Raw genomic sequence first — 54,094 nt, 5'->3', positions numbered from 1 at the left:
CGCTGCGGCGGAAGCCCGCGGCCACCAGGCCGGAGTAGGTGTCGGCGTTGATCAGGTGCGACGGCGTCGCGACCTGCGAGCGCGCCATGCGGTCGCTCAGGTAGCTGCAGGCGTACGGCGCGGTGGCGTAGAACTGCAGTTCGGCGAGGGGAAGATCCTGGGGATGCGTCACGCTGGCGGCTCGGGCGGGCGGGTCGTCGGGGGATCGGTCTCGGCGTCTTGGTCGCCGTGCAGCGACAGCTGTCGCCACAGGTCCGCATCATAGGTCCAGCGGCGCGGCGATGGCAGTCCCGTCACCCGATCCAGATGGGCCGAGAAGGCCTCTCGCGCGACGGGCGCCGCACCCATCGAGGCCAGATGGCGCGTCTGCTGCTGGCAGTCGATCCAGTCGATGCCCTCGCGCCGGCAGAAGGCCACCAGCGCGGCCAGCGCGATCTTCGAGGCGTCGGTGCGCAGCGCGAACATCGATTCGCCATAGAACATGCGCCCCTGGCAGACGCCGTAGAGGCCGCCCACCAGTTCGCCGTCGATCCAGGTCTCGAAGGAGTGCACCTCGCCGGCGGCATGCCACTGGCGGTAGGCGCGCATCAGCTCCGGCACGATCCAGGTGCCGGCCTGCCCCTCGCGCAGCACGCCGGCGCAGTGCGCGATGACCCGGTCGAAGGCCGAGTCGATGCGGATCTCGCAGCCCGGCGTGGCGCCGAAGCGCCGGATCGTCTTGCGCAGCGAGCGGTGCAGCCGGAAGTCGGCCGTCTTCAGCACCATGCGCGGCGCGGTGCACCACCAGAGAATGGGCTCGCCGCGGCTGTACCAGGGGAAGATGCCGCGCCGGTAGGCCTGGCGCAGTCGCGCGATCGTCAGGCGCCCGCCCGCGCACAGCAGGCCCGGCGCCTCGCTGTCGGGGCCGAGCGCGCGCTCGAGCGGCGGGAACGGCAGGCTGCCGTCGTCGTCGTCGGGCAGCCAGTCGATCATCGATCGCGTGCCCGCCGGTTCAGCGCAGCTGCAGGTCGTCGTTGCCGAACTCGATGCCCAGCGGCTCGATCAGCAGGCGCTTCGGGCCGGCCTCGACCGTGCCGGCGTGCCAGGCGGCGATGCCCTGGGCCCGCGCGATCTCGACGGTGCGCTCGGCGTCCTCGGGCTTCACGAAGATCGCGAAGCCGGCGCCCATGTTCAGCGTCGAGTAGGCTTCGCGGTCGTCCTGCTTCGCCTGCTCCTGGATGAACTTCAGCACCGGCGTGACCGGCGGCACGGTGTGGATGCGGTAGGTCAGCTCGCTGGGGTGGCGCAGCAGCTTGCGCCAGCCGTGGCCGGTGATGTTGGCGCAGTAGCGCGGTGCCACGCCGGCCTTCCACAGCGCTTCGGTGACCGGCGAGTACAGCACGGTCGGCGCCAGCAGCGCCTCGCCGTAGGTCAGGCCCGGCGCGATCTCGGTCAGGTAGCCCTGCGGCAGGCGCTCGACCAGCTTGCGTGCCAGCGACAGGCCGTTGGCGTGGATGCCGCTGGATTCCAGCAGGATGATCGCGTCGCCGGCGCCGAGCTGGTCGCCGACCGACAGGCGCTCCTTCGGGTTGATCAGGCCGGTGCAGGACGCGGCCAGGTCGATGCGCCCCTCCTCGACGATGCCGGCCAGCGCCGGGGTCTCGCCGCCGCCCCAGGCGACGCTGCAGACCTCGCAGGCGCGCTTCCAGCCGGCCACCAGCGCCTGGGCGCGCTGGTTGTCGCCGAACCAGTCCGAGCCGCCGGCGGCCCAGTAGGCCTGCACCACCAGCGGCGTGGCGCCGACGGTGATCAGGTCGTTGATCGCCATCGCGATGGTGTCCTGCGCGATGCCGTCGTAGAAGCTGCGGCCGGTGAGCTTCGCCATCTCGTCGGCGACCAGGGTCTTGGTGCCCAGGCACTCGACGATCGAGGCCAGGTAGAAGGGGCCGACGTCGACGACATAGGCCGACTCGCCGCGGGAGGCCGCGACTTCGGTGAAGCCGTGCGCGGCCAGGTGGCCGGCGGTGGCGGCAGCGGCGCGCTGCGCGGTGACCTTCAGCGGGTCGATCAGGTCGTAGTTGACGCCGGCCTGCTCGTAGCTGAGCGTGCCGTTCGGGTCGTGGGAGGGAGCGGCGTTTTGATTCATGGGGCGGGATTATCGGTCAGCCGGGCCGCCTACAATCCGCCCCCATGTCCTATATCGTCCTTGCCCGCAAGTACCGGCCGCGCCGCTTCACCGAGATGGTGGGGCAGGAGCATGTCGTGCAGGCCCTGGGCAACGCGCTGACGCGCCAGCGCCTGCACCATGCCTACCTGTTCACCGGCACCCGCGGCGTCGGCAAGACGACCGTCTCGCGCATCCTCGCCAAGAGCCTGAACTGCACCGGCCCGGACGGGCAGGGCGGCATCACCGCCGAGCCCTGCGGCGTCTGCGACGCCTGCCGCGACATCGACGCGGGCCGCCATGTCGACTATGTCGAGCTGGACGCCGCCTCCAACCGTGGCGTCGACGAGATCAGCCAGCTGCTCGACCAGGCGGTCTACAAGCCGGTGGCCGGGCGCTTCAAGGTCTACATGATCGACGAGGTGCACATGCTCTCGACGACCGCCTTCAACGCGATGCTGAAGACGCTCGAGGAGCCGCCCGAGTACCTGAAGTTCGTGCTGGCCACCACCGACCCGCAGAAGGTGCCGGTCACGGTGCTGAGCCGCTGCCTGCAGTTCAACCTGCGTCCGATGGCGCCCGAGACGGTGCAGCGCCACCTCGGCACCGTGCTGCAGGCCGAGGGCATCGAGGCCGACGCGGGCGCCCTGCGCCAGCTCTCGCGCGCCGCGCGGGGCTCGATGCGCGACGCGCTGTCGCTCACCGACCAGGCCATCGCCTTCGGCGGCGGTGCGCTGCAGGAAGCGGCGGTGCGGCAGATGCTGGGCTCGGTCGATCGCAGCCATGTCGTGCGCATCGTGCAGGCGCTGGGCGCCGCTGACGGCGCGGCGCTGGTGCGTGCGGTCGACGAGCTGCGTGGTCTGGGCCTGTCGGCCGCCGGCCTGCTGGAAGATCTGGCCGCGCTGGCGCAGCAGATGGCGCTGGCGCAGGCGGTGCCGGCCGCGCTCGATCCGGCCGATCCCGAGACCGCCACCGTGCATGCGCTGGCGCCGCTGCTCGACCGGGACGAGACGCAGCTGCTCTACAGCATCGCGCTGCACGGCCGCGCCGAGCTCTCCCTGGCGCCCGACGAATACGGCGGCCTGATGATGGTGCTGCTGCGCCTGCTGGCCTTCCGGCCGCAGGGCGCCGCGCCGCGCCGGGTTGGGCTGCCGGCCGAGGTGGCTCCGGCGCCTGTCGCACCTGTCGCGCCCGTGGCTCGCCCCGTGCCCGTTGCAGCGCCTGCACCGGCCCCTAGGCCGGCACCGTCGCCCGCACCGGCCTCTGCGCCTGAACCCGTGGCGCCGGACGCGCCGCGGATCTCGCGCGAGCTGCGCCGGCCGCTGGAGGCGCGAGCCCGCATGCCGGTCGAGCCGCAGGCCACGCCGGCGCCCGTCCGGGCCCCGGCGGCCCGCGCCTCGGTGCCGCCGTGGGAGGACGAGCCGCCCGGCTGGGACGACATCCCGCCCGCCGACGAGAACGCACCGGCCGCGGCGCTGCCGCAGGACGATCCGGCACCGCCGGCGCCGATGGCTGCCCCTGCGACCACGCCCGAGCCGCTGCGCCCGCGCCCGGTGCAGATGGACGAGGTGCTCGACGATCCGCTGGTCACCCGCTGGTGCGACCTGTTCCAGCGCCTGGGCGAGCGCGCCCTGGTCAACGGCCTGGTGCGCGAGCTGGCCTGGCAGGCGCAGTGCATCGCCATCGAGCCGGGTGTGGGCAGCCTGCGCTGCGTGCTGCGGGTCGAGCGCGAGTCGCTGCGCCAGAGCGGCCACCGCGACCGGCTGCAGGCGGCGATCACCGAGCTGGTCGGCCAGCCGGTCACGCTCGAGGTCGTGGCCGGCGCAGTCACCGACAGCCCGTCGCGGCGCGAGATCCAGCGCCGCGAGCGTGCCCAGCACGAGGCCGAGTCCGCCATCACCGGCGACCCGATGGTGCAGGAGCTGCTCGCGCGCTATCCCGGCGCGCGCATCGTGCCCGGCTCGATCCGGCCGAACTGACCACGCCGACAGCGTCGACCGAACGACTCTCCGATCCTTGCGGATCCGATCTTTTTTCCCGCTCCCTCCCAGAAAGGACCATCCATGTTCAAAGGACAAATCGCCGGCCTGATGAAGCAGGCCCAGGCCATGCAGGACAACCTGAAGAAGGCCCAGGAGGAGCTCGCGCTGATCGAGGTCGAGGGCCAGTCCGGCGCCGGCCTGGTCAAGGTCGTCATGACCTGCAAGCACGACGTCAAGCGCATCACCATCGACCCGAGCCTGCTGGCCGACGACAAGGACATGCTCGAGGACCTGGTGGCCGCGGCCTTCAACGACGCGGTGCGCCGCGCCGAGGAACTCAGCCAGGAGAAGATGGGCAAGCTGACCGCCGGCATGCCGCTGCCGCCGGGCATGAAGTTCCCGTTCTGAGCGACGGCCGCGCCACGCGATGAAGCCCGCCGACGCGCCCGATGCGCTGGCCGCGCTGGTCGAGGCGCTGCGCCGGCTGCCCGGCGTCGGCGTCAAGTCGGCGCAGCGCATGGCCTACCACCTGCTGCAGCATGACCGCGACGGCGCACTGCGGCTGTCGCACGCGCTCGACCATGCGGTGCACGGCATCCGCCACTGCGAGCGCTGCCACACCTTCACCGAGCAGCCGGTCTGCGTGACCTGCCTCGATCCGGCGCGCGACACCCGGCTGCTGTGCGTGGTCGAGACCCCGGCCGACCAGGCCGCGGTCGAGCGCACCGGCACCTACCGCGGGCTCTATTTCGTGCTGATGGGGCGGCTCAGTCCGCTCGACGGCGTGGGCGTGCAGGACATCGGCCTGCCGGAGCTGATGGCGCGGGTCCGGGAGGACGAGGTGCGCGAGGTGATCGTCGCGACCAACTTCACCGCCGAGGGCGAGATCACCGCCCATGCGGTGGCCGAGGCGCTGCGTGCGCTGGACGTGCGCGTGACGCGCCTGGCGCGCGGCGTGCCGATCGGCAGCGAGCTCGAGTACGTCGATCTCGGCACCATCGCGCACGCCTTCTCCGAGCGGCGCTGACCCCGCAGCGCCGGACCGGGCGCCACCGCGAGCCTCAGCCCGCGGCCTTCGCCGGCGTCGCGGCGCTCACTTGCGCGCGACGCGGGTCGCGGCGTGCACCTTCGTGCCCTTGGCGGCACCGCCGCGCGGCTCGCGCACCTCGGCGACGCGCACCGGTGCGCGGTCGCGGTCCTTGCCGCCCTTGGCCGCCAGGCGGGTGCCCGCGGCCTTGGCGGCACGGCGGTCGTCGTCGCGCTCGCGACGGTCCGCGCGGGCCAGGCTGCGCGACTCGGCCGGCTCGGCCGCAGGCGCCACCTTGCTGCCGACCGGCACCCAGATGACCAGCGACTGCGCCTTGCGGAAGCGCGTGCCGTCGTCGATGCGATTCCAGGCCGCGATCTGGTTCGCGCCGACATGGTAGCGGCGCGCCAGCGCGGCGACGGTGTCGCCCTTGCGCACCGCGATGGCCACCTTGCGCAGCGGCGGCACGTCCGGCGCCAGCGCCATGTGCGCGTTGTCGGCGACATGCTCGGGCACGTCGATGACACGCGTCTCGGCGCGCTGCACCAGCAGCGTCGAGCCGGCCTTGACCAGCATCTTCGGCGGGATGCGGTTGATCTCGCGCAGATCCGACTCGCTCATGCCGGTCTGCTGCGCGGCCTCGGCCGTCTTCATCGTCTTCGGCACCACCCAGGCGGTCCAGCTCGCCAGCGGGCCCTGGTAGGCCGACAGGCGCTTCACGAAGGTGCCGGCGTTGTCGTAGGGCAGCAGGATCTGCGGCGTGCCGGCGGCCAGGATGACCGGCTTGTTCATCTGCGGGTTCAGCGTCTTGAACTCGTCGACGCTCATGCCCGCCAGGCGCGCGGCCACCGAGACGTCCATGTCGCGGCGGATCGGCACGCTCAGGAAGTAGGGGTGGTTCTGCAGCTCGGGCAGCTTCAGGCCGTAGTTCTGCGGCGCCAGCACGATGTTCTTGACCGCCTGGAACTTGGGCACGTAGTTGCGCGTCTCGTCCGGCATCGACAGGCTCAGGTAGTCGGTCGGCAGGCCCAGGCGCTCGTTGCGGGCGATGGCGCGCTTGACGTTGCCCTCGCCCCAGTTGTAGGCGGCCAGCGCCAGATGCCAGTCGCCGCCGAACATCTTGCCGAGCCGGCCGAGGTAGTCGAGCGCGGCGCGCGTCGAGGCGAGCACGTCGCGACGGTCGTCGCGGAACATGTTCTGCTTCAGGTCGTAGTCCTTGCCGGTCAGCGGCATGAACTGCCACATGCCCGAGGCGCGCGCGGTCGACATCGCCTGCGGGTTGAAGGCGCTCTCGATGAAGGGCAGCAGCGCCAGGTCGATCGGCATGCCGCGGCGCTGGACTTCCTCGACGATGTGATAGAGGTAGCGCGAGCCGCGTTCGGTCATGCGCTGGACGTAGTCCGGGCGGCTGGCATACCAGCGCTCGTGCACCCGCACCAGGTCATGGTCGATGTCGGGCATCGTGAAGCCGGTGCGCACGCGCCCCCACAGGTCCTTGCGGGCGCTGGCCGCGTCCATGACCAGGCTGTCGGGCGCGAGCGGATCGACCGGCGCGCCGGCCGCTTCGCGCGGATCCTCGACGACCGCCGCGGCGACGGCCGGCGCGGCCGGGCGCACCGGCTGCAGGCCGGGCACCGGCGCCAGCGGGCCTTCGGCGACGATCGGCGGCGCCTGCAGGTCGCGCGAGCCGACGGTGGTGACCTGGGGCGGCGGCTTGACCTCGCTGCCCTCGTCGACGGTGGCACAGCCGGTCAGCGCCAGCATCAGCGCCGACAGCGCGAAGGTGGTGCGGCGGGACGGACGGGCACGCAGGGCCGGCAGTCGGGGAGAGCGGGTCATCGGTAGGAGTCTTTCCACAGTCGGATGGCGGCGAAGACCGAGACCGGATCGCGGCCGCCCGCGCCCAGCGCGACGGCACGTTCGATCACCCCGGGCTGCTCGCAGCGCAGGAAGGGATTGATCTGCCGCTCGAGGCCGACCGTGGTCGGCAGCGTCGGAAGATCGCGTTCGCGCAGGCTCTTGCACTGCGCCTCGTGGCGGACCACGGCCTCGTTGTCCGGCTCGACCTCGCGTGCGAAGCGCAGGTTGGCCAGCGTGTACTCGTGCGTACAGCATACCCGCGTCTCGTCCGGCAGCGCCGACAGGCGCGCGAGCGAGTGGTGCATCTGCGCTGCCGTGCCCTCGAAGAGCCGGCCGCAGCCGGCCGAGAACAGCGTGTCACCGCAGAAGAGGATCGGAGGCATGCCATGATTTTCGCAGATCGGGCGCACCACGAAGGCCCGATGACCGCGGGTGTGCCCCGGCACCTCCAGCACCTCGATGCGCCAGGGGCCGATCTCGAGCAGGTCGCCGTCGCGCACCGGCTCGACCGCGATCGGCATCGGCTCGTCCGAAGGCCCGAACACGCGGACCCCGGACGTGCGGGCATCGGCTTTCAGGGCCGCCAGACCGCCGACATGATCGCCGTGATGATGGGTCACTAGAATGCAGGCCAGATGCAGGCCGAGCCGGTCGAGTGCTTCGCGCACGGGCGCGGCATCCCCCGGATCCACCACCAGGCCGGTGAGGCCGTCGTGGAGGACCCAGATGTAGTTGTCGGCGAGGGCGGGCAGCGCGATCAGATTCATGGCACGGGACACGGTGATTATAGAGACGGCGCCCTGGCTGGATTCTCCGGCGGGGAGGTATCTGCTGGGGTGGGAGCAGAGGCAGCTCGACCATGTGGTGGCGGACATTTTCGGGTATCACGCGGTGCAGCTGGGGTGGCCGATGGTGGATGCGCTGAGGGCGAGCCGCATCGGACACCGGTGGCTGGTGGGGGACGGGACGCTGGAGGGGCAGGCGGAGCTGGGGCTGACGGCGGGTTCGGCGAGCGTGGTGTCGGCGTACGAGGCGCTGCCGTTTCCTTCGGGCAGTCTGGACCTGGTGGTGCTGCCGCACACGCTGGAGGTGGCGGGCGATGCGCACCAGACGCTGAGGGAGGTGGAGAGGGTGCTGATGCCGGAGGGGCGGGTGGTGATCGTGGGGTTCAACCCGCTGAGCCTGTGGGGAGCGGCGCGAGGGCTGGAGAGGCTGGGGGTACCTGGTTGGCGAGGCCGAGGGGCAGGGGAGCTGATCGGGTGGAGGCGGCTGAGGGACTGGTGCCGGCTGCTGAACCTGGAGGTGGAGTCTGGGAGCTACGGGTGCTACCGGCCGCCGTTCGGAGCGCAGAGCTGGCTCGAGCGCAGCGCGTGGTGCGATGCGGCCGGGGCGAGGTGGTGGCCGGTGCTGGGCAGCGTGTACCTGATGGTGGCGGTGAAGCGGGTGAGGGCGATGAGGCTGCTGGGTCCGCCGTGGGCGCAGGCGGGGCCGAGGCGTCGTGGGGCGAGGGCGCCGGCGGTGGCCACGCGCAGCCGCGCGCCTGGGGCGGGCGGGGATGGATTTTCTTGTTGGGGACCGGACGAGCGATGAGCGACAGCAGCAGCAACGACAGCAGCGACGGCAAGGGGCAGGGCAGCGGGAGCGTCTTGCCGGTGCGAGGGGCGATCCGGCGGCCGCGGGTGACGATCTACACGGACGGGGCGTGCAAGGGCAACCCGGGGCCGGGCGGGTGGGGGGCGTGGCTGTCGAGCGACGGGCACGAGAAGGAGCTGTGCGGGGGGGAGCTGGGCACGACGAACAACCGCATGGAGATGACGGCGGTGATCGAGGCGCTGGCGAGCCTGAAGCGGACGTGCGACGTGGTGCTGTACACGGACAGCGAGTACGTGAGGAACGGCATCACGTCGTGGATCCATGGGTGGAAGGCGCGGGGCTGGAAGACGGCGGCGAAGCAGCCGGTGAAGAACGTGGAGCTGTGGCAGCGCATCGATGCGCTGGCGCAGCTGCACGCGGTGGAGTGGCGCTGGGTGAAGGGGCACGCGGGCGATCCGGGCAACGAGCGGGCGGACGCGCTGGCCAACCGGGGCGTGGAGCTGGCGCAGGCCGGCGGGCGTGCGGCCGGGGCGGGGCGATGAGCGCGTACGTGCTGATCCACGGCGCCTGGCATGGGGCGTGGTGCTGGCGGCGGGTGCTGCCGGGGCTGAGGGCGGCGGGGCACGAGGCGCATGCGGTGACGCTCACGGGGGTGGGCGATCGCGCGCACCTGCTGCACGCGGAGCTGAGGCTGGCGGACCATGTGGCCGACGTGCTGGGCCTGATCGAGGCGGAGGAGCTGCCGAGCGAGGAGCTGGTGCTGGTGGGGCACAGCTACGGCGGGCTGGTGATGACGGCGGTGGCCGATGCGCTGCTGAGGCGGGGCGGTGCGCAGGCGCGGCTGCGGCACCTGGTGTACGTGGACGCGGTGACGCCGCACCCGGGCGAGTCGTGGTCGAGCCAGCACGCGCCGGAGACGGTGGCGGCGCGGGTGGAGGCGATGGAGCGGGACGCGCGCCGGGCGATGCCGGCGCCGGACGCGGCCGTCTTCGGGCTGGAGGGGGCGGACCGCGACTGGGTGAACCGGCGCCAGACGCCGCAGCCCGGGGGCGTGTACCGGGACGTGCTGGACTTCGACGCGGCGCGGGTGGCGGCGCAGCCGCGCACCTTCGTGGACTGCACGGCGCCGGCGCTGGCGACGATCGCGGTGATGCGCGAGCGGGTGCGGCGCGAGCCGGGCTGGCGGGTGGTGGAGCTGGCCACCGGGCACGACCCGATGGTGAGCGCGCCGCAGGCGCTGGTGGAGGTGCTGCTGGGGTGTCAGGGGGGCTGAGTGGGTCCCCGCCTTCGCGGGGATGACGGAAAGAGGGCGCGGGAATGACGGCATCCAGCTCCCGTCACCCTCGCACCTCTCCCGTCACCCTTGCGCCCCTCCCGTCACCCTCGCGCAGGCGAGGGCCCACGCGCCAGGCGGTCAGGCGGCCGTGGCGCCGGCGATCTCGGGCGCGGCTGTCGTGCGCAGGCTGTTGCGGCGCCGGGCATGCAGGCCCAGCAGGCCCAGGCCGGCGACCATCATCGCGATGCTGCCGGGCTCGGGCACCGGTGCCGTCAGCGGGACGGTCGTCCAGATGTTGGCGGCCGGGCTGGAGGTGTAGCCCGAGTTGCCGATCGGGCCCAACAGCGTGATCTTCGTGTCCTGCAGACCCCACAGACCGTCGTTGGTGTAGGCGTACAGACCCATGCTGCTGAAATGGCCCAGGCTGGTGGAGCCGTCGAACCAGAAGGTCGCGCTGATGCCGTTCTGGAAGCTGGTGATGGCCTTGCCCCGGATGGTGCCGGAGACGCTGGTGATGGTCTCGGGGCTGCTGGCGTCGCCGGCGGTGGTGATGTCCATGTCGACGACCAGCGGGCTGCCCAGCGGCGGGCTGAACGGATTGGCCTGGGTGAAGGTGCCGTTGAAATCGACCGAGAAGGTATCGGCCTGGGCCGGGCTGGCGCCGCCCAGCAGCGCGGCCGCGGCGAGGGCGGCGGCGATGAGGGGGGTCTTGTTTCGTGCGTGCATGGTGACCTCGATGTAGAGAAACGTGTCTTGAAATAGACATTTGTCAATCTACGTGATCATTTCTGCCAGAAGTTCCGGGACTCCCGTGACCAAGGGGCGTGTTGAAAGCCGGAAAAGCGGGCGTACCAGGAGGAATCCCCGAGCGAGGGGGGCGTCCCCCGTGCGGCAGCGAGAGCCCACATCCCTTGGGGTCTTTAAAGATGCATCCACAATGCATCTATTGATCCACTCTGCCTTGAAGGCCCTGCCATGCTCGACGCCCCCACCCGCGCCCAGGTGCGCGCCACCGCCCCGGTGCTGCAGCAGCACGGCGTGGCGCTGACGCGCCACTTCTACGCCCGCATGTTCCAGCACAACCCGGAGCTGCGCGAGATCTTCAACCAGGGCCACCAGCGCAGCGGCGCGCAGCAGCAGGCGCTGGCGATGGCGGTGGCGGCGTATGCCGAGCACATCGACGACCCCACGGTGCTGATGCCGGTGCTCGAGCGCGTCGCGGCCAAGCATGTGAGCCTGGGCATCCGGCGCGAGCACTACGCCATCGTCGGGCGGCACCTGCTGGCCTCCATCACCGAGGTGCTGGGCGAGGAGGCGGCCACGCCGGCGCTGATGGACGCCTGGGCGCAGGCCTACGGCCAGCTGGCGGCGCTGCTGGCCGGCATGGAGCAGGGCCTGTACGACCAGGCCGCGACGCAGCCCGGCGGCTGGACCGGCTGGCGCAGCCTGCGGGTGCAGCGCCGCCAGGCCGAGAGCGAGGAGATCACCTCCTTCCACCTGGTGCCGGCCGACGGCGGCCCGGTGCCGGCCTTCCGGCCGGGGCAGTATCTGTCGGTGCGGGTGCTGGTGCCGGCGCTGGGCTACCGCCAGCCGCGGCAGTACAGCCTGTCGAACGCGCCCGGGGGCGACCACCTGCGCATCTCGGTCAAGCGCGAGGACGGGCAGGGTGGCGAGGCCGGCATGGTCTCGACCTGGCTGCACCGGCACCTGGCCGAGGGCGAGGTGCTGGAGGTGGCGCCGCCGGCGGGCGACTTCGTGCTGCACGAGGACCGCGACACGCCGGTGCTGCTGCTCAGCGCCGGGGTGGGCATCACGCCGATGATGGCGATGCTCGAGCACCTGGCGCGCACGCAGCCGGCGCGCACGGTGCGCTTCGTGCATGCGGCGCGCCATGCCGGGGTGCAGGCCTTCGGGGCGCGGGTGCGGGCGCTGGTGGCGGGGCTGGCCGATGCGCGGGCCTGGTTCGTGCACGAGGCGGCGCCCGCGGGCGTGCCGGCCGACGGCGCCGCGCCCGACGCGCTGGGCCGCATCGACCCGGCCGACCTGCGCACGCAGGGCCTGCTGCCCGACGACGCCGACATCTACCTCTGCGGCCCGGCCGGCTTCATGGCCGCGCAGCGCCGCGCGCTGCTGCAGCTGGGCGTGCCGGCGGCGCGCATCCACGCCGAGGCCTTCGGCACCGGCGGCGTGGCCGAGGGCTGAGCGGCGGCGGGCCAGGCCGGCGCGGCCGGGCGGGGCGCTGGCGTATGCTGGCCGCCATGCAACTGACCCGATTCACCGACCTGGGGCTGCGGGTGCTGATGTATGTCAGCGTCAGCGCGCCCGGCGAGGTCGTCACCATCGCCGAGATCGGCCAGCGCTTCGACGCCGCGCCCAACCATCTGACCAAGGTGGTGCAGTTCATGGGCCAGCAGGGCTGGCTGGTCAACGTGCGCGGCAAGGGCGGCGGCGTGCGCCTGGCGCGCCCGGCCGCCGACTACCGCCTGGGCCGGATCGTGCGCGCGCTGGAGCGCACCGAGGCGCTGATCGACTGCGCCGAGCCGCCGTGCGTGCTGCGCGGCGCCTGCGCGCTCAAGGGTCTGCTCGACCAGGCCGAGGAGGCCTTCTACGCCGAGCTGGACCGCCACACCCTGGCCGACGCGATGGGCGGCGGCACGGGGGAGGTGGTGGTGAGGCTGCATCGGGGGGGGTGATTTCGCCGTCACCCTGGCACCTGCCCCCGTCACCCTCGCACCTTGCTCCGTCACCCTCGCCCCCCTCCCGTCACCCTCGCGAAGGCGAGGGCCCACGGTGAACATCCGCCGTGCCCTGCGTGGGTCCCCGCCTGCGCGGGGATGACGCAAAGGAGGCGCGGCAATGACGGGAAGGGGGCGCGCATGACGGCAGAAGGGCGTGGGGAGGGCGGCAGCAGAAGTAGGCCTTCTCCGACAGAGTCAGGGGCTGGGGGCTGATGAGCGGGGCGGGGGCGGGCGCATCCAATGGCGGGAGGTCATCAACCCTTTCGACATCACGGAGAACCCCTGCCCATGAACTTCCAGGAACCTGTCCTGCAGCACCGCTTCCGCGGCCATGCGGTCGCCGTCCAGGGGGCGGCCAGCGAACTGGGGCATGCGGTGGCGGTGCGCTTCGCGGCCGAGGGGGCGCAGGTGGTGCTCATCGACCGCGACGAGGCGCTGCTGCAGCGGCGTGCGGCCGGTCTGGTGCCGTCGCGGGTGCTGGTGAGCGGGCGCGACCCGCAGGATGCGGCGCAGGCGGACGAGCTGATGGCGCAGGTGCACCGGCGCTTCGGGCCGCTGGGGACGTGGATCAACGTCTTCGGCGACGAGGGCGGCACGGCCTGGCCGGTGGCGGGGTGCGAGGCGGCGCTGTCCGACCTGGTCGCGCAGGACGGCAGCGTGATCCACCTCTGGCCGGACGCGGGGCTGCGCGCCAGCGTGGTCATGGAGACGGTGGCGCGGCGCCTGCGGGCGGCGCGGCGACCGGCGGGCGTGCGCATCAACACCGTGGCGGGCCGGGGCGGGGCGGACGCGGCGGTGCGGCGCGACATGGCGACGCTGGCCTGCTTCCTGGCGAGTGCGCAGGCGCGCTGCCTGGACGGCGTGCTGCTGCCGGTGCAGGCGCAGGCGCGGGCGCTGCAGCCGCAGCCGCAGCCCGGGCCCCTGCCGGCGGGGCCGGTGGCCGTCGTGGCGCCGCTCCCGGCCACGGGGCCGCAACCCCAGCCGCAGCCGCGCCGCATGGCGGGCCTGGCGCTGGCGCGCTGATCCGGAGGCCGCACATGACGACGATCCACAGGACGCTGATCCAGTTCTTCCACTGGTACACGCCCGGAGGCGGGCAGCTTTGGGGCGAGGTGCAGGCGAGGGCGCCGGAGCTGGCGCGGCTGGGAGTCACGGACGTGTGGCTGCCGCCGGCGAGCAAGGGCGCCAGCGGCGCCGTCTCGGTGGGCTACGACACCTACGACCTGTTCGACCTGGGCGAATTCGACCAGAAGGGCAGCGTGGCGACGAAGTACGGCGACCGCGCCGGGCTGGAGCGGGCGACGGCGGCGCTGCGGGAGGCGGGCCTGCGGGTGCTGCACGACGCGGTGATGAACCACAAGATGGGCGCCGACGACATGGAGCGGGTGCGGGTGCAGCGGGTGGACGCCGAGGACCGCCGGCGCATCGACCCGGAGATCGTGGAGGCGAGCGCCTACACGGTGTTCCGCTTTCCTGGGCGCGGTGGCCGGCACTCGCGCTTCGAGTGGACGGCGGCGTGCTTCACCGGGGTGGACGCGATCCGCGATCCGGACGAGGCGGGCATCTTCCGCATCGTCAACGAGCACGGCGACGAGCACTGGAACCGGGAAGTCGACGACGAGGGCGGCAACTTCGACTACCTGATGGGCGCCGACATCGAGTTCCGCAACCCGGCGGTGTACGAGGAGATGAAGTACTGGGGGCGCTGGCTGGGCGAGCAGGTGGCGTGCGACGGCTTCCGGCTGGACGCGGCCAAGCACATCCCGGCCTGGTTCATCCGCGACTGGGTCGGGCACATGCGCGAGACGCACGGCCAGGACATCTTCGTGGTGGCCGAGTACTGGAACCCGGACTTCGACGCGCTGGCGACCTACATCGAGCGCACCGACCGGCAGCTGGCGGTGTTCGACGTGGCGCTGCACCACCGCTTCCATGACGCGGCGCGCGCCGGCGCCGACTTCGACCTGCGCACGATCTTCGACGGCAGCCTGGTGGCCTCGCTGCCCGAGCACGCGGTCACGATCGTCGACAACCACGACACGCAGCCGCTGCAGGCGCTCGAGTCCCCGGTGGAGGCGTGGTTCAAGCCGCTGGCGTATGCGCTGATCCTGCTGCGCGAGCAGGGCGTGCCGTGCGTGTTCCACCCGGACCTGTACGGGGCCGAGTACGAGGACACCGGGGCGGACGGGCAGGTGCACCGGGTGCAGATGCCGGCCATCGAGGCGCTGCCGCGGCTCATCGAGGCGCGCCAGCGCTTCGCCCACGGCCCGCAGAGCGACCACTTCGACGAGCCCGGCTGCATCGGCTTCGTGCGCCACGGCACGGCCGAGCAGCCCGGCTGCGTGGTGGTGCTGGCCAACGGCGGCGAGGCCGGGCGCGACCTCACGCTCGGCCCCGAGCACGCCGGCGAGGTCTGGACCGACTTCCTCGGCCACCGCCAGGACGAGGTGGTGCTGGACGAGCAGGGGCGGGGGGTGTTCCGGGTGAACGGCGGGAGCGTGAGCGTGTGGGTGGCGCGCACATGAGCCGCGCGATCAGGACGGCCGCCGCGACGGCGGCAGCGGCGCTGACGCTGGCGTGCGCGCCGGCGCAGGCGAGCTGGAACGACACGGTGCCGGTGCTGGCGCGGGCGTTCAACTGGCTGCGCTACCTGGCGGCGCCGCAGGGCACGCTGGAGACGGAGATGGCGCCGGGCGCGGTCGCCGCGCCGGCGGTGGGGCCGGTGGGGGCCACCGCGCCGGACTGGGCCAGCTACAACAAGACGCTGGAGTCGGCGCGCTACGCCAGCCTGGCGCAGATCACGCCGCAGCGCGTGGCGGGGCTGGAGGTGCTGTGCACCTACGACACGGGCGTGTACACCGGCTTCAACACCGGGCTGATCGAGCTGCAGGGGCGGCTGCTCTTCGCCAGCGACCACGACACCTTCGTGATCGACGCCAACGACTGCCACGAGGTCTGGCGGGTGCACGAGGACTACGAGCCGGCCACGCCGCAGAACGTCAACCGCGGGGTGGCGGTGCTGGACGGGCGGGTGTTCCGGGGCACGCAGGACGGGCGGGTGCTGGCCTACGAGCTGGCCAGCGGGCGGCGGCTGTGGGAGACGCGCATCGCCGATCCGGCCCGGGGCGAGAGCGTGCCGGCGGCGCCGATCGCCTGGAACGGGCGGGTGTTCGTGGGCAATGCCGGCGGCGACATGAAGGGCGTGAAAGGGCGCATGTACGCGCTGGACGCGGCCACGGGGCGCATCGACTGGGAGTTCTACCTGGTGCCGCGCACGGCCGGCGACGTGCAGCGCGGCCCGCAGGCGGACTCGCCGCTGGACACCTCGAGCTGGCCGCTGCCGGCGGGCGCGCCGATCACCGGCGGGGCGACCTGGACGTCCTACACGCTCGACGCCGAGCGGGGGCTGCTGTACGTGCCCGGGGGCAACCCGGCGCCGGACTTCGCGCTGGGCGTGCGCGACGGCGAGAACCTGTACTCGGGCTCGGTGGTGGTGCTCGATGCGCGCACCGGCGCGTACCGCGGGCATCACAAGATCGTGCCGAAGGACTGGCATGACTGGGACGTCTCGAGCGCGCCGGCGCTGATCCGCACGGCCGCGGGCGTGCCGATGATGATCGTGGCACCCAAGGACGGGCACCTGTACGGCTTCGACCTGCGGGACGCGGGCCTGCGCTACCGCGTGCCGGTGACGCGGGTGGAGAACGCCGACGTGCCGTTCGAGCCGGGCAAGGACGTGCATTTCTGTCCCGGCTCGGTGGGCGGCGCGGAATGGAACGGCCCGGCCTTCGACCCGGTGACCAACCAGGTGCTGATCGGCGAGGCCGAGTGGTGCACCACGGTGCGGGTGAAGCCGCCGGAGCGGGTGCTGGCCCAGAAGGACGGCAAGCCCTGGGCGGGCCACGACTCGATCAACCCGCTGGACGTGTGGGGCCGCCAGGACCCGTTCACGCAGTGGGCGGGCTGGGTGTACGCGGTCGATGCCGACACCGGGCGGTGGCGCTGGCGGGCGCGCACGAACTATCCGGTGCTCAGCGGCATGACGCCCACCGGCGGCGGCGTGGTCTTCTTCGGCGACATGGGCGGGCACCTGTACGCGCTGGACCTGCGCGACGGCCGCAGGCTGTGGGGCCGCCAGATGGGCGGCGCGATCGGCGGCGGCGTGATCACCTACGACGCCGGCGCCGGCCAGCGCGTGGCGGTGGCCACCGGCCTGACGGAGGTGCTGTGGCCGACGCGCATCACCACCGCGAAGGTCTCGGTGCTGGGCATGCCGGCAGGGCGCTGAGGCCCGGGCGGGTTCGGACTGCCGGCCGTGCCCGGCGTGGGTCCCCGCCTGCGCGGGGATGACGGGCAGGGGGCGCGGCAATGACGGAAAGCTCTGCCGTCACCCTCGCACCTCTGCCGTCACCCTCGCGAAGGCGAGGGCCCACGCCCGCATCCCCATGCGGAGGACCCACGCCCTCATCCCCCTCCAGCGGGATCCCCGCACCACGGCCCCCGCGCTCCACTGACGGCCATGGAGCCCCGCCATCCCGCCGTCTACCTGCTGGCCAGCCAGCGCCTGGGCACGCTGTACATCGGCGTGACCTCCAACCTGGTGCAGCGCGTCTGGCAGCACCGGCAAGGGCTGGCGGACGGCTTCACCGCGCGGCATGGCGTCAAGCGGCTGGTCTGGTACGAGCAGCACGAGACGATGCCCGCGGCCATCGCGCGCGAGAAGGCGCTCAAGCACTGGCGGCGCGAGTGGAAGATCCGCCTGATCGAGGAGGGCAACCCGGAGTGGCGCGACCTGTGGGGGGAGATCGCGGGTCAAGCCCGTCACCCTTGCACCTTTCTCCGTCACCCTCGCGAAGGCGAGGGCCCACGGTGAACATCCGCTGTGCCCTGCGTGGATCCCCGCCTTCGCGGGGATGACGGGAAGGGGGCGCGGGGATGATGCGTGGGTCCCCGCCTTCGCGGGGATGACGGCACCCAATTCCATCACCCTCGCACCTCTGCCGTCACCCTCGCGAACGCGAGGGCCCACGCGCACCACCCGCCGCCGCCAGCCCACGGGGGAGGTGGTGGTGAGGCTGCATCGGGGGGTGATGGGGGCGGGGCAGGCCTCGCGCGGGGCCCCGCTCCGGCGAAAGCGCACGCCCGCCTGTCGCCGGTCCGACCTGGCCGTTCAGCCGAGGTTCAAGCGCCGGCGCAGACACTGGCCGGAACGCATCGTGCCTCGTGCGCGATGTGCGTCCCCCATCCAGGAGTCCGCCATGCACGCCGAACTGCACCGTTTTCTCGCCCGCCTGACCGGCACCGTCGTCCTGACGCTGGTGCCGGTGATCTTCACCGCCTTCGTCTCGATGCCGATGGCGCTGAGCCGCCATCCCGGCGAGCCGGCGCCCGCGGGGCAGGTCGCGCGGCACATGAGCTGAGCGGCCTCGGGCCGGCGGCCGTGGCCTCGCGCGGGTCCCCGGATGACGCTCCCCCTCGACATCCCCTTCAGCCCGACACGCTGCCCACCACATCCCGCAGCAGGCGGTCCACGCGCGCATTCACCGCCGGCTCCCCGTAGGCGCCGGCGGACACCGCGACCACGAGGTCCAGCGCCGGCACCAGGTAGAGCCGCTGGCCGCCGTTGCCGAAGCCGGCGGTCCAGGACAGGGGGCTGTCGCGGTGTGCCGGGCGCGGGTCGGCGGGGATCTGTCCATGCCACCAGAAGCGGCCGTAGCGCAGCCCGGTCAGCACCGGGCCGAGTGGCGGCACGTCCACGCGCGGCTGCAGGGACTCGGCCAGCCAGGCGGCGGGCACCACCTCGCGGCCCTGCCAGCGCCCCTGACCGAGCACCAGCCGGCCCAGCCGCGCCAGGTCGCGCGGGCGCAGGCGCAGCCCGGTGAAGGCCAGCGGCCGGTCGCGGAAGTCGGCGGTCCATGCCCAGCGGGTGATGCCCATCGGCGCCCAGAGCACGGCGTCGGCCCACGCGGGCAGCGGCTGGCCGGTGCGCTCGGCGAGCAGCTGGGCGAGCACGGCGGTGCCGCCGCTGTGGTACTGCCAGCGGGTGCCCGGGGTGCTGACGAGCGGGCGCTCGAAGACGAAGCGGGCGGGGTCGGCGCGCCAGTAGAGGCGCAACTCGTCGTCGTCGAGCAGGCCGAGGCGGCCGGGTTCGGTCCAGGCCAGGCCGCTGGTCATGTCGAACAGGTGGGCCAGGGTGATGGCCTCGCGCCCGTCGCGGCGCAGATCGGCCAGCGCGGGCAGCAGGTCGAGGGCAGGCGTGTCCAGCGGCGGCACCAGACCGCGCGCCTGCGCGATGCCCCAGAGCAGCGAGACGACCGACTTGCTGATGGAGCGCACGTCGTGGAGCGTGTCGGCATCGAAGCGCGTCGGGGTGGACCACAGGGCGGTGGTGAGCCGGTCGGGCCCGTCGCGGTAGCACTCGCCCAGCACCACGCCGGCCCGCTCGACGACGACGCCGTGGAGGTTGTCGGAGCCGGTGGCGATGGCGCCGAGCAGGGTGTCGAGGGAGGTGGGGGCAGCGGGGGGGCCTGGCGTTGCGGCGTGGAGCGGCGGGGCCAGCAGCAGGGGGGTGGCGAGGAAGGCGCGGCGGTACATGGGGGAGGTGTACTGCATTGCGGTGACGAGATGGCTTCCCGGCTTCCCGTCACCCTCGCGAACGCGAGGGCCCACGCGCACCACCACCCGCCGCCGCCACCCCCGCGCGCCGCTCGCGCATGCGCTCCCGGAGCCGTTCGCCCTCGAGGCGGTCGCGCTCGGCCTGGAGCTGGGCCAGGCGCGCTTCGAGGCGGGCGTGGCGCTCGAGCTGGGCGAGCTGCTCGGTGCGGGCCTGGGTGCGCTCGCGCTCGAGCTGGGCGGCGCTGTCGCGGGCCTGCTCGGCCAGGCGCTGCTCGGCGCGCTGGCGGGCCTGGCGCTCGCGGTCCATGTCGGCGGCTGCGCGGCGCTCGGCGTCGCGGGCGCGGGCGTGGGCCTCGTCGATGGCCAGGCGGGCCTGTTCGCGCTCGCCCCGGGCCTGCTCGTGCAGGCGGGTCTGTTCCTGGCGGGCATGCTCGCGCAGCTGCTCGCGCTCGAGCTGCGCGGCGGCCAGCTCGCGGGCCTGGGCGGCGTCGCGCTCGGCCTGGGCGGCCTGGGTGGCGGCGAGCTGCAGGCGCAGGGCGTCCAGCTCGGCGGCCTGGGCCTGGGCGAGGGTCTGCACGCGCGCGAGCTCCGCGGCCTGGGCGTCGCGCTCGGCGCGGGCCTGGCGGGCCTGGTCCTCGGCCTGGAGGGCGCGGGTCTCGGCCGCCTGGTGGGCCAGCGCCTGCGCGGTCTCCCAGAGCTGGCGGGCGAGTTCGCGCACCGGCTCGGGCGCGTCGGTGTCGGGCGCGCGGAAGGCCTGCGGGTCGGCGATGCGCGCGCCCAGCCGGGCGAACCAGCTCTCCAGATGGGGACTGACGGTGTTGGGCGAGCCGCGGCCGATCTTCAGGCGCACGCGCTCGATGGTCGGGCGTGCGCCTTCGAGCAGCAGCGCGTCGGCGGCTTTCCAGACATCCTGTTCGGTGATCCCGCGACTCATGATGAAGCGCCCTCTCTCGGTCGATTGATAACCAACGATAATTGAAGCTTATCGTTAGTTGAGTACATGAACTGTCTGATATCATACAGCACATGGATATTTCATACGAACTGATCACGCTCGACCCCGCCGCCGGCACGCCGGTGCTGGCCACCGACGAGCTCAGCCCCAGCGCCGTGGCCGCGCTGCGCGATCTGCTCGATCAGGGCGAGTCGCCCAACACGGTGCGCAGCTACCGCTCCGCCATGCGCTACTGGGCCGCCTGGTTCAGCCTGCGCTACGGCCGCCGCCTGGAGCTGCCGCTGCCGGTGACCGTCGTGCTGCAGTTCATCGTCGACCACGGCCAGCGCCAGGACGACGCCGGCCGCCTGCTGCACGATCTGCCCGAGCCGGTCGACGCCGCGCTCGTCGCCGCCGGCCACAAGGCCGCCCTGGGCGCGCCCACGCTGTCGACCCTCACGCACCGCGTGAGCGTGCTCTCCAAGATCCACCAGCTCCAGGGCCTCGAGAACCCGTGCGTCGACGGCCGCGTGCGCGAACTCACCGCGCGCCTCAGGCGCGGCTACGCCCGCCGCGGCGCCGCCCAGCCCCACGCCAAGCCCGCGCTCACCCGCGAGCCGCTGCAGGCGCTGCTCGACACCTGCGACGCGTCCCTGGCCGGCCTGCGCGACCGCGCGCTGCTGCTCTTCGCCTTCTCCAGCGGCGGCCGTCGCCGCTCCGAGGTCACCGCGGCGACGCTCGACAACACCCGCCCGGCCCCGCGCTCGCCCGGCCAGCCCAGCGCCCGCGACGAGCCCGCCTTCGTGCACCTCATGGGCGTGTCCAAGTCCAACCAGTCCGGCCGCACCCGCGCCGATTCCCACAAGCCCGTCGTCGGCCAGGCGGCCCTGGCCCTGCAGGCCTGGCTCGACGCCTGGCGCGCCCACAACACCGCCCGCGGCCTGCCGCCCCCCGAGGGCGCGATCTTCCGGCGCATCCGCAAGAGCAACTCCGGCGGCACCATCGCCGAGCCCCTCACCCCCCAGGCCGTGCGCGCCATCGTCCAGGCCCGCGCCGCCCTCGCCGGCCTCGACGCCTCCGGCTTCTCCGCCCACTCCCTGCGCTCCGGCTTCGTCACCGAGGCAGCGGCACAGAACATCCCCATGCCCGAGACCATGGCCCTCACCGGCCACCGCTCCCCGGCCTCCGTCATCGGCTACTTCCGCCAGGGCGAGGTGCTGGGCTTGCGTGCGGCTCGGTTGATGGAGGACGGTGATGAGGGCCCGGGGGCGCAGACGCACGCGAGGAACCGGCGCGATCCAGGCAGGAAATGAAAGAATCCCCGGCCTGCGGTGGATGCATCGCCGCAGGCTGCGCTGCAGCGCGGGGACGGTTGCAGGCACAATCGCGGGTCCCCGAGTGATCACCCCATGAACATCATCATCCTGGACGACTATCAGGACGCGGTGCGCAAGCTCCAGTGCGCCGATCGTCCCGAACTGCAGAACGCCAAGGTCTTCACCAACACCGTCAAGGGCATCGGCCAGCTGGCGGTGCGCCTCAAGGACGCCGAGATCCTGGTGCTGGTCCGTGAACGGACCCATTTCCCGAAGGCGCTGCTCGAGAAGCTGCCTCGCCTGAAGCTCATCGCCCAGACCGGGCGGGTCGGCCCGCACATCGATGTGGAGACCTGCACCCGCCTGGGCATCGCGGTGGCCGAAGGCGTGGGCTCGCCGGTGGCGCCGGCCGAGCTGACCTGGTCGCTGATCATGGCCTCGATGCGCCGGCTGCCGCAGTACATCGGCAACCTCAAGCACGGCGCCTGGCAGCAGTCCGGTCTGAAGGCCGGCTCGATGCCGCCGAACTTCGGCCTCGGGCTGACGCTGTCGGGCCGCACGCTCGGCCTGTGGGGCTACGGCCGCATCGGCCGGCTGGTCGCGGGCTACGGCCGCGCCTTCGGCATGAAGGTGCAGGTCTGGGGCAGCGAGGCCTCGCGCGAACGGGCCGTGGCCGACGGCTTCGAGGCGGCGGCCTCGCGCGAGGACTTCTTCACGGACGCCGACGTGCTGAGCCTGCACCTGCGCCTGACGCCGGAGACGCGCGGCCTGGTGACGATGGACGACCTGTCGCGGATGAAGCCGACCTCGCTGCTGGTCAACACCTCGCGCGCCGAGCTGATCGGCGACAGCCTGCTGGTGACGGCGCTCAACCGCGGCCGCCCCGGCATGGCGGCGGTCGACGTCTTCGAGAGCGAGCCGATCCTGCAGGGCCATCCGCTGCTGCGGCTGGAGAACGCGGTGTGCACGCCGCACATCGGCTACGTCGAGCTCGACAGCTACGAGCGCTACTTCAAGGCGGCCTTCGACAATGTCTCGGCCTACCTGGCCGGCAAGCCGACGAACATCGTCAATCCGGACGCCTTCAAGCTCCACCCCGGTCTCTGAGGCCGGATGAGCCCGACGCCCTCACCGTCTTCCAGCGCGGCCCGCGCGCCCGCTGCACCCGCCTTGCAGGCCGGCTCGGTCGACGGCGCGGCGCTGGCCTCGGCGCAGAACGCGCTGCGCTTCGGCAACTTCACCATCGGCTGCGGCGTGATGGTGGTCGGCGGCTCGCTCAACGATCTGGTGCGCTCGCTGCAGGTGTCGGTGGCGGTGGGCGGGCAGCTCATCAGCGCCGGCGCGGTCTTCATGTGCATCGGCGCGCCGCTGCTGGCGGCGCTGCTGTCGGGCCGGGACCGGCGCCGGCTGCTGCAGTGGACGCTGGCCTGGTACGCGGCCGGTCATCTGCTGTGCGCGCTGGCCCCGGACTACGCCACGCTGCTGCCGCTGCGTGCGCTGACCATGCTGGGCGCGGCGGTGTTCACGCCGCAGGCGGCCGCGGCGATCGGCTGGATGGCGCGGCCCGAGCGGCGCGGACGGGCGATCACCTCGATCTTTCTCGGCTGGTCGCTGGCCTCGGTGCTGGGCATGCCGCTGCACAGCTACATCGGCGAGGCCTTCGGCTGGCGCTGGGCCTTCGGGCTGGTGGCGCTGCTGGCGGCGCTGGGCGCGGTCTGGGTCGGGCGGGCGCTGCCGGACGGCGTGAAGCCGCCGGCGCTGTCGCTGGCGCGCTGGGCCGAGGCGCTCACGCATCCGGTGCTGATGGCCATCGTGCTGGTGACGGCGGTGGCCGGGGCCGGCCAGTTCACGCTCTTCTCCTACATCGCGCCCTATTACCGCCAGGTGATCGGCGCCGGTGCGCTCGAGACCAGCGTGCTGTTCATGGTCTTCGGCGCCTGGGGGCTGGCGGGCAACCTGCTGCTGAGCCGGCGCGTCGACCGCCTGGGGCCGGCGCGCGCGGTGCGGCTGTTCCTGTGCGGCATCGCGCTGGGCCAGCTCGTCTGGCCGCTGGGCACCAGCGTGCCGCTGCTGCTGCTGGTGATGGCGCCGTGGGCCTTCGGCACCTTCGCGATCAACTCGGCCCAGCAGGCACGCCTCGGCGCTGCCGCGCCCGCGCTGGCGCCGGCGCTGCTGGCGCTCAACACCTCGGCGATCTACCTCGGCCAGGCGATCGGCGCGGCCTCGGGCGGCGCCATCGTCGGCACGCTGGGCTTCGATCCGCTGCATCAGGTCAGCGTGGGCTGGACGTTGCTGGCCCTGGCGCTGAGCGTCTGGGCCGAGCGGCGCCTGCGCCGGGATCCGGACCATGTCTGAGCGTCCGGCCTCGCCCTGGGCGCTGTTCACGGCCTTCAGCCTGCTGGCGCTGCAGGGCTTCGGCGGTGTCATCGCGATCGCGCAGCGGGTGGTGGTCGAGCAGCGCCGCTGGCTGACGAAGACCGAGTTCCTCGAGCTGCTGGCCGCCGGCCAGGTGCTGCCCGGGCCGAACGTGGTCAACCTCTCGCTGATGATCGGCGACCGCTTCTTCGGCTGGCGCGGCGCGCTGGCCGCGATGGGCGGCATGATCCTGCCGCCGATGGCGGTGGTGCTGGCCGCCACCGTGCTCTACGGCCGCCTGGCCCCCGACCTGCCGGCGCTGGCGGGGGCCTTGCGCGGCATGGGCGCGGTCTCGGCCGGCATGATCCTGGCGACCGGCCTGAAGCTGATGGGCGGGCTGGCGAAGCAGCCGCTGGGCCGGCGCGTCGGTCTGGTCTATGCCGGGCTGACCGCGCTGGCGGTGGGCGCGCTGCGCTGGCCGATGGCCGCGGTGGTGCTGGGCCTGGGCAGCGTCGCGGTGCTGCACGCCGCGTGGGTGATCCGGCGTGCCGAGGTCGAGCGATGAGTCCCGCCGTGCCAGTCGACCTCGGGGCGATGTTCCTGCACTTCATGGTGATGTCGCTGCTGTCGATCGGCGGCGCGGTGGCCACCGTGCCCGACATCCACCGCTTCGTCGTCGAGGAGCGCGGCTGGCTGGGCGATGCGCAGTTCACCGACTCGATCGCGCTGGCGCAGGCCGCGCCGGGGCCGAACCTGCTGTTCGTCGCGGTGATCGGCTGGAACGTCGCCGGGCCGGCGGGTGTCTGCGCCTCGATGGCCGGCATGCTGCTGCCGAGCACCACGCTGGCCTGGGCCGCGACCCGCTGGGGCCTGCGACGGCGCGATCATCTCGCGGTGCGCGCCTTCACCGGCGGCATGTCGGCGATCACCGTCGGACTGCTGCTGTCGAGCGGCTGGATCCTGTCGCAGCCGGCGTGGCGCCTGCCGGTGCCGCAGATCGCGGGCAGCGCGGTGCTGATGCTGGTCACGGTGGCCGTGATGCTGCGCACCCGGCTCAGTCCGATGTGGCTGATCGCGCTGGGCGCGGCGGTCGGGGCCTTCGGTCTGGCATGAGCGTGATCGCCAGCACGCCGGCCAGCGCCCAGGCCGCCAGCAGCAGTGGAAACCCGGTCCGCGGCGACCACTGCAGCGCCATGCCCCCCAGCGCCGGCGCCATCATGCCGCCCAGCGTGTAGGACATCACCAGCACGGCCGTCGCGCTGACCAGCGCGACGCCCTGGTGGCGGTGGCCGATGTCGATCATCGCCACGGTGTAGAGCCCGCCGCCGGCGCCGCCCCACAGCAGCGCGATCAGCCAGGCCAGCGCGCCGGCCTCGCCCACCCACGGCAGCAGCAGCGTGGCGCCCAGGTTGACCAGCGCGCAGAGCGTCCAGGTCGCCTGGCGGCCGAAGCGGTCGACCAGCTCGCCCACCGGCACCATCATCACCGCGCTGCCCAGGCCGCTGGCCGACACCAGCAGCGCCGCCAGCGCCGCGCCCAGCCCGATCGCCAGGCCGTAGAGCGGCAGCACGCTGGACAGCCCCGCCTCGAAGAAGCCGCCGATCAGGCCCGCGGCCATCACCGCCGGCGCGTCGCGCAGCGCATCCAGGATGCCGCTCAGGCCCGGCCGGGCGCCGTCGTCCTCCAGATGGCTGTGCAGCGCCGGCACCCGCAGGCTCAGCAGCAGCGCCGCGGCCAGCAGCGCGACCGCCAGCCAGCGGATCCAGCTCGCATCCAGGCCGGCGCCGGTCAGCGCCGACAGGCAGGCCGGGCCGACGACGAAGGTCAGCCCGACCATCGTCTCGAACAGGCCGACGATGCGCCCTCGCCGCTCGGGTGGCGCCAGCTCGGCCACCATCGCCTCGGCGACGATCCAGCGCAGCGCGCCCGCCATGCCGGCGATCAGGTAGAGCGCGGCCCACAGCGGCACCGAATCGCTCAGGTTGATGCCTGCACAGGCCGCCAGCGGCACCGCCGCGGCCAGCAGCAGCGCGCGGCGCGCGCCGAGCCGGCGCACCCAGCCGGCGGTGAAGGGCGTGGCCAGTGCCATGCCCAGCCACTGCGTCGCGCCGAACAGGCCGATCCAGGCGCTGTCGAGCCCGCGCGCCTTCAGCGTGAACAGCAGCAGCGGGCCGTACATGAACAGCCCGCACAGCTCGAGAAAGGTCGCCGCGAACAGCGCGACCAGACCGGTCAACGCGGGCTCTCGTAGAAGACGTAGGGCGTCGAGTAGTCGCTGACCTCGAAGTACACCCGCTTCTCGCCATCGCCGGGAACGCCGTCGAGGTTCTCGTCGAGGATGCCGTAGCCGTAGCGATAGGGCCGCGCGACCTTGTCGTCGGTGCCGTAGGCGGTGCTCATCTTGTCGATGCGGATGAAGCGCCGCACCAGCTTGTCGCCGGAATAGATCTCCAGCACGCCGTTCGTGCCGGTCCAGTTCTGGATGCTGCGGCGCAGCTCGTTCTGCTTTTCCTGGGTGCAGCCGCTGGCCAGCAGCACGAAGGCGCCGGCGCAGGCCAGAGCCAGCGGCAGCCGCCGCGCGAGGGAGAGAGCGCGTGTCATGGTCGTTTCTCGGTCGTTCGTCGAGCGGTTCCGCGGGAGATCAGAGCGGGTCGAGCAGGCGCGGCAGCAGCGTCGCGGCGCTGCCGGTCAGCACGATGTGGGCCTCGTCGTCGATCTCGCTGGCCTGGGTGTTGAGGATGACGACATGCGCGCCGGCGTGCCGTGCGCGCGCCGCCAGGCCGGCGGCCGGCCAGACCGAGCCGGAGGTGCCCACCACCAGCATCACGTCGCAGGCGCTGGCGGCCTCCTCGGCCGCGGTCAGGTCGCGGTAGTCGAGCGACTCGCCGAACCAGACCACGCCCGGGCGCAGCCGGTTGCCGCAGTCCGGGCAGCGTGGCGGACGGCCGGGCTCGGCGCGGGCCGGCTCGCAGGGCCGGCGCATCAGGTCCTCGCCGCGCGGGCAGGCATCGAGCCAGCGGTCGGCCAGGATCGAGCCATGCAGCGCGACGATGCGCGCGCCCTCGCCCGCCCGGGCGGCCGCGCGCTGGTGCAGGTCGTCGACGTTCTGCGTCAGGATCGTCATCCGGCCCGGATGGCGCGCCGCGTAGCGCGCCAGCGCGACATGGCCGGCGTTGGGTTCGGCCTGGCGCACGCCGTCGCGGCGCATCTGGTACCAGTCCCAGACCCGCTGCGGATCGGCGCGGAAGCCCTCCTCGCTGGCGAGCTGCATCGGATCGAGGTTCGCCCACAGCCCGGTCTGCGCGTCGCGGAAGGTCGGGATGCCGCTCTCGGCCGACATGCCCGCCCCGGTGAGCACGCAGACCGAGGTCGCGTCCTGGAGCTTCGCGCGCAGGTCGCGGAACGGATGGGCATAGCGGCGGTCACGCATCGCGGGGGCTCCCTGGGGTCGTGCCGGCGTCAGTCCGGGCGGTCGGCGTCGGCTTCACCGGCGGGCGTCGCATCCGACGTGTCCGGCATGTCCGCCTCCGCGTCCGCGTCCGCATCGGTCGCCACCTCGGCACCGGCCTTCTTCAGACGCTGGCGCAGCGCCTCGTACAGGCACACCGCCGAGGCGACCGAGACGTTCAGGCTCTCGACCGCGCCCATCATCGGGATCCTCACCAGCCGGTCGCAGGTCTTGCCGGTGAGATCGCGGATGCCGCGGTCCTCGGCGCCCAGCACGAAGGCCACCGGGCCGGACAGGTCGAGGTCGTAGATCGACTGCTCGGCCGCGTCGCTGGTGCCGACGATCAGGATGTCGCGCTCCTTGAGCTCGAGCATCGTGCGCGCCAGGTTGGTCACCATGAAGTACGGCACCGTCTCGGAGGCACCGCTGGCGACCTTGGCCACCGTCGCGTTGATGCCCACCGCATGGTCGCGCGGCACGATCACGCCATGCGCGCCCACGCCGTCGGCCACCCGCAGGCAGGCGCCCAGGTTGTGCGGATCAGTCACGCCGTCGAGCAGCAGCAGCAGCGGCGGCGCCTCGACGCCGTCGAGGTGGTCGTCGATCGAGTGCGTCACCGGCAGCGGCGACACGAAGGCCATCACGCCCTGGTGGCGCGGGTTGCCGACGAGCTTGTCGATGCGCTTGGCGTCGCTCTCGACGAGGTTGCGGCCGGCCTCGCGGGCGCGGTCGAGGAACTGGCGCATCCGGCCGTCGCGGCGGGTCGGATCGAAGTGGATCTCGCGGATGGTGTCGGGCGCGGTCTTCAGGCGGACCTGGATGGCATGGAAGCCGAAGAGGAGGGATCGGGACATCCGTGCATTATCCGACGCTATCCGACCTGCCGGCCGGCCTCGATGCGGATCTGCCGGTCGCAGCGCGCGGCGATGCCCGGATCGTGGGTCACCAGCACCAGCGTGGTGCCGGCCTCGCGGTCGAGCTCGAGCATCAGCTGCATCACCGCCTCGCCGGTGGCGTGGTCCAGGCTGCCGGTGGGCTCGTCGGCCAGCAGCAGCGCCGGCCGCACGACGAAGGCCCGCGCCAGCGCCACGCGCTGCTGCTCGCCGCCCGACAGCAGCTTCGGATAGTGGCCCAGCCGCGCACCCAGACCGACCCGGCCGAGCATCTCGGTGGCCAGCGCCCGGGCCTCGCGCACGCCGCGCAGCTCCAGCGGCAGCATCACGTTCTCCAGCGCCGTCAGGTGCCCCATCAGCTGGAAGCTCTGGAACACGAAGCCCACGCGCTCGCCGCGCACCGCCGCGCGCGCGTCCTCGTCGAGCGCGAAGAGATCGATGCCGTCGAGCTTCACCGTGCCGCTGCTGGGCACGTCCAGCCCGGCCAGGATCGACAGCAGCGTGCTCTTGCCCGAGCCCGAGGCCCCGACGATCGCCACCGATTCCCGCCGGCGCAGCGAAAGATCGATCTCGTGCAGAATCGTCAGCTCGCCCGTGGCATCGCGCACCCGCTTGCTCACGCCCGAGACCTCGATGATCGCCGTGCCCGCCGCATCCGTCATATGTCGACCTGTCCTGGAGTCGCCCCGAAGTGGAGCCGTCGCGACTGTATCGCGGGCCTGCTGTCCCTCGCTGCCGCCGGGTCCGCGCCGGCCGCCTCAGGCGCGCGGCGCGTGCTGGTGGTCGGCGACAGCCTGTCGGCGGAGTACGGTCTGGCGCGCGGCAGCGGCTGGGTGGCGCTGCTCGAGCGCCGGCTGGCCGAAAAGGGCCCGGCCGCGACGGTCGTCAACGCCAGCATCAGCGGCGACACCACCTCGGGCGGCCGCGCGCGCCTGCCCGCGCTGCTGACGCAGCACCGGCCCACGCATGTGGTGATCGAGCTCGGCGGCAACGACGCGCTGCGCGGCCTGCCGCTGAAGCAGACCGAGGCCAATCTGGTGGCGATGGCCCGCGCCGCACGCGAGGCCGGCGCGAAGGTGCTGCTGGTCGGCATGCAGGTGCCGCCGAACTATGGCGCGGCCTATGCCCGCGACTTCGCGGCGCTGTTCGGCCAGGTGGCCCGGGCCGAGAAGACCGCCCTGGTGCCCTTCCTGCTGGCGGGCATCGCCGACGATGCGGCCGATCCGCTGCGCTGGTTCCAGGCCGACCGCATCCATCCGGTCGCCGCCGCGCATCCGCGCATCCTCGACAACGTCTGGCCGGTGCTGCAGCGCTGGCTCTGAGGCCGTGCTCAGCCCTTGTCGGTCTTCGGCGGCGTGAAGCCCGCCATGCCGGGAAAGAAGCTCTCGGCCTGCTTCTGCATCTGCTCCTGCATCTGCGCGAACAGCGTCTTGGACTGGTCGAGGTAGCTGCTCATCATGTTCTGCATGACCGGCGCCTGCATCGACATGAACTGCGTCCAGGCCTCGGGATTGAAGGCCTGGCCCTCGTAGAGGCCGCCGGTCTGCTCGGTGAAGCGCTTGTGCATCTCGACGAAGCCGAGCAGGTTCTTCTCGAGGTAGGCGCCCATCAGGCCCTGCATCGTGTGGCCGTAGAAGCGGATGATCTGCGCGAGCATCTGGGTCGAGAACATCGGCATGCCGGCGCTCTCCTCCTCCAGGATGATCTGAAGCAGGATGCTGCGGGTCAGGTCCTCCCCGCTCTTGGCATCGCGCACTTCGAAGTTCTCGGCGTCGAGCACCATCTGCTTGACGTCGCTGAGCGTGATGTAGCTGCTGGTGCGGGTGTCGTAGAGGCGGCGGTTCGGGTACTTCTTCAGCACACGCGGCCCGTCGGTGCGACCGGGCTCGGCCTCGGTCTCGGCGGTGCGGCGATTCGATGGCATGCAAATTTCTCCTGTGTGCGTTGCACAAAGATTCTAGGCAACCGGCCAGCCCGGTACTGGTCAGGGTTTGCCCCCGACCTCATCGGATCCAGTGGATCGTGCGCCGACCGCAAATGCAAGATCCTCGCGTCAAGAAAGTGCGTCGACGCGACACGGAATTCACCGCGGCCACGCCTTCACGGGCTTTCGCCAAGCCGATCGCGGCGCGAGGACAAAGAAAAAGGCGCCGGGGTGAACCGGCGCCTTTGTCGTGTATCTGGTAGGCACAATTGGATTCGAACCAACGACCCCCACCATGTCAAGGTGGTGCTCTAACCAACTGAGCTATGTGCCTTCAGGGTTTCCTGAGAGATTTCGATTATAACCAGAAAACCTTCGATGATGAACAGTCATCATGCCCAGGAAATCTGGTAGGCGCGATTGGATTCGAACCAACGACCCCCACCATGTCAAGGTGGTGCTCTAACCAACTGAGCTACGCGCCTGCTTAAATCGTCTTCCAGCCCAGGAAGCCGGAAATTCTCTGGTAGGCACAATTGGATTCGAACCAACGACCCCCACCATGTCAAGGTGGTGCTCTAACCAACTGAGCTATGTGCCTGTCGAGCCCTCGACTATAGCACGAGTTCCCGCGCCGTCAAATCATTTTCTCCGCGCACTGAGCACGCCGCCGATCTGCGACACCTGCGCCAGCACATGCGACAGCGCAGCGGCGTCGCTGACCTCGATGGTGAAGGTCATCCAGGCCGTGCCGCGCACCGACTGGGTATGCACGCCGATGACATTGGTCTTCTCGCGCGCGAACACTTCCGAGATGTCGCGCAGCAGGCCCTGGCGGTCGTGCGCCATCACCGAGACGTTGACCGGATAGACCGGCGCGCGGCCCATCACCGGGGGCGCCTCGCCCCACTGGACCTCGATGATGCGCTCCGGGTGGCGCGCGGCGAGCTGGCGGTAGTTGGCGCAGTCGGTGCGATGCACCGCCACGCCCTTGCCGCGCGTCACGAAGCCGCCGATCGCGTCGGGCGGTGCCGGACGGCAGCAGTGCGCCAGCTGGGTCAGCAGCGACTCCACGCCGACCACCAGCACCGCGCTCTTGCCGGAGAGCGCGCCGGTGGCGGGCTTGGAGACGGCGACCTCCTCCTGCGGCGTCAGCGGTGCGGGCGCCGGCGGCGGCCTGAGCACGCTCTCGATGTTGCGCAGCGAGTACTCGTCCTTGCCGACGACCTCGAACAGCGCCTCGGCATTGCGGAAGCCCAGCTGCGCAGCCAGGTCGTCGAGACGGATCGCGGTGCGGCCCTCGCGCTGCAGCAGCCGGTCGACCGCCTCGCGGCCGCGCGCGATCGTGTCCTGCAGCGCGCGGGCGTTGAACCAGGCCCGCACCTTCGCGCGCGAGCGCTGGCTCTTCAGGTAGCCCTGCTGCGGATTGAGCCAGTCCAGCGACGGGCCGCCCTCCTTCGCCGCGATGACCTCGATGGTCTGGCCGCTCTGCAGCGGCGTGTTGAGCGGCACCATCTGGCCGTCGACGCGCGCGCCGCGGCAGCGGTGGCCCAGATCGGTGTGCAGGTTGTAGGCGAAGTCGACCGCGGTGGCGCCGGCCGGCAGCTCGATCAGGCGTGCCGCCGGCGTGAAGACATAGATGCGGTCCTCGAAGAAGCCCTGCGCCGGCATGTTGTGGCCGACGAAGTCGCGTTCCCAGGCCAGCAGCTGCTGCAGCACCGCGCGCCGCGCCTGCGCGACCCGGTCCTCGAAGTCGCCGGCGGCGCTGACGCCCGCGTAGCCCCTGGTGCCGGCCTCCTTGTAGGCCCAGTGCGCGGCCACGCCGCTCTCGGCGCGGTCGTGCATCTCGCGGGTGCGGATCTGGATCTCGATCGGGCGCGCGCTGCCCTCGGGCGCGTCGACCACGACGGTGTGCAGCGACTGGTAGCCGTTGGGCTTGGGCCGGGCGATGTAGTCGTCGAACTCCTCGGGCAGCGCACGCCAGACCTCGTGCACCCGGCTCAGCGCCGCGTAGCAGTCCGGCACCGAGCCGACGATGACCCGCATCGCGCGCACGTCGAAGACCCGCTCGAAGGGCAGCTTCTTGCCCTGCATCTTCTTCCAGATGGAATAGATGTGCTTCGGGCGGCCGTGCACCTCGGCGGCGATGCCGGCGTCGGCCAGCTCGGCCTCGAGCCGGCGGCGCACCGCCTCGATGCCCTGCTCGCGCTCGATGCGCTTCTCGTCGAGCAGCCGGGCGATGCGCTTGTAGTCGTCGGGCCGGAGGAAGCGGAAGGCCAGGTCCTCCAGCTCCCACTTGATCTGCCAGATGCCCAGCCGGCTGGCCAGCGGCGCGAAGACCTGCTGCGCCTCGCGCGCCAGCGCCACCGGGCACGGCAGCTTGGTCGCGGCGTAGAAGCGCAGCGTCTGCAGCCGCGACGCCAGCCGCAGCAGCACGACGCGCAGGTCGCGCGAGAAGGCCAGCAGCATCTTGCGCACCCGCTCGATCTGCTCGGCCTGGACCTCGCGGTCGGTCTCGTCGGTCCAGGCGGCGCGCGCGTTGCGCTGGATGCGCACCAGCTGCCGGGTGTGCGCGACCAGGCTGGCGTAGGACGCGCCGAAGGCCTGCTCGACCACGACCTCCGGCTCGGCGAGGAAGTCGCCGGCGTAGACCAGGTAGACGGCGGCCTGCATCGACGGGGCCGCGCCGACGCCGCGCAGGATCGCGGCCACGCCGTCGGCATGCTCGAGCGCGTTCTCGCCGGTGTCGAAACGGCTGCTGGCCAGCAGCGGCTCGGCGAAGTGGCGGGCGCGCTCGAGGCGCTCGTGCTCCTCGGCGACGCTGTCGGCGCTCGGACCGGAGGTGGTGGAGTCCGCCAGCTGGACGATCGCGGCGGGCGCCTCGGTGGGGTCGAGGCCGAAGGTCTTCATCAAGGGATCAGGGTCGCGAAGAAGGGTGGCACGGAAGGGGCGGCCTCAGCCGCCGAGCAGGAAGTCGCGCACGCAGTCGACCTGGTCGGGCTGCATCAGCATCGGCGCATGGCCGACGCCGGCGAACTCGACGCAGCGCGCCTGGCGGCCACGCTGCACCATCGCCTGCGCGGTCTGCGCCGACAGCAGGTCGGACTCGGCGCCGCGCAGCAGCAGCAGCGGATCCTCGATCGACGCCCAGGACTGCCACAGCAGCGCCTCGCCGATGCGGCCGATCTCGGGCGTCCAGCTGCGGAAGGGCACGGCGATGGCCGGGTCGTAGTGCAGACGCCAGCCGCCCTCGGGCGCCGGATGCAGCATCGGCCGACCGAGCTCGGCCCACTGCTCGGGCGTGTGCGGACCGAAGCTGGCCGAGATGGTCTGCAGGTAGGTGATGCCCTGCTCGACCGACTCGAAGCGCAGCGGCTGGCCCAGGTACTGGCCGATGCGCGCGATGGCGACCGGCTCCAGCGCCGGGCCGACATCGTTGACTACCATGCGACGGATCAGCGGCGGCTGGCCGGCGGCGCGCAGCCCGGCCAGTCCCATGCCGATCAGGCCGCCCATCGAGGTGCCGACCCAGTCGACCCGCTCGACGCCCAGCCGCGCGATCAGCGTGACCATGTCGGCCACGTAGGTCGGGATCTGGTAGAGCGACGGGTCCGTCAGCCAGTCCGAGCGCCCGCGCCCGACCACGTCCGGGCAGATCACCCGCCGGTCGGCGGCCAGCGCGCGCGCCAGCGTGTCGAAGTCGCGGCCCTGCCGCGCCAGGCCGTGCACGCAGACGACGACCTCCGGATTGGCGGGATCGCCCCATTCGGCATAGGCCATGCGGTGCAGGCCGCCGGGGTGGGCACAGGTGACGTGGTGCAGTCGGGGTTCTTGCATGGCGGCAGCGTTGAGGTTCGGCATCGACGATGGGGCTGTCAGGCGAAGGGGGAACTTCGCGTTCAATAATGCATGTTAACCAACCCGTTCTCCCAACCACCACCCTTCGGAGGAAGACAGATGCTGAAAGGCAAGACCGCGCTGGTCACCGGATCGACCAGCGGCATCGGCCTGGGCGTGGCCCTGTGCCTGGCACGTCAGGGCGCCAACGTGATTCTCAACGGCTTCGGCGATGCCGAGGGCCCCAAGGCCGAGGTCGCCGCGCTGGGCGTGAAGGTCGGCTACCACGGCGCCGACATGAGCAGGCCGGCCGACATCGAGGCGATGATGGCCTACGCCCAGGCCGAGTTCGGCGGCGTCGACATCCTGGTCAACAACGCCGGCATCCAGCATGTCGCAACGGTCGAGGACTTTCCCGTCGAGCGCTGGGATGCGGTCATCGCGATCAACCTCAGCTCGACCTTCCACACGACGCGGCTGGCGCTGCCGTCGATGAAGGCGAAGAACTGGGGCCGCATCATCAATATCGCCTCGGTGCACGGCCTGGTGGCCTCGACGCAGAAGGCCGCCTATGTCGCGGCCAAGCACGGCGTCATCGGCCTGACCAAGGTGACCGCGCTGGAGAACGCCACCACCGGCGTGACCTGCAACGCGATCTGCCCGGGCTGGGTGCTCACGCCGCTGGTGCAGAAGCAGGTCGACGCGCGCGCCGCCCGGGACGGCGTCGACAACGACGAGGCCGTGCGCCGGCTGCTCGGCGAGAAGCAGCCCTCGCTGCAGTTCACCACGCCCGAGCAGCTCGGCGAGCTGGCGGTCTTCCTGTGCTCGTCCGCGGCCGACAACGTGCGCGGCGTGGCCTGGAACGTCGACGGCGGCTGGACCGCGCAGTGACGCCGCGAGGCGTCGTGCCTGACGCGCTCAGCGCGTCATCGTGACGGTGCCCTGCACCGTCACCGACAGCGTCGCCCGCCCCCCCTCGGTCGGCAGCGGCGCCGGCGCGGCCTCGGCCGCGGTGCTGGCGACCATGCGCGCCATCGGCATCGGCCGCACGCCGCTGTCGACCTCGCCATCCTGCACCGTCACCTCGCGCAGGAGGTAGCCGGTGTAGCCGAACTGGCGCGCCATCTCGGCGGCGCGTTCGCGGAAGCGCCGGATCGCCTGCTCGGTCAGCGCCGACTCGTGGCGCTCGCGCAGCTCGCGCGACAGCGAATAGCCGGTGGCGACGATGTTCATGCCCTGCAGCCGCCCGGCGGTGGCGGCGATGCGCGCGACGTCGCGCCCCTCCAGCGTCAGCCCGGCGTTGCCGCTCCAGCCGGCGATGCGGCCGTCGCGGCCGTAGCGCGGCTGGATCGAGAAGCCGCTGGTGCGCACCGTCATCTGCTGGCCCTCGGCCGCGCGCCGGGCCTCGGCCAGCGCCGCGTCGAGCACCTGCTTGAGCGCCGTCTGCACCTGCGTGGCGTCGCTGCCGTCGCGCACCGCCTGCAGCGACACCGACAGCTCGTCGCGCGCCACCTCGGTCTGCGCGCTGGCCGAGAAGCCCAGCTGGTTGGCCTGGAGGGCCTGGGCGGCGACAGGCGCCACGGCCTGGGCCCGGGCCTGCGGCGCCAGCGCCGCCGCCAGCACCGCCAGCGCGGCGCTCGCCAGCGCGGGCGATCCCCTGCGCAGGAAGTTCGGAGAAGTCGGGACAGTGCGGACCTTCACGGCGTGTTCGCTCCAGGAAATGCGGATGCCCCGATGCGGGGACCTCGAGTCAACGGATGAAGGAACAGGCACGCCGACAGACATCGTGAATAATTAACACCAACGTCCTCTACACCAGAGCGCAATAGATGTAACAGGGGGTCAGACTGGATGAAAAAGCTTCTCCGACCTGCGCAGAATCGCGCCTGTTACAAATCCGGAGCCCCCCGATGAACACCGCCAACGCCCAGCGCACCGACCGGATCGTCGTCGTCGACGACGACGCGCGCATCCGCGACCTGCTGCGTCGCTACCTGACCCAGGAAGGCTTCGAGGTGCTGCTGGCCGAGGATGCCAAGGCCCTCAACCGCATCCTGACACGCGAGACGATCGACCTGATCGTGCTCGACCTGATGCTGCCGGGCGAGGACGGCCTGTCGATCTGCCGCCGCCTGCGCGCGGCCAACGACCTGACGCCGATCATCATGCTGACCGCCAAGGTCGAGGATGTCGACCGCATCGTCGGCCTGGAAGTCGGCGCCGACGACTACCTGCCCAAGCCCTTCAATCCGCGCGAGCTGCTGGCGCGCATCCACGCGGTGCTGCGCCGCCGCCCGGTCATGGAGGCGCCCGGCGCGCCCTCGCGCGAGGCGCAGACCGTCATCTTCGGCCCCTTCGAGTTCGATCTGGCGCTGCGCCGCCTGACGCGCGACGGCGAGGTGATCTCGCTGACCACCGGCGAGTTCTCGATGCTCAAGGCCCTGGTGCGCCATCCGCGCCAGCCGCTGAGCCGCGACAAGCTCGCCCAGCTGGCGCGCGGCCGCGAGTTCGAGCCCTTCGACCGCAGCCTGGACGTGCAGGTCTCGCGCCTGCGCAAGATGATCGAGCCGGATCCCTCGCAGCCGCGCTACATCCAGACGGTGTGGGGCGTCGGCTACGTGTTCGTTCCGGACGGCGCGGCATGATGTCGCGACCCCTGATACATTTCGTTTCATAATTCGGAAATCGAAGTGTCATCAGGGGGGTACCGCGCGCCGCAGCCTCGGGCCGTGGTGACCGCATGAAGCTGCCGACCTGACCCGCCCATGGCCTCGACGACCACCACGACCTCTTCCTGTCCTCCGCCGCGCGAGCCGCTGGCCCGCGTCCTGATGCGGGGACTGGGCCAGCTGGCCCGGCGCTACATGCCGATGAGCCTGTTCTGGCGCACCTTCCTGCTGCTGTCGCTGATGCTGGGCGCCGGCATCATGGGCTGGGTCTACACGCTGCGCTTTCTCGAGCTCGAGCCGCGCGGCGTGCAGGCCGCGCAGCAGATCGCCAGCCTGGTGAACCTGTCGCGCGCGGCGCTGCGCTACACCGACCAGGTCAACCGGGTGGCGCTCGTCAAGAACATCGCCGAGCAGGAGGCGGTCAAGCTGCAGCCGCGCGAGCCCAACGACCGCTGGGAGCCCTTCGAGGTCGACCGCTTCACCCGTGCCATCGGCGCGGAGCTGCGCAGCCAGCTCGGCCCGCAGACCATCGTCGCCAGCAGCGTCAACGGCCGCCCCGGCCTGTGGGTCGGCTTCCTGATCGAGACCGACAACTACTGGCTGCAGGCCGACCCGAACCGGGTCCAGCCCGCGGTGACCGGCCGGACGACCTTCGTCGTCATGGGCCTGACCTTCCTGCTGACGCTGGGCGGCTCGGCGCTGATCGCCGGGCTGATCAACCGGCCGCTGCGCCAGCTCAGCTTCGCCGCCAGCCGCATCCGCGACGGCGAATATGCCGAGCGGCTCGACGAGGACACCACCACGCGCGAGATCCGCGAGGTCAACCGCGGCTTCAACCGCATGGCGCGCGAACTGGCCAAGATCGAGGACGACCGCGCGGTGATGCTCGCCGGCATCAGCCATGACCTGCGCACGCCGCTGGCGCGCATCCGCCTCGAGACCGAGATGAGCGTCTACGACGAGGAGGCCAAGCGCAACATGGCCGCCGACATCGACCAGCTCGACGCGATCATCGACAAGTTCATGGACTACGCGCGGCCGACCGAGGTCAAGCTCGCGCCGATCGTTCTGGCGGTGCTGCTCGACACGGTGATCCGCCGCGTCAACGGCGAGCACCTGAAGGTGACGGCGCGCGTCACCACCGACGTGCGGGTGATGGCCGACGAGACCGACCTGGACCGCGTCTTCGCCAACCTGTTCGAGAACGCACGTCGCTATGCGCAGGGCGAGGACGGCGTCGCGCGGGTGAGCGTCACCTACGCACGCTCGGGCGACTGGGTGCTGGTGAGCGTGCGCGACGAAGGCCCGGGCGTCAGCCCCGAGCAGCTCGTGCGCCTGACCACGCCCTTCTACCGCGGCGACAAGGCCCGCACGCACACGCACTCGACCGGAGCCGGCCTGGGCCTGGCGATCGTCGACAAGACGGTGACGCGCATGGGCGGCCAGCTCGAGCTGGGCAATGCGCCCGGCGGCGGCTTCGTCGCCTACGTCAAGCTGCGTCGCGCGCCGACGGCCGGCTGAGCGGCAGCCGCAGCACGAAGGTCGCGCCCTGCCCCGGCGCGCTGATCGCGCGCACCGAGCCGCCCATGCGCTGCATCGCCTTGCGCACCAGCGCCAGGCCGATGCCGGTACCGGGATAGTCCTCCATGCGGTGCAGGCGCTGGAAGATCTCGAAGATGCGGTCGTGGTAGTCCATGTCGAAGCCCACGCCGTTGTCCTCGACGCTGATCTCGACCTGGTCCTGGTCGTCCTCGGGTACCCGTGCCCGGATGCGCACGCGCGGCGGCTGACTCTTCGCGCTGAACTTCACCGCGTTGGACAGCAGGTTGCGCAGCACCAGCGTCAGGCCCTCGGCATCGGCGCAGACCTGCAGCGCCGGCACCTCCACCTGCAGCTCGACCCGGCCGGCAGCCAGCTCGGCCGCGGCGTCGGCACAGACCCCCTCGATCGCCCGCGGCAGGTCGACCGTCTGCACCGACAGCGCGCGCCGCTCGGTGCGGGCATAGGCCAGCAGGTCCTCGATCAGCGCACCCATGCGGACCACGCCATCGCGGATCAGGCCGACGAACTCGCGGGCTTCGCCCTCGAGCTGCGGGCCGTGGTCCTGGATCAGCAGCCGGCTGTAGCCCTCGATGCCGCGCAGCGGCGCCTTCAGGTCGTGCGAGACGGTGTAGACGAAGCTCTCGAGCGACTGGTTCAGCTCCGACAGTTCGCGGGTGCGCAGATCCACCCGCCGCTCCAGGTCGGCATTGAGCTGGCGCAGCGCATCCTCGGCCTCGTGCACGGCCGTCACGTCGAGCTGCGTGCCGACGAATCGGATGATGCGGCCGGACGGGTCGCGCTCGGCATGGATCGAGACGCTGAACCAGCGCAGTGGTCCGCGTCGGGGGTCGCTGCGGAAGTGGGACATGCGACTGGCAGGCAGCACGCCCTGCGCAAAGCTGCGCAGCATGTCCATGACCAGCCCGCGGTCCTGCGGATGGACCTGCTCGACATAGTCCTCGAAGCTGGGCACACCCTCGGCCGGGTCGAAGTCCAGCAGCTGGTACATCTGCTCCGACCACCAGCCGCGGCTGCTCGCCACGTCGAAGGTCCAGCTGCCCAGCCGCGCATGGGACTCGGCCTCGCGCAGACGCTGCACCTGCTCGGCCAGCGCCTGCTGGACGGCATGGCGCTCGGTCACGTCGAGCAGCACGCCGTGGATGTCGGTGACGACGCCCTGCGCATCGCGCACCAGCCAGGTCCGGTCGTCCAGCCACAGCCAGCGACCGTCGGCATGGCGCAGGCGGTACTCCTGCCGATACTCGTCCGGGCCGCGGGCCAGATGCTCGGCGACGTCGCGGGTGATGCGGGGGCGGTCGTCCGGGTGGATCAGGTCGGCATAGATCAGCCGCCCCATCAGGAAATCGGCGCGCCGGTAGCCCCACTGGCTGACGTTGTCGCTGACGTAGCGCACCGGCCAGCCCTCGGCGTTGCGCCAGGTCATCACCACCAGCGGCGAGTGCGCGATCAGGTCGGCCAGGTGCTGCAGCTCGGCCTGACGCTGCTGCAGGTCGGAGGCCATCATGTCGACCGCGCGCCCGATCAGGGCCAGCTCGTCGGCGCCCTGCAACGCGGCGCGTGCGCCCAGGTCGCCCCGGCCGAGCGCGCTGGCGGTGCGGCGCAGCCACTCGGCGCGCCGGAACCACAGCAGATGCAGCAGCACCCCCAGCAGCATCACGCCGGCCAGCGTCGCCAGCGACTGGCGCACCAGGTCGGCGCGGGCCTGCGCATGGCGGATGCCCAGTGCATGGCCGAGGTCGACCTGGGTCAGCAGCGTCAGGTCCGGATCGATGCCGACCGCGCCCACCAGCATCTGCGGCTCGCCGGTCACCTCCGTCAGCGTCTCCAGGCGCAGCTCGCCGAGGTGATGGCGCTGCAGCTCCAGCAGCAGATGCCGCTCCTTAGGCGGCTGCGCGATCAGCACCGTCGAGATCAGGCGCCCGATCTCAGCGCGCGAGATCGAGCCCTCGATGCGACCGGTGTCGTCGAGCAGCCAGGCCTGGGTCAGGCCTTCGTGCAGCGCCAGGCCGGACACCAGCCGGCGCACCTGCGCCATCTCGCCGCGCCCGTGCGCGATCGCGATGCGCGTCTGCTCGATGGCCAGGCGCTCGCGCAGACGCTGCTGCTCGGCGCGCAGCACCTCGCTGTCGAGCTCGCGCAGCCGGGTCAGATGCCCCAGCCCGGTCATCAGCAGCGCGAACAGCGACAGCAGCAGCGGCAGCATCCAGCGTGCCGGCAGTCGCAGCAGCAGCGATTCCCGCGCCATCAGGTCGCTCCCGCCGACCGCAGCAGGCGCTGCAGCGCCCGGTCGTCGACCAGCCGCGGCCAGTCCGGATCCTGCCGGACCAGCGACAGCCGCCGCAGCGTGCGCAGCATCGCCGCGGCCTGCGTCGCCAGCGCAACGTGACCGCGCTCATCGCGGGCCAGCTCGGTCGCGCTCTCGTCGAGCGACATGAAGCGCAGGCCCTTGAGCGTCTGCAGATAGTCCTGTTCGGACAGCTCGGCCGAGGCGGCCAGCAGCGAGGCCGCCGCCGCCGGATCCGACTGCAGCGCCGCCAGGCCCCGCGCCCAGGCCTGCAGCAGCGGCATGGCCTGCTCGGGCCGCACGCCGCGGCGGCAGGCCAGCACGTCGATGATCTCGCCGGGCATCTGGCGGCTGTCGAAGATGGTGCGGAATCCCAGATTGCGCAGCTGGCTGGCCATCGGCTCGAAGGTGACGACGGCATCGATCCGGCCGGTGCGCAGCATGTCGACATGCTGCACACCCTCGACGGCCAGCGCCTGCACCTCCTCCGGTCGCAGCGAGCCCTCCTGCAGGAGCTGGTCGAGCATCAGTGCGCCGAGTGCGTTGCGCTCGAAGCCGATGCGCCGACCGCGCAGATCAGCGGCATGCAGCACGTCAGGCCTGGACAGCACCGCGTCTGCGCCGGCCGAGACGCTCAGCACCGACAGGATCGTCAGCGGGAGCCCGGCATCGGTCTCGCGCAGCACCTCGTCGAGCGTCAGCGCGGCCGCGTCGAGCAGGCCGTTGCGCAGCGCGCGCAGGCTCTCCGAGTTCGAGAACATGTCGACCACCCGCAGCCGCGTCGCGTCCGTCCAGCCGCGCTCGCGCGCCAGCACCAGCGGGTCATAGCCGACCCAGGCGTTGATGCCCACTCTCAGCGGCGCGGCCGGCGGCTCGGCACATCCGGACAGCACGGCCAGGGAGGTCATGCCTCGGAACAGGAAACTGCGACGGTTCGGGATCATGTGGGACTGCCTGAAATTCATCTTAGCAGTGCGGGATTTGCGCGCTTGTCCGGACTGCCCCGCATGGCGCGGTCTTCTTCGTAGAATCCGTGCCCTCCTCCGTCGCCCCCGGACGCCCTCCGCCACCGCGAGCCGCCGCCATGCCCCTGCGCCCCGACATCGAACTGCTCTCCCCCGCCCGCGACGCCGACATCGGCATCGAGGCGATCAATCATGGCGCCGACGCGGTCTACATCGGCGGCCCGTCCTTCGGCGCGCGCGCCTCGGCCGGCAACTCGGTGGCCGACATCGAGCGGCTGGTGAAGCACGCGCACCGCTTCGGCAGCCGCATCTTCGTGACGCTCAACACCATCCTGCGCGACGACGAGCTCGAGCCCGCGCGGCGCATGATCCGCCAGGTCCACGAGGCCGGGGCCGACGCGCTGATCGTGCAGGACATGGGCCTGCTGGAGCTCGACCTGCCGCCGATCGACCTGCACGCCTCGACGCAGACCGACATCCGCACGCCCGAGAAGGCGCGCTTCCTGCAGGACGCCGGCTTCTCGCAGCTCGTGCTGGCGCGCGAGCTCACGCTGGAGCAGATCCGCGCGGTGGCGGCGCAGGTCGACCGCGCGACGCTGGAGTTCTTCGTGCACGGCGCGCTGTGCGTCGCGTACTCGGGCCAGTGCTACGTCAGCCACGCCCAGACCGGCCGCAGCGCCAACCGCGGCGACTGCTCGCAGGCCTGCCGCCTGCCCTACACCGTCACCGACACGCAGGGCCGCATCGTCGCGCACGACAAGCATGTGCTGTCGATGAAGGACAACAACCAGAGCGCCAACCTCGAGGCGCTGGTCGACGCCGGCATCCGCAGCTTCAAGATCGAGGGCCGCTACAAGGACATGGGCTACGTGAAGAACATCACCGCCCATTACCGCCAGCTGCTTGACAGCCTGTTCGAGCGCCGCCCGGAGCTGCACGCCTCGTCCGCCGGCCGCGCCAGCTTCACCTTCACGCCGGACCCGGACCGCAACTTCAACCGCGGCAGCACCGACTACTTCGTCAACGGCCGCCAGGACGACATCGGCGCCTTCGACACGCCGAAGCACGCCGGCCTGCCGCTGGGCTGGGTGGTGCGCGTCGGCAAGGACCATCTGGACGTGCAGCTCGACGCCGGGGTCGATCCGCTCAACAACAACGACGCCCTGACCTACTACACGCTGCAGAAGGAGCTGACCGGCCTGCCGATCGACACCGCACAGGAGATCGACGCGAAGCAGCGCCTGTGGCGCGTGGTCCCGAAGGAGCCGCTGGCCACCTACCCCGACCTGCGCCGCGACACCGCGCTCAGCCGCAACCGCGACATGAACTGGGTGCGGCTGCTGGAGAAGAAGTCGGCCGAGCGGCGCATCGCGGTGACGATGCGGCTCGACGACACGCCGGACGGGCTGGCGCTGACGGTGAGCGACGAGACCGGGGTGACGGTCTGCGCCGAGGTCGCGCTGCCGAAGAAGGAGCCCGCGCGCGATGCCGCCCGGGGCGAGGCCGCGCTGCGCGAGCACCTGGGCAAGCTGGGCGCGACGATCTTCCGGGCGGACGCCTCTGACATCGTGCTGGCGACGCGCCGGCCGTGGTTCGTGCCGCCGGGCGTGCTCAACGCGCTGCGCCGCGATGCGTTCGAGCAGCTGGAGGCCGCGCGCGTGGACGCCCATGTGCGCCAGCCGCGCTGGCCGGAGGTCACGCCGCCGGTGCCCTACCCCGACGACACGCTGAGCTACCTGGCCAACGTCTACAACTCGAAGGCGCGCGACTTCTACGCCCGCCACGGCGTCAAGGTCATCGAGGCCGCCTACGAGAGCCACGAGGCGCTCGGCGACGCCAGCCTGATGATCACCAAGCACTGCGTGCGCTTCTCGCTCAGCCTGTGCCCGAAGCAGGCCAAGGGCGTCACCGGCGTGCAGGGCACGATCCGCGCCGAGCCGCTGACGATCCAGAACGGCGACGAGGTGCTGCAGCTGCGCTTCGACTGCAAGCCCTGCGAGATGCATGTCGTCGGGCGCATGAAGAAGAACGTGCTGAACCGCGCCGCGCGCGAGGAGAAGGCCAGCCTGGCCACCGGCGTGCCGATGCAGTTCTACCGGACGCGGCCGGCGGCGGCAGGGCGCTGAGGCGCCCCGAGCGTGGCCGCTCAGCCCATCAGCGCCTGTCGCAGCCGTTCGCCGACCTCCGGGCGCTCGGCGAAGGGGTCGCTCGGGTTGCGGCCCTGGACGATGTCCTCGGCGCGGGTGGCGACGATGCCGACCGCCTGCGGGTGGCTGTAGATGTAGAACTGCCCGGCCAGCACCGCGTCGATGACCTTGCCCGCCACGTCGGCCGCGCTGACCTTGCCGGCGGTGACGGCCTTGGCCGCCATCGCCTGGCCGACGAGCTGGCTGCGGGTGGGCGCGGCGGCGGGCAGCGCGTCGGGGCGCACCCGCTCGCTCTGGTGGATGCCGGTCGGCACGAAGTACGGACACAGCACGCTCGCCGCCACCTGCGTCGTCACCAGCCGCAGGTCCTGGAAGAGCGTCTCCGACAGGCTCACCACCGCGTGCTTGCTGACGTTGTAGGCGCCCATGTTGGGCATGTTGACCAGCCCGGCCATCGAGGCGGTGTTGACCACATGGCCCTCCCAGTCCGGGTCGGCCTCGGCGGCGGCCAGCATCATCGGCACGAACACCCGCACGCCGTGCGCCACGCCCATCAGGTTGACGCCGATCGTCCAGTCCCAGTCGGCGCGGCTGTGCTCCCAGATCAGGCCGCCGATGCCGATGCCGGCGTTGTTGAACACCAGATGCGGCGCGCCGAAGCGTGCCAGCACCGCCGCGCCCAGCGCCTCGACCTCCTCGGCCTTCGAGACGTCGAGCCGAAACGCCAGCACTTCCGCGCCGCTCGCCTTCCCGAGTGCGGCGACCTCGGCCGCGGCGCGATCGAGCGCGTCCTGCTGCACGTCGGCCATGACGATCTTCATGCCCAGGCCGGCGCACCGCCGCGCCAGCTCCAGCCCGAAACCGGAGGCGGCGCCGGTCAGCACCGCGGTCCTGCCCTGCAAGGTCTTCATGACAGGCCTCCCGTTCAGACCAGCTTCACCAGCTGCTTGCCGAAGTTGCGCCCCTTGAGCAGGCCGATGAAGGCCTCGGGCGCGTGCTCCAGCCCCTGCGCGATGCTCTCGCGGTATTTCAGCGTGCCGGTGGCCACGCCCGCGCCCAGTTCCCTGAGCGCCTCCGGCCAGACCGCCATGTGCTCGCTGACGATGAAGCCCTCGATCTTCATGCGGTTCACCAGGATCAGCGCCGGATTGGCCATCGGCAGCGGCTGGCCGTCGTAGCCGGCGATCATTCCGCACATCGCCACCCGGCTGAAGGCATTGGCGCGCAGCATCACCGCGTCCAGGATCAGGCCGCCGACATTCTCGAAATGGCCGTCGATGCCCGCCGGGCAGGCCGCCTTCAGCGCCGCCGACATCGACTTCAGGTCCGGATGCCGGCGGTAGTCGATGCAGGCGTCGAAGCCGAGCTCGTCGACCACATGGGCGCATTTCTCCGCCCCGCCGGCCAGGCCGACCACCCGGCAGCCGCGCGCCTTGGCCAGCTGGCCCACCGCCGAGCCGACCGCGCCGCTGGCCGCCGACACGGTGATCGTCTGCCCGGGCTGCGGGTCGATGATCTTGACCAGCCCGTACCAGGCGGTGACCCCCGGCATGCCGACCGCGCCCAGGTAGGCCGACAGCGGCACCTGGCGGGTGTCGACCTTCTGCAGCACGCCGCGCTGCGTGGCGTCGACCAGCGCGTGCTCCTGCCAGCCGCCCATGCCGACGACCGCGTCGCCGACGGCGAAATGCGGGTTGCGCGACGCGATCACCTCGCCGGCGGTGCCGCCGATCATCACCTCGTCCAGCGGCTGCGGCTGCGCGTAGCTGCGGCTGTCGTTCATGCGGCCGCGCATGTAGGGGTCGAGGCTCAGGAAGTGGTGGCGCACCAGCACCTGGCCGTCGGCCAGCTCGTCGGGGCCGGGCAGCGCCGTCTCGACCAGGCGGAAGTTGTCGACGCCGGCCTCGCCCTGCGGGCGCGAGGCGAGCACGATCTGGCGGTTCATCAAGGGCATGGGAGACTGCCTTTCTGCGGCGGGAGGGCCGGCCGATAATGGCCGGGTCGAAGGAGAGCCTGATGGGATACGCAGCGCGCCAGCCGGCCATGACCGGCGACGAATACCTGGTCTGGGAGGCCGGGCAGACCGACCGTCACGAACTCGTCGACGGCGAGGTCTACGCGATGGCCGGCGCCGAGGCAGGGCATGTCACGACGGCAGGAAACCTCTACATGGCCTTGCGCCAGCACCTGCGCGGCACGCCCTGCATGACCTTCATCAGCGACATGAAGCTGCATGTCGCGGCGCGCGACAGCTATTTCTATCCGGACGTGTTCGTCACCTGCGCCGAGGCCGATCGCGCCAGTCGGCTCGTCATGCGCGAGCCGGTGCTGGTCATCGAGGTGCTGTCGCCGGGCACCGCCGCCTTCGACCGCGGCGACAAGTTCGCCCACTACCGCCAGATCGCGTCGCTGCAGGAGATCGCGCTGGTGGACATCGGCAGCCGGCGCTGCGACGTCTACCGCCGTCACGGCGAGGGCGAAGGTCTGTGGCTGCTGCATCCGTTCGAGGCGGGCGAAGGGGTGACGTTCGCGAGCGTGGACCTGCGGCTCAGCGCGGCCGATCTGTTCGCGGATGTGGATCCTGAGCCGACGCCTCGTCCTCACCCGGCCGATTCAGCGCCTTGATCGCCCGCCCGCCGTGGCCGGCAGGCAGGCGCTTGACGTACTTGAAGGTGCCGGTGGCGTGCGCGCACAGCTCGCCGTGGCCGCCGTAGACGTGGCCTTCGGTGAAGGCCATCGTCGCGGAGCGGTGCAGCAGCCGGCCGACCGCGCGCAGCCGGCCTTCGCCGGGGCGGAAGAAGCTGGTCTTCATCTCGATCGTCACCGCGCCGCTGTCGGGCACGACACTGCGCGCGGCGTGCGCCATGACCACGTCGAGCAGCGTCATCGAGACGCCGCCGTGCGCGACCAGGAAGGAGTTCAGCAGCTCCGGGCGCAGCTCGAGGTGGATCTCGGCCTGGCCGTCGGCGAAGCGGACCAGCTCGAAGCCGAGGTGGTCGACGAAGGGGATGGGGACGGGGAATTGCATCGGGGCGGGCGGGTGGATTCCCGCTTTCGCGGGAATGACGGAGGACGAGGCACGGGCGGTGCCCGTCACGCAGCGGACGGGAATCAGCCGCCGTGGACGGCGCTGACGCCGCCGTCGACCGCCAGGATCTGGCCGGTGATGTGCTTGCCGGCCGCGCTGGCGAACAGGACGGCGGCGCCCTTGAGGTCGTCATCATCGCCGAGGCGGCGCAGCGGCGCCTTCTCGGCCAGCGCGTCCTCGCCCAGGCGCGCCAGCGTGCCGCGCGTCATCCGGCTCGGGAAGAAGCCCGGCGCCAGCGCGTTGACGGTGATGCCGTGGCGGCCCCACTCGCCCGCCAGCGCGCGGGTGAAGTTGATCACCGCGCCCTTGCTGGTGTTGTAGGCCAGCGTGGTCATCGCCGGGCCGTTGCCCGACAGGCCGGCGATCGACGCGACATTGACGATGCGGCCCGCGCCGCGCGGGATCATGCAGCGCCGACCCACCGCTTGGCTGATCAGGAAGACCGCGCGCACGTTCAGGTCCATCACCTTGTCCCAGGCCTCGAGCGGATGGTCCTCGGCCGGTGCGCCCCAGGTGGCGCCGGCGTTGTTGACCAGGATGTCGATGTCGCCCAGGCGCTCGCAGGTCTCGTCGACGATCTTCGCGACGCCCTCGGGCGTGCTGGCGTCGGCGGCGACCCAGCGTGCGTCGATGCCGCGCTCGCGCAGGGCGTCGGCGGCGGCCTCCAGCTCGTCGGCCTTGCGTGCGGTCAGCATGACCCTGGCGCCGGCGTCGCCGAGCGCCTCGGCGATCTGCAGGCCCAGGCCGCGCGAGCCGCCGGTGACCAGCGCGATGCGGCTCGTCAGGTCGAAGAGCTGATTGATCGGCGTACCCATCAGAACCACTCCTCCTGCATCGTCAGGCAGGTGTCGTCACGGTCACGGACCACCGCGAGCCAGGCGTCGATGCGCGGCAGCTCGTGGCGGAAGAAGAAGCGGCAGGCGGCGTGGCGCCCCTGCCCCGCGTCACTGTCGCGGTCGCTGGCCAGCGCCACGTCCAGCCACATCCACGCGATCACCACATGGCCGAAGGCCTGCAGGTAGGGCACCGCGTTGGCCAGCGCCTCCTCCGGCACGCCGGTGGCCCAGGCCGCCTTGGTGGCCGCGCCGAGCTGCTGCAGCGCCTGCGCCAGCCGCGACGCGAGGGGCTGCAGCCGCGCGTCCGGCAGCGCGCGCTCGATCGTCGCGTTGACCGCGCGCGCCAGCGCCATCAGCCCGGCGCCGCCATCCATCGTCACCTTGCGGCCGAGCAGGTCCAGCGCCTGGATGCCGTGCGTGCCCTCGTGGATCATGTTCAGGCGGTTGTCGCGCCAGTGCTGCTCGACGGGATAGTCGCGGGTGTAGCCGTAGCCGCCGTGGACCTGGATCGCCAGGCTGTTGGCCTCCAGGCACCACTCGCTCGGCCAGCTCTTGGCGATGGGCGTGAGCATCTCCAGCAGCCGCGCGGCGTCGCGGGCGGCGGCCGGTTCGCCGGTGTGCTGCTCGTCGACCAGGCGGGCGCAGTACAGCGCCAGGGCCAGGCCGCCCTCGACGTAGCTCTTCTGTGCCAGCAGCATGCGGCGCACGTCGGCGTGGCGGATGATCGGCACCTGCGGCTGGCGGGCGTCCTTGCCGGCCGGGCCGATCGGGCGACCCTGCGGTCGACCGCGCGCGTAGTCGAGGCTGGCCTCGTAGCCGGCCGCGCCCAGCATCACCGCGCCGAGGCCGACCGCGATGCGCGCCTCGTTCATCATGTGGAACATGCCCTTCAGGCCCTCGCCGGGCGCGCCGACGCGGTAGCCGATCGCGCCTGAGGCGCCGCGCACCGGGTATCGGCCCTCGCCGAAGTTCAGCAGCGTGTTCGGAATGCCGCGGTAGCCGAGCTTGTGGTTCAGGCCGGCTAGCGCCACGTCGTTGCGCTCGCCGGTCAGCGCGCCCTCCTCGTCCACCAGCCACTTCGGCACGATGAACAGCGAGATGCCGCGCACGCCCGGCACCAGCCGGCCGTCCGGGCCGGGAATCTTCGCCAGCACCAGGTGGACGATGTTCTCGGCCAGCTCGTGATCGCCGTTGCTGATCCACATCTTGTGGCCGCGCAGGCGGTAGCGGGGGCCGAGCGGGTCGTCGTCGGCGCCCGCGCCGTCCGGCTCGGCGCGGGTGGCGATGTCGGAGAGGCTGGAGCCGGCCTGCGGTTCGCTCAGGCACATCGTGCCGAAGAAGCGGCCGACGAATTCCTGGTGCGCGAAGACACGCTGCTGCGCCGGCGTGCCATGCGCCATCAGCAGGTTGGCGTTGCCGGTGGTCAGCATGTGACCGCCCAGGCCGACGCCCGCCTGGGCGAAGAAGCTGTTGGCGGCCATCTCGACCACGCAGGGCAGTTGCAGGCCGCCCAGCGCGTAGTCCTGCGCCGCGGCCAGCATGCCGGACTCGACATAGGCGCGGCTGGCCGCGTGCGAGCTGGCGGGCAGGATGACGCGCTCGCCGTCGAAGCGCGGCTCCTCGACGTCGGCGGTGCGGTTGGCCGGCGCGAACTTCTCGCGGGCGATGCGCTCGCAGGTGTCGAGCACCGCGGCGAAGGTCTCGCGGCTGTGATCGGCGAAGCGGGCGCGCGCGGTCAGCGACTCGACGCGCAGCCAGTCGTGGAGCAGGAAGTCGAGGGTGGCGCGCATGGGGCGGTGTCGGGGTTCTGCATCGACTCCGTCACCCTCGCGAAGGCGAGGGCCCACGGGGAGCACGGTCTGTGGCCTGCGTGGGTCCCCGCCTGCGCGGGGATGACGGAAGGAGCGGGAATCGTGGAACGTCGGGGACGACGGTGTCAGAGCACCTCGAACACGCCCGCAGCGCCCATGCCGCCGCCGATGCACATCGTCACGCAGACGTACTTGGCGGCGCGGCGCCGGCCCTCGATCAGCGCGTGACCGACCAGGCGCTGGCCGCTCATGCCGTAGGGGTGGCCGAGCGCGATGGCGCCGCCGTTGACGTTGAGCCGCTCCATCGGGATGCCGAGCCGGTCGGCGCAGTGCAGCACCTGCACCGCGAAGGCCTCGTTCAGCTCCCAGAGGTCGATGTCGTCGACCGTGAGCCCCAGGCGCGCGAGCACCTTCGGCACCGCGAACACCGGCCCGATGCCCATCTCGTCGGGCTCGCAGCCGGCGACCGCGAAGCCGAGGAAGCGGCCCAGCGGCTTGAGGCCGTGGCGCTCGGCGTAGCGCTCGTCGACGACCACGCAGGCGCCGGCGCCGTCGCTGAACTGGCTGGCGTTGCCGGCCGAGACCACGCCGCCGGGCTGCGCGGTGCGGATCGAGGCCACCGCCTCGACCGTCGTGCCCTCGCGCAGGCCCTCGTCGACACTGACGGTGAGCTGCTGCGTGCGCAGGCCCAGCACCTTGTCGGCCACGCCGGCGGTCACGGTGATCGGCGCGATCTCCTCGGCGAAGCGCCCGGCCGCCTGCGCCGCGCAGGCCTTGCGCTGGCTCTCGGCGCCGAACGCGTCCATGCGCTCCTTCGGGATGCCGTAGCGCTTCGCGACGTTCTCGGCGGTCTGCAGCATCGGCCAGTAGATCTCCGGCTTGTGCTGCTTCAGCCAGGAGTCGACGAACATGTGCTGGTTCATCTCCTGCTGCACGCAGGAAATGCTCTCGACGCCGCCGGCGACATGCACCTCGCCCTCGCCGGCGATGATGCGCTGCGCGGCCAGCGCGATCGTCTGCAGGCCGCTGGAGCAGAAGCGGTTGACCGTCAGGCCCGAGACGCTCACCGGCAGGCCGGCGCGCAGCACGATCTGGCGCGCGATGTTCCAGCCGGTGGCGCCCTCGGGGTTGGCGCAGCCCATCAGCACGTCCTCGACCGCGCCGGGCTCGATGCCGGCGCGGCGCACGGCCTCGGCCACGACATGGCCGCCGAGCGTGGCGCCGTGGGTCATGTTGAACGATCCCTTCCAGCTCTTGGCCAGCGGGGTGCGCGCGGTGGAAACGATGACAGCGGTGGTCATGGGGCGAACTCCGTCGTGTTCTGGATCAGGCCGATCGAGCCGGCCGCTCAGGCGGGGTTGAAGGTCTTGCCCTCGGCGACCAGGCGCGCCAGCAGCGGCGCCGGCTGCCAGAACGCCGCGTCGTCGTGCGGGTTGCGGGCGAAGCGTTTCATGTCCTCGACGACGTTGAACAGGCCCTGCGTGTCGGCGTAGCACATCGGGCCGCCGCGGTGCAGCGGGAAGCCGTAGCCGGTCAGGTAGACCATGTCGATGTCGCTGGCCTTGGCCGCGATGCCTTCCTCGAGCAGCCGCGCCGCCTCGTTGACCAGCGAATACACCAGCCGGTGCACGATCTCCTCGTCGCTGATCCGGCGCGGCGTGATGCCGAGCGCGGCGCGGTGGTCGGCGATCATCTGCTCGACCACCGGGCTCGGGATCGCGTCGCGCCGGCCGGGCGGGTAGTCGTGCCAGCCCGCGCCGGTCTTCTGGCCGAAGCGGCCCATCTCGCACAGCAGGTCGGCGGTGCGGCTGTAGCGCAGGTCCGGCTTCTCGAGGTAGCGGCGCTTGCGGATGTACCAGCCGATGTCGTTGCCGGCCAGGTCGCCCATGCGGAACGGGCCCATCGCGAAGCCGAACTTCTCGATCGCGCGGTCGACCTGGGTCGGCGTGCAGCCCTCTTCCAGCAGGAAGCCGGCCTGGCGGCTGTACTGCTCGATCATGCGGTTGCCGATGAAGCCGTCGCACACGCCGGAGACGACGCAGGTCTTCCGGATCTTCCTGCCCAGCGCCATCACGGTGGCCAGCACGTCCCTGGCCGTCTCGGCGCCGCGCACGACTTCCAGCAGCTTCATCACGTTGGCGGGGCTGAAGAAGTGCGTGCCGATCACGTCCTGCGAGCGCCGGGTGAAGGAGGCGATGCGGTTCACGTCCAGCGTCGAGGTGTTGGTCGCCAGGATCGCGCCGGGCTTCATCACCGCGTCGAGCTGCTCGAACACCGCCTGCTTGACCGCCATGTCCTCGAAGACCGCCTCGATCGCCATGTCGGCGTCGCCGATGTCGGCATAGCTCAGCGTGGTCGACAGCAGCGCCATGCGCTGCTCGTACTTGTCCTGTTTCAGCTTGCCCTTCCTGACCTGGGCCTCGTAGTTCCTGCGGATGGTGGCCACGCCGCGCTCGAGCGCCTCCTGCTTCGTCTCCAGCATCACCACCGGGATGCCGGCGTTCAGGAAGTTCATCGCGATGCCGCCGCCCATCGTGCCGGCGCCGATGACCGCGACCCGGTCGACCGGGCGCAGCGGCGTGTCCTCGGGCACGTCGGCGATCTTGCTGGCGGCGCGCTCGGCGAAGAAGGCATGGCGCAGCGCCTTGCACTCGGGCGTCCACATCAGGCCGAGGAAGGTCTCGCGCTCGAAGCGCATGCCCTCGTCGAAGGAGGCTTTGACCGACTTCTCGACGCAGTCGACGCACTTGACCGGCGCCGGAAAGTGCCGCGCCATCGCCCGCGCGGTGTTGCGCGCGAACTGGAAGTAGGCGTCGGCCTCCGGGTGGGCGGCCTTCAGGTCGCGCACCCGCGGCAGCGGACGCACGTCGGCGATCTCCTCGGCGAAGGCCACCGCGCCGGCGATCAGCTCGCCCTCGATCAGGCGGTCGATCAGGCGCTGGCCCGGCACCTGCGCGAGCTGCTCGCTCCTGACCGGCTCGCCCGAGACGATCATGTTCAGCGCCGTCTCGACGCCGAGCGCGCGCGGCAGCCGCTGCGTGCCGCCGGCGCCTGGCACCAGGCCGATCTTGACCTCCGGCAGCGCGATGCTGGCGCCCGGCGCGGCCACGCGGTAGTGGCAGCCCAGCGACAGCTCCAGGCCGCCGCCCATGCAGGTGCCGTGGATCGCGGCCACCACCGGCTTGGTCGCGCGCTCGACCAGCAGGATCAGGCTGAGCAGATTGGGCTCGGCCACCGCCCTGGGCGAGCCGAACTCCTTGATGTCGGCGCCGCCGGAGAACACCCGGCCGGCGCCGGCGATGACCATCGCGGCGATCTGCGGATCGGCCTCGGCGGCATGCACCTGCGCGGCCAGCGCGCGGCGGGTCTCCAGGCCCAGGCCGTTGACCGGCGGGTTGTCGAGCGTGATGACGGCGACTCGGCCGTGGCGTGCGAGGGTGGCGGTCATGGGGATCTCCTGCTGTCGGCCTGCGTGCGAGCCGGTGTCCGGGGGGTCCGGTGTCAGATCGTGGAAACAGTCTAGAAGGACCGTTTCGGTACCCTGTGTCCGATTCGGGACAATCCGAGGGAATGCCCGATCTGCATGATCCGGGCGACGACAAGTGCAGGGACGACACGACACGCCATGAAGCTGATCCATCTGAGCGACACCCATCTGCTCGCCCGTCGCGGCGAGACGCTGTACGGACTGGATCCGCACGCCCGCCTGGCCGAGGCCATCGACAGCGTCGTGCGTCGGCATGCCGATGCCGAGGCCTGCCTGGTCACCGGCGACCTGACGGATGCCGGCTCGGACGCGGCCTGCCGCGATCTGGCCGGGCTGCTGGCGCGGCTGCCGATGCCGGTGCATCTGCTGCCGGGCAACCATGACGACCGCACGGCGCTGCTGCGCCACTTCCCGTCGATGCAGCGCGATGCGGGCGGCTTCCTGCAGGGGGCGGTCGAGCTGAGCCTGGGGCGGCTGCTGCTGCTCGACAGCGTCGATGCCGGCCGGCCGCAGGGCTGCTACTGCGCGGCGCGGCTCGACTGGCTCGACGGCCAGCTGCGCCGGGCCGAGCGCGACGACGTGCCGCTGTGGCTGGCGCTGCATCACCCGCCGATGGACAGCGGCATCGTCTCGATGGACCGCTACGGCATGCCGGGCGAGCGCCCGCGCGCGCTGGCCGAGCTGCTGCGCCCGCACGCCGCGCGCATCCGCCATCTGTTCTTCGGCCATGTGCACCGCGCCTTCGCCGGCACCTGGCAAGGCATCGGCTTCTCCTGCACCCGCTCGACCTGCCACCAGGTCGCGCTCGACCTGACCCGCGAGGACGAGGTGCCCGGCAGCGACGAACCCGCCGGCTACGGCGTCATCCTCGCCGACGCCCGGCAGGTGATCGTGCATCACCAGCTGATCGGGCCGATGGAGGCGCGGTTCGTGCTGTGAGACAAGGTGAGAATTTTTATGAGCAATCAGCCCGTAAAAATCATGCAGCGCCTGGCTCTGTTGCACAAATCCACGAGCAGACGCCCTGACCCCAACCCCGGACGGACTCATGCCACGGCACCCACCGGCACGGTCTGCGGCCGGCCGATCTGACTGAAGCGGTTGAGCACGGCCACGCGCACATGCAGCTCGACGACCTGACGCTCGAACGTGCGGGCCGTGACCCGCTCGCCCAACCGCTTCAGGCAGTGCATCTTGGTCTCCACCAAGCTGCGCCGGTGATAGCCGCTCCACGTCTTCCAGATGCTTGTGCCCAGGCGCTGGCATGCCCGGACGGCCTCGTTTCGGGACTCGGATCCCGGAC

The 54,094-nt window shown here is 71.8% G+C and carries 51 protein-coding genes, 3 tRNA genes and 1 pseudogene (1 of these 55 cut by a window edge); 25 read left to right on the top strand and 30 right to left on the bottom strand.

Annotation, left to right across the window (positions count from 1 at the left end):
• The 3 genes in view from HNQ01_RS16890 to HNQ01_RS16880 are tightly spaced (at most 19 nt apart) and all read right to left on the bottom strand, a layout consistent with a single transcriptional unit that may run on beyond the window.
• Positions 1–172: the 5' portion of an arginyltransferase gene (locus HNQ01_RS16890; RefSeq protein ID WP_173806594.1), read on the bottom strand. 572 nt of this gene lie to the left of the window's left edge; only the first 172 of its 744 coding nucleotides appear in the window; it begins with the start codon at positions 170–172; the stop codon falls past the left edge of the window.
• Positions 169–972, bottom strand: a complete 804-nt coding sequence (gene aat / locus HNQ01_RS16885; RefSeq protein WP_173806593.1) for a leucyl/phenylalanyl-tRNA--protein transferase — start codon at positions 970–972, stop codon at positions 169–171. Before aat ends, HNQ01_RS16890 begins: the two co-directional genes overlap by 4 nt.
• A 19-nt stretch (positions 973–991) precedes the next feature.
• Positions 992–2,125, bottom strand: coding sequence for an AIR synthase-related protein (locus HNQ01_RS16880; RefSeq protein ID WP_173806592.1), 1,134 nt, complete (start codon positions 2,123–2,125; stop codon positions 992–994).
• Between the two features lie 44 nt (positions 2,126–2,169).
• On the opposite strand from HNQ01_RS16880, the gene dnaX reads away from it, so the two are divergent.
• From dnaX to recR, 3 genes are all read left to right on the top strand, one after another.
• On the top strand, positions 2,170–4,122 hold the full coding sequence (gene dnaX, locus HNQ01_RS16875) for a DNA polymerase III subunit gamma/tau (RefSeq protein ID WP_173806591.1): 1,953 nt from the start codon (positions 2,170–2,172) through the stop codon (positions 4,120–4,122).
• An 84-nt stretch (positions 4,123–4,206) separates the two neighbouring features.
• Complete coding sequence (locus tag HNQ01_RS16870) at positions 4,207–4,533, top strand: YbaB/EbfC family nucleoid-associated protein (RefSeq protein WP_173806590.1); 327 nt, start codon at positions 4,207–4,209, stop codon at positions 4,531–4,533.
• 19 nt (positions 4,534–4,552) lie between these two features.
• The gene (recR, locus tag HNQ01_RS16865; protein ID WP_173806589.1) at positions 4,553–5,152 is read left to right on the top strand and encodes a recombination mediator RecR; all 600 of its coding nucleotides are present in this window, start codon (positions 4,553–4,555) and stop codon (positions 5,150–5,152) included.
• Positions 5,153–5,218: 66 nt separating this feature from the next.
• Here the strand turns inward: recR and HNQ01_RS16860 are convergent, their stop codons facing one another.
• On the bottom strand, positions 5,219–6,991 hold the full coding sequence (locus HNQ01_RS16860; RefSeq protein WP_286180914.1) for a transglycosylase SLT domain-containing protein: 1,773 nt from the start codon (positions 6,989–6,991) through the stop codon (positions 5,219–5,221).
• Positions 6,988–7,779 carry a hydroxyacylglutathione hydrolase gene (gloB, locus tag HNQ01_RS16855; protein ID WP_173806588.1) on the bottom strand — a complete coding sequence of 264 codons (792 nt, stop codon included), beginning with the start codon at positions 7,777–7,779 and terminating at the stop codon, positions 6,988–6,990. The genes HNQ01_RS16860 and gloB overlap by 4 nt, the downstream gene beginning before the upstream one ends.
• On the opposite strand from gloB, the gene HNQ01_RS16850 reads away from it, so the two are divergent.
• From HNQ01_RS16850 to HNQ01_RS16840, 3 genes are read left to right on the top strand one after another with little or no spacing between them, the layout of a single operon-like run.
• Positions 7,778–8,602, top strand: a complete 825-nt coding sequence (locus HNQ01_RS16850) for a class I SAM-dependent methyltransferase (protein WP_173806587.1) — start codon at positions 7,778–7,780, stop codon at positions 8,600–8,602. The genes gloB and HNQ01_RS16850 overlap by 2 nt on opposite strands.
• A complete protein-coding gene (gene rnhA / locus HNQ01_RS16845) occupies positions 8,599–9,147 on the top strand; it encodes a ribonuclease HI (RefSeq protein WP_173806586.1) in 549 nt (182 codons plus the stop codon). Before HNQ01_RS16850 ends, rnhA begins: the two co-directional genes overlap by 4 nt.
• Positions 9,144–9,878 carry an alpha/beta fold hydrolase gene (locus HNQ01_RS16840; protein ID WP_173806585.1) on the top strand — a complete coding sequence of 245 codons (735 nt, stop codon included), beginning with the start codon at positions 9,144–9,146 and terminating at the stop codon, positions 9,876–9,878. The genes rnhA and HNQ01_RS16840 overlap by 4 nt, the downstream gene beginning before the upstream one ends.
• 141 nt (positions 9,879–10,019) lie before the next feature.
• On the opposite strand, the gene HNQ01_RS22215 is transcribed toward HNQ01_RS16840, so the two are convergent.
• A complete protein-coding gene (locus tag HNQ01_RS22215; protein ID WP_217427585.1) occupies positions 10,020–10,607 on the bottom strand; it encodes a PEP-CTERM sorting domain-containing protein in 588 nt (195 codons plus the stop codon).
• Between the two features lie 249 nt (positions 10,608–10,856).
• Here HNQ01_RS22215 and hmpA point away from each other — a divergent pair, with 249 nt between their 5' ends.
• The 7 genes from hmpA (at position 10,857) to HNQ01_RS16800 (ending at position 18,039) form a co-directional block, all read left to right on the top strand.
• A complete protein-coding gene (gene hmpA, locus HNQ01_RS16830; protein ID WP_173806584.1) occupies positions 10,857–12,083 on the top strand; it encodes an NO-inducible flavohemoprotein in 1,227 nt (408 codons plus the stop codon).
• Between the two features lie 56 nt (positions 12,084–12,139).
• Positions 12,140–12,574, top strand: a complete 435-nt coding sequence (locus HNQ01_RS16825; protein ID WP_173806583.1) for an RrF2 family transcriptional regulator — start codon at positions 12,140–12,142, stop codon at positions 12,572–12,574.
• Positions 12,575–12,907: 333 nt separating this feature from the next.
• On the top strand, positions 12,908–13,642 hold the full coding sequence (locus tag HNQ01_RS16820) for an SDR family NAD(P)-dependent oxidoreductase (RefSeq protein ID WP_173806582.1): 735 nt from the start codon (positions 12,908–12,910) through the stop codon (positions 13,640–13,642).
• Between the two features lie 14 nt (positions 13,643–13,656).
• The gene (gene amyA, locus HNQ01_RS16815; RefSeq protein WP_173806581.1) at positions 13,657–15,144 is read left to right on the top strand and encodes an alpha-amylase; all 1,488 of its coding nucleotides are present in this window, start codon (positions 13,657–13,659) and stop codon (positions 15,142–15,144) included.
• On the top strand, positions 15,141–16,907 hold the full coding sequence (locus HNQ01_RS16810; protein WP_173806580.1) for an outer membrane protein assembly factor BamB family protein: 1,767 nt from the start codon (positions 15,141–15,143) through the stop codon (positions 16,905–16,907). The genes amyA and HNQ01_RS16810 overlap by 4 nt, the downstream gene beginning before the upstream one ends.
• 231 nt (positions 16,908–17,138) lie before the next feature.
• Entirely contained in the window at positions 17,139–17,492 is a 354-nt protein-coding gene (locus HNQ01_RS16805) for a GIY-YIG nuclease family protein (RefSeq protein ID WP_173806579.1), read from the top strand.
• Between the two features lie 385 nt (positions 17,493–17,877).
• Positions 17,878–18,039, top strand: coding sequence for a hypothetical protein (locus HNQ01_RS16800; RefSeq protein WP_173806578.1), 162 nt, complete (start codon positions 17,878–17,880; stop codon positions 18,037–18,039).
• 67 nt (positions 18,040–18,106) lie between these two features.
• On the opposite strand, the gene HNQ01_RS16795 is transcribed toward HNQ01_RS16800, so the two are convergent.
• On the bottom strand, positions 18,107–19,213 hold the full coding sequence (locus HNQ01_RS16795; protein ID WP_217427584.1) for a serine hydrolase domain-containing protein: 1,107 nt from the start codon (positions 19,211–19,213) through the stop codon (positions 18,107–18,109).
• A gap of 49 nt (positions 19,214–19,262) precedes the next feature.
• Positions 19,263–20,168: a DNA-binding protein gene (locus HNQ01_RS16790; RefSeq protein ID WP_173806576.1), complete on the bottom strand. Its 906-nt coding sequence runs from the start codon at positions 20,166–20,168 to the stop codon at positions 19,263–19,265.
• A gap of 92 nt (positions 20,169–20,260) precedes the next feature.
• On the opposite strand from HNQ01_RS16790, the gene HNQ01_RS16785 reads away from it, so the two are divergent.
• The 5 genes from HNQ01_RS16785 (at position 20,261) to HNQ01_RS16765 (ending at position 24,952) form a co-directional block, all read left to right on the top strand.
• Complete coding sequence (locus HNQ01_RS16785; RefSeq protein ID WP_173806575.1) at positions 20,261–21,481, top strand: site-specific integrase; 1,221 nt, start codon at positions 20,261–20,263, stop codon at positions 21,479–21,481.
• Positions 21,482–21,577: 96 nt separating this feature from the next.
• Positions 21,578–22,591, top strand: coding sequence for a D-2-hydroxyacid dehydrogenase family protein (locus HNQ01_RS16780; protein ID WP_173806574.1), 1,014 nt, complete (start codon positions 21,578–21,580; stop codon positions 22,589–22,591).
• A 6-nt stretch (positions 22,592–22,597) separates the two neighbouring features.
• The gene (locus HNQ01_RS16775) at positions 22,598–23,839 is read left to right on the top strand and encodes an MFS transporter (RefSeq protein ID WP_173806573.1); all 1,242 of its coding nucleotides are present in this window, start codon (positions 22,598–22,600) and stop codon (positions 23,837–23,839) included.
• Positions 23,832–24,404: a chromate transporter gene (locus HNQ01_RS16770; RefSeq protein ID WP_173806572.1), complete on the top strand. Its 573-nt coding sequence runs from the start codon at positions 23,832–23,834 to the stop codon at positions 24,402–24,404. The genes HNQ01_RS16775 and HNQ01_RS16770 overlap by 8 nt, the downstream gene beginning before the upstream one ends.
• Positions 24,401–24,952 (top strand): chromate transporter, encoded by a 552-nt coding sequence (locus HNQ01_RS16765; protein WP_173806571.1) that lies wholly within the window; start codon positions 24,401–24,403, stop codon positions 24,950–24,952. The genes HNQ01_RS16770 and HNQ01_RS16765 overlap by 4 nt, the downstream gene beginning before the upstream one ends.
• Here the strand turns inward: HNQ01_RS16765 and HNQ01_RS16760 are convergent.
• Genes HNQ01_RS16760 through HNQ01_RS16740 form a run of 5 tightly spaced genes read right to left on the bottom strand, consistent with a single transcriptional unit; the run spans position 24,894 to position 28,842 of the window.
• Positions 24,894–26,075 carry an MFS transporter gene (locus HNQ01_RS16760; protein WP_173806570.1) on the bottom strand — a complete coding sequence of 394 codons (1,182 nt, stop codon included), beginning with the start codon at positions 26,073–26,075 and terminating at the stop codon, positions 24,894–24,896. The two genes, HNQ01_RS16765 and HNQ01_RS16760, sit on opposite strands and share 59 nt — an antisense overlap.
• Positions 26,072–26,440 (bottom strand): hypothetical protein, encoded by a 369-nt coding sequence (locus HNQ01_RS16755; protein WP_286180913.1) that lies wholly within the window; start codon positions 26,438–26,440, stop codon positions 26,072–26,074. The genes HNQ01_RS16760 and HNQ01_RS16755 overlap by 4 nt, the downstream gene beginning before the upstream one ends.
• Positions 26,441–26,480: 40 nt before the next feature.
• Entirely contained in the window at positions 26,481–27,269 is a 789-nt protein-coding gene (locus HNQ01_RS16750; protein ID WP_173806569.1) for an SIR2 family NAD-dependent protein deacylase, read from the bottom strand.
• 29 nt (positions 27,270–27,298) lie between these two features.
• Complete coding sequence (rlmB, locus tag HNQ01_RS16745) at positions 27,299–28,141, bottom strand: 23S rRNA (guanosine(2251)-2'-O)-methyltransferase RlmB (RefSeq protein ID WP_173806568.1); 843 nt, start codon at positions 28,139–28,141, stop codon at positions 27,299–27,301.
• A 17-nt stretch (positions 28,142–28,158) separates the two neighbouring features.
• Positions 28,159–28,842: an ABC transporter ATP-binding protein gene (locus HNQ01_RS16740; RefSeq protein WP_173806567.1), complete on the bottom strand. Its 684-nt coding sequence runs from the start codon at positions 28,840–28,842 to the stop codon at positions 28,159–28,161.
• Here HNQ01_RS16740 and HNQ01_RS16735 point away from each other — a divergent pair, their 5' ends adjacent.
• Complete coding sequence (locus tag HNQ01_RS16735; RefSeq protein WP_173806566.1) at positions 28,843–29,502, top strand: arylesterase; 660 nt, start codon at positions 28,843–28,845, stop codon at positions 29,500–29,502.
• 8 nt (positions 29,503–29,510) lie between these two features.
• Here HNQ01_RS16735 and phaR read toward each other — a convergent pair whose 3' ends face one another.
• The 6 genes from phaR to HNQ01_RS16705 all read right to left on the bottom strand — a co-directional run bounded on the left by phaR (position 29,511) and on the right by HNQ01_RS16705 (position 33,941).
• Complete coding sequence (gene phaR, locus HNQ01_RS16730; RefSeq protein WP_173806565.1) at positions 29,511–30,104, bottom strand: polyhydroxyalkanoate synthesis repressor PhaR; 594 nt, start codon at positions 30,102–30,104, stop codon at positions 29,511–29,513.
• 257 nt (positions 30,105–30,361) lie between these two features.
• Positions 30,362–30,438, bottom strand: a tRNA-Val gene (locus HNQ01_RS16725).
• A 74-nt stretch (positions 30,439–30,512) separates the two neighbouring features.
• A tRNA-Val gene (locus HNQ01_RS16720) sits at positions 30,513–30,589 on the bottom strand.
• A 39-nt stretch (positions 30,590–30,628) separates the two neighbouring features.
• Positions 30,629–30,705: transfer RNA gene (locus tag HNQ01_RS16715), tRNA-Val, on the bottom strand.
• A 41-nt stretch (positions 30,706–30,746) separates the two neighbouring features.
• Positions 30,747–33,014 carry a RelA/SpoT family protein gene (locus HNQ01_RS16710; RefSeq protein ID WP_173806564.1) on the bottom strand — a complete coding sequence of 756 codons (2,268 nt, stop codon included), beginning with the start codon at positions 33,012–33,014 and terminating at the stop codon, positions 30,747–30,749.
• 45 nt (positions 33,015–33,059) lie between these two features.
• Positions 33,060–33,941 carry an alpha/beta fold hydrolase gene (locus tag HNQ01_RS16705; protein WP_173806563.1) on the bottom strand — a complete coding sequence of 294 codons (882 nt, stop codon included), beginning with the start codon at positions 33,939–33,941 and terminating at the stop codon, positions 33,060–33,062.
• A gap of 120 nt (positions 33,942–34,061) precedes the next feature.
• Here HNQ01_RS16705 and HNQ01_RS16700 point away from each other — a divergent pair, with 120 nt between their 5' ends.
• Positions 34,062–34,832 (top strand): 3-hydroxybutyrate dehydrogenase, encoded by a 771-nt coding sequence (locus HNQ01_RS16700; RefSeq protein WP_173806562.1) that lies wholly within the window; start codon positions 34,062–34,064, stop codon positions 34,830–34,832.
• Between the two features lie 27 nt (positions 34,833–34,859).
• Here HNQ01_RS16700 and HNQ01_RS16695 read toward each other — a convergent pair whose 3' ends face one another.
• On the bottom strand, positions 34,860–35,642 hold the full coding sequence (locus HNQ01_RS16695) for an SIMPL domain-containing protein (RefSeq protein ID WP_353621728.1): 783 nt from the start codon (positions 35,640–35,642) through the stop codon (positions 34,860–34,862).
• 209 nt (positions 35,643–35,851) lie between these two features.
• Between HNQ01_RS16695 and ompR the strand changes: the two genes are divergently transcribed.
• Together ompR and HNQ01_RS16685 are read left to right on the top strand one after the other, a co-directional pair.
• On the top strand, positions 35,852–36,586 hold the full coding sequence (gene ompR / locus HNQ01_RS16690) for an osmolarity response regulator transcription factor OmpR (protein WP_173806560.1): 735 nt from the start codon (positions 35,852–35,854) through the stop codon (positions 36,584–36,586).
• A gap of 120 nt (positions 36,587–36,706) precedes the next feature.
• The gene (locus HNQ01_RS16685) at positions 36,707–38,131 is read left to right on the top strand and encodes a sensor histidine kinase (protein WP_286180911.1); all 1,425 of its coding nucleotides are present in this window, start codon (positions 36,707–36,709) and stop codon (positions 38,129–38,131) included.
• On the opposite strand, the gene HNQ01_RS16680 is transcribed toward HNQ01_RS16685, so the two are convergent.
• Complete coding sequence (locus HNQ01_RS16680) at positions 38,100–40,418, bottom strand: PAS domain-containing protein (protein ID WP_173806559.1); 2,319 nt, start codon at positions 40,416–40,418, stop codon at positions 38,100–38,102. The genes HNQ01_RS16685 and HNQ01_RS16680 overlap by 32 nt on opposite strands.
• Positions 40,418–41,365: an ABC transporter substrate-binding protein gene (locus tag HNQ01_RS16675; RefSeq protein WP_173806558.1), complete on the bottom strand. Its 948-nt coding sequence runs from the start codon at positions 41,363–41,365 to the stop codon at positions 40,418–40,420. Before HNQ01_RS16675 ends, HNQ01_RS16680 begins: the two co-directional genes overlap by 1 nt.
• 176 nt (positions 41,366–41,541) lie before the next feature.
• Here HNQ01_RS16675 and HNQ01_RS16670 point away from each other — a divergent pair, with 176 nt between their 5' ends.
• A complete protein-coding gene (locus HNQ01_RS16670; RefSeq protein ID WP_173806557.1) occupies positions 41,542–43,548 on the top strand; it encodes a peptidase U32 family protein in 2,007 nt (668 codons plus the stop codon).
• 20 nt (positions 43,549–43,568) lie between these two features.
• On the opposite strand, the gene HNQ01_RS16665 is transcribed toward HNQ01_RS16670, so the two are convergent.
• Together HNQ01_RS16665 and HNQ01_RS16660 are read right to left on the bottom strand one after the other, a co-directional pair.
• Complete coding sequence (locus HNQ01_RS16665) at positions 43,569–44,480, bottom strand: SDR family oxidoreductase (protein WP_173806556.1); 912 nt, start codon at positions 44,478–44,480, stop codon at positions 43,569–43,571.
• A 14-nt stretch (positions 44,481–44,494) separates the two neighbouring features.
• Positions 44,495–45,523 (bottom strand): NADP-dependent oxidoreductase, encoded by a 1,029-nt coding sequence (locus HNQ01_RS16660; RefSeq protein WP_173806555.1) that lies wholly within the window; start codon positions 45,521–45,523, stop codon positions 44,495–44,497.
• A 62-nt stretch (positions 45,524–45,585) separates the two neighbouring features.
• On the opposite strand from HNQ01_RS16660, the gene HNQ01_RS16655 reads away from it, so the two are divergent.
• Positions 45,586–46,194, top strand: a complete 609-nt coding sequence (locus HNQ01_RS16655) for a Uma2 family endonuclease (RefSeq protein ID WP_173806554.1) — start codon at positions 45,586–45,588, stop codon at positions 46,192–46,194.
• Here the strand turns inward: HNQ01_RS16655 and HNQ01_RS16650 are convergent.
• The 5 genes from HNQ01_RS16650 to HNQ01_RS16630 form a co-directional block, all read right to left on the bottom strand.
• On the bottom strand, positions 46,118–46,597 hold the full coding sequence (locus HNQ01_RS16650) for a PaaI family thioesterase (RefSeq protein WP_173806553.1): 480 nt from the start codon (positions 46,595–46,597) through the stop codon (positions 46,118–46,120). The genes HNQ01_RS16655 and HNQ01_RS16650 overlap by 77 nt on opposite strands.
• Before the next feature lie 83 nt (positions 46,598–46,680).
• On the bottom strand, positions 46,681–47,472 hold the full coding sequence (locus tag HNQ01_RS16645; protein ID WP_173806552.1) for an SDR family oxidoreductase: 792 nt from the start codon (positions 47,470–47,472) through the stop codon (positions 46,681–46,683).
• Positions 47,472–49,283 carry an acyl-CoA dehydrogenase gene (locus HNQ01_RS16640; RefSeq protein WP_173806551.1) on the bottom strand — a complete coding sequence of 604 codons (1,812 nt, stop codon included), beginning with the start codon at positions 49,281–49,283 and terminating at the stop codon, positions 47,472–47,474. The genes HNQ01_RS16645 and HNQ01_RS16640 overlap by 1 nt, the downstream gene beginning before the upstream one ends.
• Positions 49,284–49,429: 146 nt before the next feature.
• Entirely contained in the window at positions 49,430–50,605 is a 1,176-nt protein-coding gene (locus HNQ01_RS16635) for an acetyl-CoA C-acyltransferase (RefSeq protein ID WP_173806550.1), read from the bottom strand.
• 47 nt (positions 50,606–50,652) lie between these two features.
• Positions 50,653–52,752 carry a 3-hydroxyacyl-CoA dehydrogenase NAD-binding domain-containing protein gene (locus HNQ01_RS16630; RefSeq protein ID WP_173806549.1) on the bottom strand — a complete coding sequence of 700 codons (2,100 nt, stop codon included), beginning with the start codon at positions 52,750–52,752 and terminating at the stop codon, positions 50,653–50,655.
• Positions 52,753–52,929: 177 nt separating this feature from the next.
• On the opposite strand from HNQ01_RS16630, the gene HNQ01_RS16625 reads away from it, so the two are divergent.
• Complete coding sequence (locus HNQ01_RS16625) at positions 52,930–53,730, top strand: phosphodiesterase (RefSeq protein ID WP_173806548.1); 801 nt, start codon at positions 52,930–52,932, stop codon at positions 53,728–53,730.
• Between the two features lie 107 nt (positions 53,731–53,837).
• Here the strand turns inward: HNQ01_RS16625 and HNQ01_RS16620 are convergent.
• A pseudogene (locus tag HNQ01_RS16620) lies at positions 53,838–54,094 on the bottom strand (IS5/IS1182 family transposase); the annotation flags it as partial.

This window comes from Sphaerotilus uruguayifluvii (assembly GCF_013294065.1).
In the GTDB taxonomy this organism is placed as follows: domain Bacteria; phylum Pseudomonadota; class Gammaproteobacteria; order Burkholderiales; family Burkholderiaceae_C; genus Sphaerotilus; species Sphaerotilus uruguayifluvii.
The sequence above is the reverse complement of the archived record's forward strand: the minus strand, read 5'-3'. Positions and strand labels throughout refer to the sequence as shown.

What these genes read in the sequence shown, in the direction of transcription:
- HNQ01_RS16870 (WP_173806590.1), top strand. Translation starts at nt 4,207, where the DNA reads ATGTTCAAAGGACAAATCGCCGGCCTGATGAAGCAGGCCCAGGCCATG.
- HNQ01_RS22215 (WP_217427585.1), bottom strand. Translation starts at nt 10,607, where the DNA reads ATGCACGCACGAAACAAGACCCCCCTCATCGCCGCCGCCCTCGCCGCG.
- dnaX (WP_173806591.1), top strand. Translation starts at nt 2,170, where the DNA reads ATGTCCTATATCGTCCTTGCCCGCAAGTACCGGCCGCGCCGCTTCACC.
- HNQ01_RS16840 (WP_173806585.1), top strand. Translation starts at nt 9,144, where the DNA reads ATGAGCGCGTACGTGCTGATCCACGGCGCCTGGCATGGGGCGTGGTGC.
- HNQ01_RS16810 (WP_173806580.1), top strand. Translation starts at nt 15,141, where the DNA reads ATGAGCCGCGCGATCAGGACGGCCGCCGCGACGGCGGCAGCGGCGCTG.
- HNQ01_RS16710 (WP_173806564.1), bottom strand. Translation starts at nt 33,014, where the DNA reads ATGAAGACCTTCGGCCTCGACCCCACCGAGGCGCCCGCCGCGATCGTC.
- HNQ01_RS16655 (WP_173806554.1), top strand. Translation starts at nt 45,586, where the DNA reads ATGGGATACGCAGCGCGCCAGCCGGCCATGACCGGCGACGAATACCTG.
- HNQ01_RS16625 (WP_173806548.1), top strand. Translation starts at nt 52,930, where the DNA reads ATGAAGCTGATCCATCTGAGCGACACCCATCTGCTCGCCCGTCGCGGC.
- HNQ01_RS16825 (WP_173806583.1), top strand. Translation starts at nt 12,140, where the DNA reads ATGCAACTGACCCGATTCACCGACCTGGGGCTGCGGGTGCTGATGTAT.
- HNQ01_RS16775 (WP_173806573.1), top strand. Translation starts at nt 22,598, where the DNA reads ATGAGCCCGACGCCCTCACCGTCTTCCAGCGCGGCCCGCGCGCCCGCT.
- HNQ01_RS16670 (WP_173806557.1), top strand. Translation starts at nt 41,542, where the DNA reads ATGCCCCTGCGCCCCGACATCGAACTGCTCTCCCCCGCCCGCGACGCC.
- HNQ01_RS16805 (WP_173806579.1), top strand. Translation starts at nt 17,139, where the DNA reads ATGGAGCCCCGCCATCCCGCCGTCTACCTGCTGGCCAGCCAGCGCCTG.
- HNQ01_RS16705 (WP_173806563.1), bottom strand. Translation starts at nt 33,941, where the DNA reads ATGCAAGAACCCCGACTGCACCACGTCACCTGTGCCCACCCCGGCGGC.
- recR (WP_173806589.1), top strand. Translation starts at nt 4,553, where the DNA reads ATGAAGCCCGCCGACGCGCCCGATGCGCTGGCCGCGCTGGTCGAGGCG.
- rlmB (WP_173806568.1), bottom strand. Translation starts at nt 28,141, where the DNA reads ATGTCCCGATCCCTCCTCTTCGGCTTCCATGCCATCCAGGTCCGCCTG.
- HNQ01_RS16675 (WP_173806558.1), bottom strand. Translation starts at nt 41,365, where the DNA reads ATGACCTCCCTGGCCGTGCTGTCCGGATGTGCCGAGCCGCCGGCCGCG.
- HNQ01_RS16700 (WP_173806562.1), top strand. Translation starts at nt 34,062, where the DNA reads ATGCTGAAAGGCAAGACCGCGCTGGTCACCGGATCGACCAGCGGCATC.
- aat (WP_173806593.1), bottom strand. Translation starts at nt 972, where the DNA reads ATGATCGACTGGCTGCCCGACGACGACGACGGCAGCCTGCCGTTCCCG.
- HNQ01_RS16750 (WP_173806569.1), bottom strand. Translation starts at nt 27,269, where the DNA reads ATGCGTGACCGCCGCTATGCCCATCCGTTCCGCGACCTGCGCGCGAAG.
- HNQ01_RS16640 (WP_173806551.1), bottom strand. Translation starts at nt 49,283, where the DNA reads ATGCGCGCCACCCTCGACTTCCTGCTCCACGACTGGCTGCGCGTCGAG.
- HNQ01_RS16765 (WP_173806571.1), top strand. Translation starts at nt 24,401, where the DNA reads ATGAGTCCCGCCGTGCCAGTCGACCTCGGGGCGATGTTCCTGCACTTC.
- HNQ01_RS16800 (WP_173806578.1), top strand. Translation starts at nt 17,878, where the DNA reads ATGCACGCCGAACTGCACCGTTTTCTCGCCCGCCTGACCGGCACCGTC.
- ompR (WP_173806560.1), top strand. Translation starts at nt 35,852, where the DNA reads ATGAACACCGCCAACGCCCAGCGCACCGACCGGATCGTCGTCGTCGAC.
- gloB (WP_173806588.1), bottom strand. Translation starts at nt 7,779, where the DNA reads ATGAATCTGATCGCGCTGCCCGCCCTCGCCGACAACTACATCTGGGTC.
- HNQ01_RS16780 (WP_173806574.1), top strand. Translation starts at nt 21,578, where the DNA reads ATGAACATCATCATCCTGGACGACTATCAGGACGCGGTGCGCAAGCTC.
- HNQ01_RS16680 (WP_173806559.1), bottom strand. Translation starts at nt 40,418, where the DNA reads ATGGCGCGGGAATCGCTGCTGCTGCGACTGCCGGCACGCTGGATGCTG.
- HNQ01_RS16790 (WP_173806576.1), bottom strand. Translation starts at nt 20,168, where the DNA reads ATGAGTCGCGGGATCACCGAACAGGATGTCTGGAAAGCCGCCGACGCG.
- HNQ01_RS16650 (WP_173806553.1), bottom strand. Translation starts at nt 46,597, where the DNA reads ATGCAATTCCCCGTCCCCATCCCCTTCGTCGACCACCTCGGCTTCGAG.
- HNQ01_RS16735 (WP_173806566.1), top strand. Translation starts at nt 28,843, where the DNA reads ATGTCGACCTGTCCTGGAGTCGCCCCGAAGTGGAGCCGTCGCGACTGT.
- HNQ01_RS16820 (WP_173806582.1), top strand. Translation starts at nt 12,908, where the DNA reads ATGAACTTCCAGGAACCTGTCCTGCAGCACCGCTTCCGCGGCCATGCG.
- HNQ01_RS16665 (WP_173806556.1), bottom strand. Translation starts at nt 44,480, where the DNA reads ATGAAGACCTTGCAGGGCAGGACCGCGGTGCTGACCGGCGCCGCCTCC.
- HNQ01_RS16755 (WP_286180913.1), bottom strand. Translation starts at nt 26,440, where the DNA reads ATGACACGCGCTCTCTCCCTCGCGCGGCGGCTGCCGCTGGCTCTGGCC.
- HNQ01_RS16850 (WP_173806587.1), top strand. Translation starts at nt 7,778, where the DNA reads ATGGCACGGGACACGGTGATTATAGAGACGGCGCCCTGGCTGGATTCT.
- HNQ01_RS16645 (WP_173806552.1), bottom strand. Translation starts at nt 47,472, where the DNA reads ATGGGTACGCCGATCAATCAGCTCTTCGACCTGACGAGCCGCATCGCG.
- hmpA (WP_173806584.1), top strand. Translation starts at nt 10,857, where the DNA reads ATGCTCGACGCCCCCACCCGCGCCCAGGTGCGCGCCACCGCCCCGGTG.
- phaR (WP_173806565.1), bottom strand. Translation starts at nt 30,104, where the DNA reads ATGCCATCGAATCGCCGCACCGCCGAGACCGAGGCCGAGCCCGGTCGC.
- HNQ01_RS16630 (WP_173806549.1), bottom strand. Translation starts at nt 52,752, where the DNA reads ATGACCGCCACCCTCGCACGCCACGGCCGAGTCGCCGTCATCACGCTC.
- HNQ01_RS16685 (WP_286180911.1), top strand. Translation starts at nt 36,707, where the DNA reads ATGGCCTCGACGACCACCACGACCTCTTCCTGTCCTCCGCCGCGCGAG.
- HNQ01_RS16785 (WP_173806575.1), top strand. Translation starts at nt 20,261, where the DNA reads ATGGATATTTCATACGAACTGATCACGCTCGACCCCGCCGCCGGCACG.
- HNQ01_RS16660 (WP_173806555.1), bottom strand. Translation starts at nt 45,523, where the DNA reads ATGCCCTTGATGAACCGCCAGATCGTGCTCGCCTCGCGCCCGCAGGGC.
- HNQ01_RS16860 (WP_286180914.1), bottom strand. Translation starts at nt 6,991, where the DNA reads ATGACCCGCTCTCCCCGACTGCCGGCCCTGCGTGCCCGTCCGTCCCGC.
- HNQ01_RS16635 (WP_173806550.1), bottom strand. Translation starts at nt 50,605, where the DNA reads ATGACCACCGCTGTCATCGTTTCCACCGCGCGCACCCCGCTGGCCAAG.
- HNQ01_RS16740 (WP_173806567.1), bottom strand. Translation starts at nt 28,842, where the DNA reads ATGACGGATGCGGCGGGCACGGCGATCATCGAGGTCTCGGGCGTGAGC.
- amyA (WP_173806581.1), top strand. Translation starts at nt 13,657, where the DNA reads ATGACGACGATCCACAGGACGCTGATCCAGTTCTTCCACTGGTACACG.
- HNQ01_RS16795 (WP_217427584.1), bottom strand. Translation starts at nt 19,213, where the DNA reads ATGTACCGCCGCGCCTTCCTCGCCACCCCCCTGCTGCTGGCCCCGCCG.
- HNQ01_RS16770 (WP_173806572.1), top strand. Translation starts at nt 23,832, where the DNA reads ATGTCTGAGCGTCCGGCCTCGCCCTGGGCGCTGTTCACGGCCTTCAGC.
- HNQ01_RS16880 (WP_173806592.1), bottom strand. Translation starts at nt 2,125, where the DNA reads ATGAATCAAAACGCCGCTCCCTCCCACGACCCGAACGGCACGCTCAGC.
- rnhA (WP_173806586.1), top strand. Translation starts at nt 8,599, where the DNA reads ATGAGCGACAGCAGCAGCAACGACAGCAGCGACGGCAAGGGGCAGGGC.